At 43.1% G+C, this 57,671-nt stretch carries 52 protein-coding genes, 1 tRNA gene and 1 pseudogene (1 of these 54 running past the window's edge); 24 read left to right on the top strand and 30 right to left on the bottom strand.

Annotated features, from left to right (window positions below; translation table 11 throughout):
- The 3 genes in view from CQ839_RS10150 to CQ839_RS10140 are tightly spaced (at most 51 nt apart) and all read left to right on the top strand, a layout consistent with a single transcriptional unit that may run on beyond the window.
- Positions 1-134: the 3' portion of a DUF4926 domain-containing protein gene (locus CQ839_RS10150; RefSeq protein WP_103668164.1), read on the top strand. Its footprint begins 115 nt before the window's first position; the window shows 134 of its 249 coding nt (coding positions 116-249); its start codon lies beyond the left edge, outside the window; it ends in the stop codon at positions 132-134.
- A gap of 27 nt (positions 135-161) precedes the next feature.
- Positions 162-884: a Uma2 family endonuclease gene (locus tag CQ839_RS10145; protein ID WP_103668163.1), complete on the top strand. Its 723-nt coding sequence runs from the start codon at positions 162-164 to the stop codon at positions 882-884.
- 51 nt (positions 885-935) lie between these two features.
- Positions 936-1,361: a hypothetical protein gene (locus CQ839_RS10140; RefSeq protein WP_103668162.1), complete on the top strand. Its 426-nt coding sequence runs from the start codon at positions 936-938 to the stop codon at positions 1,359-1,361.
- 67 nt (positions 1,362-1,428) lie between these two features.
- On the opposite strand, the gene psb28 is transcribed toward CQ839_RS10140, so the two are convergent.
- From psb28 to CQ839_RS10125, 3 genes are all read right to left on the bottom strand, one after another.
- Positions 1,429-1,773 carry a photosystem II reaction center protein Psb28 gene (gene psb28, locus CQ839_RS10135; RefSeq protein ID WP_103668161.1) on the bottom strand — a complete coding sequence of 115 codons (345 nt, stop codon included), beginning with the start codon at positions 1,771-1,773 and terminating at the stop codon, positions 1,429-1,431.
- A 127-nt stretch (positions 1,774-1,900) separates the two neighbouring features.
- Positions 1,901-2,773: a formyltetrahydrofolate deformylase gene (gene purU, locus CQ839_RS10130; RefSeq protein ID WP_103668160.1), complete on the bottom strand. Its 873-nt coding sequence runs from the start codon at positions 2,771-2,773 to the stop codon at positions 1,901-1,903.
- Positions 2,774-2,843: 70 nt separating this feature from the next.
- Positions 2,844-3,200: an MGMT family protein gene (locus CQ839_RS10125; protein WP_103668159.1), complete on the bottom strand. Its 357-nt coding sequence runs from the start codon at positions 3,198-3,200 to the stop codon at positions 2,844-2,846.
- A gap of 90 nt (positions 3,201-3,290) precedes the next feature.
- Between CQ839_RS10125 and CQ839_RS10120 the strand changes: the two genes are divergently transcribed.
- On the top strand, positions 3,291-3,641 hold the full coding sequence (locus CQ839_RS10120; protein WP_258040690.1) for an NIL domain-containing protein: 351 nt from the start codon (positions 3,291-3,293) through the stop codon (positions 3,639-3,641).
- Between the two features lie 161 nt (positions 3,642-3,802).
- Here CQ839_RS10120 and CQ839_RS10115 read toward each other — a convergent pair whose 3' ends face one another.
- Positions 3,803-4,444: a peroxiredoxin gene (locus tag CQ839_RS10115; protein ID WP_103668158.1), complete on the bottom strand. Its 642-nt coding sequence runs from the start codon at positions 4,442-4,444 to the stop codon at positions 3,803-3,805.
- A gap of 267 nt (positions 4,445-4,711) precedes the next feature.
- On the opposite strand from CQ839_RS10115, the gene CQ839_RS10110 reads away from it, so the two are divergent.
- Positions 4,712-4,793, top strand: a tRNA-Leu gene (locus CQ839_RS10110).
- A 36-nt stretch (positions 4,794-4,829) separates the two neighbouring features.
- On the opposite strand, the gene CQ839_RS10105 is transcribed toward CQ839_RS10110, so the two are convergent.
- A complete protein-coding gene (locus CQ839_RS10105; protein WP_103668157.1) occupies positions 4,830-5,507 on the bottom strand; it encodes an SAM-dependent methyltransferase in 678 nt (225 codons plus the stop codon).
- A 108-nt stretch (positions 5,508-5,615) separates the two neighbouring features.
- The gene (gene ftsH, locus CQ839_RS10100; RefSeq protein ID WP_103668156.1) at positions 5,616-7,487 is read right to left on the bottom strand and encodes an ATP-dependent zinc metalloprotease FtsH; all 1,872 of its coding nucleotides are present in this window, start codon (positions 7,485-7,487) and stop codon (positions 5,616-5,618) included.
- Positions 7,488-7,714: 227 nt separating this feature from the next.
- Between ftsH and CQ839_RS10095 the strand changes: the two genes are divergently transcribed.
- Both CQ839_RS10095 and fmt read left to right on the top strand, forming a co-directional pair.
- On the top strand, positions 7,715-9,508 hold the full coding sequence (locus tag CQ839_RS10095) for a DUF389 domain-containing protein (protein ID WP_103668155.1): 1,794 nt from the start codon (positions 7,715-7,717) through the stop codon (positions 9,506-9,508).
- Between the two features lie 56 nt (positions 9,509-9,564).
- Positions 9,565-10,512, top strand: coding sequence for a methionyl-tRNA formyltransferase (gene fmt / locus CQ839_RS10090; RefSeq protein ID WP_103668154.1), 948 nt, complete (start codon positions 9,565-9,567; stop codon positions 10,510-10,512).
- Between the two features lie 81 nt (positions 10,513-10,593).
- On the opposite strand, the gene CQ839_RS10085 is transcribed toward fmt, so the two are convergent.
- Positions 10,594-11,454 carry a lipopolysaccharide assembly protein LapB gene (locus tag CQ839_RS10085; protein ID WP_103668153.1) on the bottom strand — a complete coding sequence of 287 codons (861 nt, stop codon included), beginning with the start codon at positions 11,452-11,454 and terminating at the stop codon, positions 10,594-10,596.
- A gap of 197 nt (positions 11,455-11,651) precedes the next feature.
- Here CQ839_RS10085 and CQ839_RS10080 point away from each other — a divergent pair, with 197 nt between their 5' ends.
- Positions 11,652-12,383 (top strand): Uma2 family endonuclease, encoded by a 732-nt coding sequence (locus CQ839_RS10080; protein WP_103668152.1) that lies wholly within the window; start codon positions 11,652-11,654, stop codon positions 12,381-12,383.
- 85 nt (positions 12,384-12,468) lie between these two features.
- Here CQ839_RS10080 and priA read toward each other — a convergent pair whose 3' ends face one another.
- Entirely contained in the window at positions 12,469-14,964 is a 2,496-nt protein-coding gene (gene priA / locus CQ839_RS10075; RefSeq protein WP_103668151.1) for a primosomal protein N', read from the bottom strand.
- 186 nt (positions 14,965-15,150) lie between these two features.
- Positions 15,151-15,390, bottom strand: coding sequence for a hypothetical protein (locus tag CQ839_RS10070; protein ID WP_103668150.1), 240 nt, complete (start codon positions 15,388-15,390; stop codon positions 15,151-15,153).
- Positions 15,391-15,523: 133 nt separating this feature from the next.
- On the opposite strand from CQ839_RS10070, the gene CQ839_RS10065 reads away from it, so the two are divergent.
- Both CQ839_RS10065 and CQ839_RS25680 read left to right on the top strand, forming a co-directional pair.
- Entirely contained in the window at positions 15,524-19,333 is a 3,810-nt protein-coding gene (locus CQ839_RS10065) for an NB-ARC domain-containing protein (protein WP_103668149.1), read from the top strand.
- 3 nt (positions 19,334-19,336) lie between these two features.
- Positions 19,337-19,459 carry a hypothetical protein gene (locus CQ839_RS25680; protein WP_258040687.1) on the top strand — a complete coding sequence of 41 codons (123 nt, stop codon included), beginning with the start codon at positions 19,337-19,339 and terminating at the stop codon, positions 19,457-19,459.
- Between the two features lie 40 nt (positions 19,460-19,499).
- Here CQ839_RS25680 and CQ839_RS10060 read toward each other — a convergent pair whose 3' ends face one another.
- Positions 19,500-20,516: a YhcG family protein gene (locus CQ839_RS10060; protein WP_103668148.1), complete on the bottom strand. Its 1,017-nt coding sequence runs from the start codon at positions 20,514-20,516 to the stop codon at positions 19,500-19,502.
- Positions 20,517-20,997: 481 nt separating this feature from the next.
- On the opposite strand from CQ839_RS10060, the gene CQ839_RS10055 reads away from it, so the two are divergent.
- Positions 20,998-22,020 carry a J domain-containing protein gene (locus tag CQ839_RS10055; protein WP_103668147.1) on the top strand — a complete coding sequence of 341 codons (1,023 nt, stop codon included), beginning with the start codon at positions 20,998-21,000 and terminating at the stop codon, positions 22,018-22,020.
- Positions 22,021-22,062: 42 nt separating this feature from the next.
- Here the strand turns inward: CQ839_RS10055 and CQ839_RS10050 are convergent, their stop codons facing one another.
- Positions 22,063-23,085, bottom strand: coding sequence for a hypothetical protein (locus CQ839_RS10050; RefSeq protein ID WP_181016163.1), 1,023 nt, complete (start codon positions 23,083-23,085; stop codon positions 22,063-22,065).
- Positions 23,086-23,308: 223 nt separating this feature from the next.
- Between CQ839_RS10050 and CQ839_RS10045 the strand changes: the two genes are divergently transcribed.
- From CQ839_RS10045 to CQ839_RS10030, 4 genes are all read left to right on the top strand, one after another.
- Positions 23,309-23,947, top strand: a complete 639-nt coding sequence (locus CQ839_RS10045) for a CDP-alcohol phosphatidyltransferase family protein (protein ID WP_103668146.1) — start codon at positions 23,309-23,311, stop codon at positions 23,945-23,947.
- Positions 23,938-24,891 (top strand): phosphatidate cytidylyltransferase, encoded by a 954-nt coding sequence (locus CQ839_RS10040; protein WP_103668145.1) that lies wholly within the window; start codon positions 23,938-23,940, stop codon positions 24,889-24,891. Before CQ839_RS10045 ends, CQ839_RS10040 begins: the two co-directional genes overlap by 10 nt.
- Entirely contained in the window at positions 24,888-25,529 is a 642-nt protein-coding gene (locus CQ839_RS10035) for a 1-acyl-sn-glycerol-3-phosphate acyltransferase (protein ID WP_103668144.1), read from the top strand. The genes CQ839_RS10040 and CQ839_RS10035 overlap by 4 nt, the downstream gene beginning before the upstream one ends.
- Before the next feature lie 107 nt (positions 25,530-25,636).
- Positions 25,637-26,509, top strand: coding sequence for a class I SAM-dependent methyltransferase family protein (locus CQ839_RS10030; protein ID WP_103668255.1), 873 nt, complete (start codon positions 25,637-25,639; stop codon positions 26,507-26,509).
- A gap of 41 nt (positions 26,510-26,550) precedes the next feature.
- On the opposite strand, the gene CQ839_RS10025 is transcribed toward CQ839_RS10030, so the two are convergent.
- Together CQ839_RS10025 and CQ839_RS10020 are read right to left on the bottom strand one after the other, a co-directional pair.
- Complete coding sequence (locus CQ839_RS10025) at positions 26,551-28,089, bottom strand: NAD(P)H-hydrate dehydratase (RefSeq protein WP_103668143.1); 1,539 nt, start codon at positions 28,087-28,089, stop codon at positions 26,551-26,553.
- A complete protein-coding gene (locus CQ839_RS10020; protein ID WP_103668142.1) occupies positions 28,089-29,978 on the bottom strand; it encodes a protein phosphatase 2C domain-containing protein in 1,890 nt (629 codons plus the stop codon). Before CQ839_RS10020 ends, CQ839_RS10025 begins: the two co-directional genes overlap by 1 nt.
- A 446-nt stretch (positions 29,979-30,424) precedes the next feature.
- On the opposite strand from CQ839_RS10020, the gene hrcA reads away from it, so the two are divergent.
- A complete protein-coding gene (hrcA, locus tag CQ839_RS10015; protein WP_103668141.1) occupies positions 30,425-31,489 on the top strand; it encodes a heat-inducible transcriptional repressor HrcA in 1,065 nt (354 codons plus the stop codon).
- A gap of 277 nt (positions 31,490-31,766) precedes the next feature.
- Here hrcA and CQ839_RS10010 read toward each other — a convergent pair whose 3' ends face one another.
- The 5 genes from CQ839_RS10010 to CQ839_RS09985 form a co-directional block, all read right to left on the bottom strand.
- Positions 31,767-32,426: a TVP38/TMEM64 family protein gene (locus tag CQ839_RS10010; protein WP_181016171.1), complete on the bottom strand. Its 660-nt coding sequence runs from the start codon at positions 32,424-32,426 to the stop codon at positions 31,767-31,769.
- Between the two features lie 125 nt (positions 32,427-32,551).
- A complete protein-coding gene (gene arsM / locus CQ839_RS10005; protein WP_103668139.1) occupies positions 32,552-33,520 on the bottom strand; it encodes an arsenosugar biosynthesis arsenite methyltransferase ArsM in 969 nt (322 codons plus the stop codon).
- Positions 33,521-33,662: 142 nt separating this feature from the next.
- Positions 33,663-35,015 carry a PhoH family protein gene (locus CQ839_RS10000; RefSeq protein ID WP_103668138.1) on the bottom strand — a complete coding sequence of 451 codons (1,353 nt, stop codon included), beginning with the start codon at positions 35,013-35,015 and terminating at the stop codon, positions 33,663-33,665.
- Positions 35,016-35,539: 524 nt separating this feature from the next.
- Positions 35,540-37,210 (bottom strand): hypothetical protein, encoded by a 1,671-nt coding sequence (locus tag CQ839_RS24790; protein ID WP_146048720.1) that lies wholly within the window; start codon positions 37,208-37,210, stop codon positions 35,540-35,542.
- Between the two features lie 429 nt (positions 37,211-37,639).
- Complete coding sequence (locus CQ839_RS09985; protein ID WP_103668135.1) at positions 37,640-38,059, bottom strand: Npun_F0494 family protein; 420 nt, start codon at positions 38,057-38,059, stop codon at positions 37,640-37,642.
- Positions 38,060-38,581: 522 nt separating this feature from the next.
- Between CQ839_RS09985 and CQ839_RS09980 the strand changes: the two genes are divergently transcribed.
- On the top strand, positions 38,582-39,169 hold the full coding sequence (locus tag CQ839_RS09980) for a pentapeptide repeat-containing protein (protein ID WP_103668134.1): 588 nt from the start codon (positions 38,582-38,584) through the stop codon (positions 39,167-39,169).
- Positions 39,170-39,208: 39 nt separating this feature from the next.
- On the opposite strand, the gene CQ839_RS09975 is transcribed toward CQ839_RS09980, so the two are convergent.
- The 6 genes and pseudogenes from CQ839_RS09975 to CQ839_RS09950 all read right to left on the bottom strand — a co-directional run.
- Positions 39,209-40,552 (bottom strand): four-carbon acid sugar kinase family protein, encoded by a 1,344-nt coding sequence (locus CQ839_RS09975; protein ID WP_103668133.1) that lies wholly within the window; start codon positions 40,550-40,552, stop codon positions 39,209-39,211.
- A 130-nt stretch (positions 40,553-40,682) separates the two neighbouring features.
- On the bottom strand, positions 40,683-41,573 hold the full coding sequence (locus CQ839_RS09970) for a DMT family transporter (RefSeq protein ID WP_103668132.1): 891 nt from the start codon (positions 41,571-41,573) through the stop codon (positions 40,683-40,685).
- Between the two features lie 187 nt (positions 41,574-41,760).
- Positions 41,761-42,486: a hypothetical protein gene (locus CQ839_RS09965; RefSeq protein WP_103668131.1), complete on the bottom strand. Its 726-nt coding sequence runs from the start codon at positions 42,484-42,486 to the stop codon at positions 41,761-41,763.
- A gap of 187 nt (positions 42,487-42,673) precedes the next feature.
- On the bottom strand, positions 42,674-43,666 hold the full coding sequence (locus CQ839_RS09960) for a pentapeptide repeat-containing protein (RefSeq protein WP_103668130.1): 993 nt from the start codon (positions 43,664-43,666) through the stop codon (positions 42,674-42,676).
- 36 nt (positions 43,667-43,702) lie between these two features.
- Positions 43,703-45,022 carry a cell wall metabolism sensor histidine kinase WalK gene (locus CQ839_RS09955; protein ID WP_103668129.1) on the bottom strand — a complete coding sequence of 440 codons (1,320 nt, stop codon included), beginning with the start codon at positions 45,020-45,022 and terminating at the stop codon, positions 43,703-43,705.
- 105 nt (positions 45,023-45,127) lie between these two features.
- A pseudogene (locus tag CQ839_RS09950) lies at positions 45,128-46,000 on the bottom strand (FAD-binding oxidoreductase); the annotation flags it as partial.
- Between the two features lie 466 nt (positions 46,001-46,466).
- Between CQ839_RS09950 and ilvB the strand changes: the two are divergent.
- From ilvB to CQ839_RS09935, 3 genes are all read left to right on the top strand, one after another.
- Positions 46,467-48,242 (top strand): biosynthetic-type acetolactate synthase large subunit, encoded by a 1,776-nt coding sequence (gene ilvB, locus CQ839_RS09945; protein ID WP_103668127.1) that lies wholly within the window; start codon positions 46,467-46,469, stop codon positions 48,240-48,242.
- Between the two features lie 242 nt (positions 48,243-48,484).
- Positions 48,485-48,970 (top strand): RNA pyrophosphohydrolase, encoded by a 486-nt coding sequence (locus tag CQ839_RS09940; protein ID WP_103668126.1) that lies wholly within the window; start codon positions 48,485-48,487, stop codon positions 48,968-48,970.
- A gap of 118 nt (positions 48,971-49,088) precedes the next feature.
- Positions 49,089-49,694: a DUF5684 domain-containing protein gene (locus CQ839_RS09935; protein ID WP_146048719.1), complete on the top strand. Its 606-nt coding sequence runs from the start codon at positions 49,089-49,091 to the stop codon at positions 49,692-49,694.
- A 48-nt stretch (positions 49,695-49,742) separates the two neighbouring features.
- Here CQ839_RS09935 and CQ839_RS09930 read toward each other — a convergent pair whose 3' ends face one another.
- From CQ839_RS09930 to eis, 3 genes are read right to left on the bottom strand one after another with little or no spacing between them, the layout of a single operon-like run.
- The gene (locus CQ839_RS09930) at positions 49,743-50,282 is read right to left on the bottom strand and encodes a DJ-1 family glyoxalase III (RefSeq protein WP_103668124.1); all 540 of its coding nucleotides are present in this window, start codon (positions 50,280-50,282) and stop codon (positions 49,743-49,745) included.
- Between the two features lie 55 nt (positions 50,283-50,337).
- Positions 50,338-50,730 carry a Fur family transcriptional regulator gene (locus CQ839_RS09925; protein ID WP_103668254.1) on the bottom strand — a complete coding sequence of 131 codons (393 nt, stop codon included), beginning with the start codon at positions 50,728-50,730 and terminating at the stop codon, positions 50,338-50,340.
- 56 nt (positions 50,731-50,786) lie between these two features.
- On the bottom strand, positions 50,787-52,025 hold the full coding sequence (gene eis / locus CQ839_RS09920; protein ID WP_103668123.1) for an enhanced intracellular survival protein Eis: 1,239 nt from the start codon (positions 52,023-52,025) through the stop codon (positions 50,787-50,789).
- Positions 52,026-52,309: 284 nt separating this feature from the next.
- On the opposite strand from eis, the gene psbE reads away from it, so the two are divergent.
- The 4 genes from psbE (at position 52,310) to CQ839_RS09900 (ending at position 53,162) form a co-directional block, all read left to right on the top strand.
- Positions 52,310-52,552, top strand: coding sequence for a cytochrome b559 subunit alpha (psbE, locus tag CQ839_RS09915; protein ID WP_103668122.1), 243 nt, complete (start codon positions 52,310-52,312; stop codon positions 52,550-52,552).
- 105 nt (positions 52,553-52,657) lie between these two features.
- A complete protein-coding gene (gene psbF, locus CQ839_RS09910) occupies positions 52,658-52,792 on the top strand; it encodes a cytochrome b559 subunit beta (protein WP_094534729.1) in 135 nt (44 codons plus the stop codon).
- Between the two features lie 85 nt (positions 52,793-52,877).
- Entirely contained in the window at positions 52,878-52,994 is a 117-nt protein-coding gene (locus CQ839_RS09905) for a photosystem II reaction center protein L (RefSeq protein ID WP_071590099.1), read from the top strand.
- Between the two features lie 48 nt (positions 52,995-53,042).
- Positions 53,043-53,162 (top strand): photosystem II reaction center protein J, encoded by a 120-nt coding sequence (locus CQ839_RS09900; RefSeq protein WP_009625496.1) that lies wholly within the window; start codon positions 53,043-53,045, stop codon positions 53,160-53,162.
- A 41-nt stretch (positions 53,163-53,203) separates the two neighbouring features.
- Here the strand turns inward: CQ839_RS09900 and CQ839_RS09895 are convergent, their stop codons facing one another.
- The 3 genes from CQ839_RS09895 to CQ839_RS09885 all read right to left on the bottom strand — a co-directional run bounded on the left by CQ839_RS09895 (position 53,204) and on the right by CQ839_RS09885 (position 56,846).
- A complete protein-coding gene (locus CQ839_RS09895; protein WP_103668121.1) occupies positions 53,204-53,758 on the bottom strand; it encodes a glutathione S-transferase family protein in 555 nt (184 codons plus the stop codon).
- A 185-nt stretch (positions 53,759-53,943) separates the two neighbouring features.
- Positions 53,944-55,365 (bottom strand): Rieske 2Fe-2S domain-containing protein, encoded by a 1,422-nt coding sequence (locus CQ839_RS09890; RefSeq protein ID WP_103668120.1) that lies wholly within the window; start codon positions 55,363-55,365, stop codon positions 53,944-53,946.
- A gap of 146 nt (positions 55,366-55,511) precedes the next feature.
- Positions 55,512-56,846 carry an FAD-binding oxidoreductase gene (locus tag CQ839_RS09885; RefSeq protein WP_103668119.1) on the bottom strand — a complete coding sequence of 445 codons (1,335 nt, stop codon included), beginning with the start codon at positions 56,844-56,846 and terminating at the stop codon, positions 55,512-55,514.
- Between the last annotated feature and the right edge of the window lie 825 nt (positions 56,847-57,671).

Raw genomic sequence — 57,671 nt, 5'->3', positions numbered from 1 at the left:
AAGAAGGCTGTATTTTGGAAGTATTCAACGCATTGGGTGAGTCCATTCATATTGTTGCTATTCCTAAGTCTTGGGTTATTCCATTACAATCCAACCAAATCTTTAGCGTTCGTACTCTCGCCCTAGCAAGTTAGTTAATTTGAAAAAAGTGCATAAATAATATGACCTTCACCTTAGATCCGTCTACCAATCCTGTCATCCTGCCAGACCATACACAACTTCCAGACTCTGACGGTACATTTGTGAAAAACTTTCAAGAACACCCACAAAGTATTTTACTGACCGACTCCATTGAGCCACATTTACAAAAACAGCATCCTGACGGGCAGTATGCGATCGGGCAAGATTCAGGAATCTATTGGCGCATGACCGAACCACCCGAAAAAGGTGCAGAAGCGCCTGATTGGTTTTATGTGCCGAATGTACCTCCCAACCTCGATGGAAAACCCCGCCGTTCCTATGTGCTTTGGCAAGAATTCATTGCCCCTTTGATTGTTCTAGAATTTGTCTCAGGTAGTGGTAAAGAAGAACGCGATCGCACACCTTGGGTCGGTAAATTCTTCATCTATGAGCAAGTGATTCGTCCTGCTTTTTACGGTATTTACGAAGTAGAGAAATCGAACATTGAGTTATATCGCCATGTAGCCAATAAATTTGAATTAGTTGCTGCCAATGAGCGCGGACATTATCCCATTGATGGACTGGGCGTAGAACTTGGCATTTGGCAAGGAATCTATCAAAACCTAGATTTGCCTTGGCTGCGTTGGTGGGACTCATCTGGTAATCTACTACTGACAGGCTGGGAAACCTCCGAGCAGGAACGCCAGAAAGTTGAAACCTTGATGACACAACTTCGCGCTGCGGGAATAGAGCCACAGTTATAGCTATGATTCAATGGTGAGCGATCGCGCTTTATCTCACACATTCTAAAAATTATGACTACTCAACTAACTGCAACCGAAATCCAAAACATTAGCCAACTTTTGCAAGACTATGCCCCTGCTCAAAAGACCTTAAACCTGCTAAACGAAACTAATGGCGATCTTGAAAAGAGCTTTGAGGAGCTATGGACAGAACAACATGGACAACAGGACTTCGACAAAACCAAACTTTGGCAATCTACAGTCACCGTCTTCCGTCAAGAACTTTGTGGCAAAGAAGGCTTTCAAAATCAAGTCAAAGAATATAACAAAAATCCTACTAGCGCTCCATTACTCACAGGATTAATTGTTTCCGTCGTTCACTCAGTTGGTTTTCCCATTGATCCTGCGATCGCAACCGTCGTCGTTCTCTATATTCTCAAAGTAGGTATCAACATCTTTTGCGATTACATCAATCCAGAAGCATCCAAAAAAGAATAATGGCGGCGCGAAGCGCCGCCATTATTCTTTTTGGATTGGGTAAATCTTAAATGAGAAATCACCAAATTTAAGCAGGTTTGTTGAGCGTCATGCCATTTGACTCAGCATAACGATTCATAAATCTCAAAAAACGTTGCCAATCGCGATCGCCCTCGATTTTATGGATTGCTTCGATACCCGCAGGCTTACCATTGATAAATTTGGCGTTGACATTACGGGTAATCATCTCACCTTCTTCATCAATCATATACATCCCTAAAATCTCGTTAGTGGACGCATTTTCGCCAGTCATACAGTTAGGCACATCGAAGATAAACACAGCAACACTGGTATCTCCATCTTTAGATCTTGTAATCTTTACGTCTGTTGCTTCTTCATCAACGCCGCGTGTTAACTGTAGCCTTGCTGTCATTTTGTTAAACCTTGATTTCAAATTTTGAAAAACTTTATTAAAAGTATATTTGTATTAACATAGCTCAAAATCATTGCCTATGGATAGCAAATGCATTGCTTTGCAACACATTTGCTTGGTTTACAGCTTAATCAAATACAACAGTTCTCAGCCCCAAACCTGAGCTTGCCGATTGTCCATAAATTAATACACGGTTTTCTAAATGTTGTCTGACGGCTCTGGCTAACACAATCCGCTCTAAGTCTTTGCCTTTGCGAATCAGATCCGTAACCGAATCACGGTGCGAAACCCGAATCACATCCTGCTCGATAATTGGCCCCTCATCAAGTTCATCGGTCACATAATGAGCAGTCGCACCAATAATTTTTACACCTCGCTTATAGGCGCGATGATAAGGATTTGCACCTGCAAAGGCTGGCAAGAATGAATGGTGAATATTAATGACCTTCGAGAACTGAGAGAGGAATTCGGGGCTCAAAACCTGCATATATTTTGCGAGAACCACTAAGTCAATTTGGTACTGCTTTAAAATTGCTAGTTGCTGTTTTTCCTGCTCCAACTTATTCTCAGGCGCGATCGCAATGTGATGGTAATTAATCCCAAAGTTATGCGCGACCTTTTCTAAATCAGGATGATTGCTAATTACTACAGGGATCACAGCCGATAGTTCATGTGATCGCTGCCGCAAAATCAAGTCATATAGACAATGATCTTGTTTCGAGACAAAAATGGCAATGCGGCGCACGTAATCAGAAAACTGAATGCTCCATTTTGCTTTAATTTCGGTTGCCAATTTCTCGAAAGTCGGAGCAATTTCTTCCCTTTTGAGATCAAAAGTATCTAACTCCCACTCAACCCGCATCAAAAATAGCCCAGCCGTACTATCCGAATGTTGATCAGCATGGAGAATGTTGCCATCATGGGAAAACACCCAGTCTGAAATTTTTGCCACTAAGCCTTTTTGGTCAGGACAAGAAACAAGTAGAGTCGCAGTAGTCATAGTGTTCATTGCCGCATTCTACGGCGCTTTACGCTTAAGTGAAAATTCAATAGTTTTGTTAAATCTATTGCTAAGCAATAGATTTAACAAAACTATTGAGGTTTGGTTGCCATAGATATTTTCGCAGATCAATCTTGCCTGCATCATTAAAGCTAATTCCTTCGTTTTCCAATAGCGATCGCTGCAAATAGTCCGTACCAAATCGCAAAGGCGAAAGTGAAATTTCACCCTTAGCATTCACCACACGCTGCCAAGGAATCCCTGAAGTTTTCATATCAACTCGATAGAGAGCATAGCCAACTAAACGCGCTTTTCCAGCCAAACTTGCCAGTTCCGCAACTTGCCCATAGGTCGCAACTCGTCCTTGGGGAATTTGTCGGACAATTTCATAAATGCGATCGTAAGTTGTTTGGGTATTACTACTCATGGCTGTTGACTATAGTGTGAATTTATACGTTTTACAGATTTAGTGACCTGAGTCACTTCCAATTCCGTAAAACTTTAGCTATGATGTTAAATGTCAAATCATCAAGACATTTGCACTGGAGAAACTTCAATGCTAGCGGCGGAATGTATCGATTCCAGAGCACCAATAAATATTGAGGAAAAGCGACGAACGACTACACGCATTGCTATGCGCGTACCGAGAAGCTGCTTCGGGGAACCAATCATTTCTCGCCTCTCTTGTGAACATGGATTAACGGTGACCATTATTGCCGCACTTCTTGGCGAAAGTCCAGAAGATGACGGCTGGTTTACCTTGGAGCTTACTGGAACAACACAGCAGATTCAAAGCGGAATCATTTATCTAGAAGAGCTAGATTTAGAAATTTGGGATAAAACGGCTGTCGAAGACGAAAGCTGGTAAAAAAATAAAAAAGGCTTGCTAAGCAAGCCTTTTTTATTTTTATTCAAGAAGCTTAAGCTCCTTGATATACCAATTCTCAAAGTAGCAATGCCATTTTAAAAATTCAAAACCCTCACTGGGTTTTAAAACAAAAAATGGCATTGCTATTTTTTGTTTTGGTATTATTTGTTTGGCTGAGGAGTCATACGCAAATATGGCTTGATCGGATTGAAACCTTTAGGGAATTTGGTCTTAGCTTCTTCGTTGGAAACTGAAGGCACAATCACACAATCATCACCATCTTTCCAGTTAGCAGGTGTCGCAACACTATAGTTGTCGGTAAGTTGTAGCGAGTCAATCACGCGCAAGATCTCGTCAAAGTTACGACCTGTGCTAGCAGGATAGGTCAAGCTGAGGCGAAGTTTCTTGTTGGAGTCAATGATAAACACCGATCGCACGGTCAAGGTATTACCTGTTGCCGAGTTGGGGTGAATCATGTCATAAAGTTCGGAAACTTTTTTGTCTTCATCAGCAAGAATCGGGTAGTTAAGGGTAGCATTTTGAGTTTCTTCAATATCTCCAACCCATCCTTTATGGGACTCAACGCCATCGACGCTCAAGGCGATCGCCTTAATATTGCGCTTATCGAATTCTGGCTTGAGCTTAGCAACGGTTCCTAGCTCGGTAGTGCAAACAGGGGTGAAATCTTTGGGGTGAGAAAATAGAATCGCCCATTTATCGCCGATCCAGTCATGGAAGTTAATTACGCCTTCGGTGGAGTCTTGAGTAAAATCGGGTACGGTATCGCCTAAACGCAGTGTCATAGTTTTAATTTGCTGTTTGAGTTCAGTCTTCTTTGTTACAAATCTAAGATACAAGATTACAGGAAAAATCGCTAGCCCTATAGGGCGGTATTCCCATCGCTTTACTGTAGATTATGACACAAAACAATTATTAAACCCAAAAATGTTGTGGCGGGCTGCGCCCGCCACAACATTTTTGGGTTTAATAATTATTGACATTGTGCAATTTTTACAGCAGACTTAATAACTGCCAGTTAGAAACCAATTAATCTAGCTAACATCCAAATTGCGGAACTGGCGGAATTGGTAGACGCGCATGTTTCAGGTACATGTGTTGAAAGACTTGGGGGTTCAAGTCCCCCGTTCCGCATTAATCAATAAAAAAGGCTCGCATGGCGAGCCTTTTTTATGACCGAAAGATGATCGCTTGATTACCGCCTTTTTGTAACTCGTAGGGAACTTGGATGATTTCCGAGCTAATTCCTTCTTTGGCTAATGTGCTAGATATCTCATCGATGTAGGGCGATCGCGCTTGGGCAAGAGTTAATAGTGGAAATATTCTTACTTCTTCAGCAATGCGGCATAGCTCACGAATTGAGTCTAAATGGAACTCAAAACTGAGATGCTCAGAATAGAGAAATAGAAAATGTGAACATAGAGCAAGCTGAAATTGCTTATCTTGAAAATCTAGTTTGGGTAATTCAGCGTTATGATATCTACCTTCGATTTTGCCGCGATCGTAATCTTCGAGAAATAGAGAAATCGCTTTTTCGCGATTGGCGCGTAAATCTTCTGGGGATTTGTGGTAGCTCCAGATCCAATTATTCGGTGTATTGCGCACCTGTTCGATAATGCTATCAACACAAGCATCAAAGCGACTCTTGATTTCTTCGCCCGTAAATTGATAAATCGGATCAATGGAAATGACGGTCAAACCAGCGGCGTTCATTTCGGCATTAAAGCTTGCTGGCCCATCACCAATGCCAATGATCGATTTAGTGCGATCGCTTTCCGACAGCGCAAACATCAATTCATATTCTTTTTGCGATCGGCCAAACGGGACAATGCTATCTAAGATCATCATAAACTTGTAGCGCCTCGCGCTCTCATAAAAAACAATTAAAAAAAGCCTTGCTGAGCAAGGCTTTTTTGTTACCACAGAATTACGACGACGCAAAGCGCCTTCTTATTCTTAAAGTGCTGCCGCTAACTTCAAGTCGCTAGTTTCAAGAATCTGCTGAAGCTCTTCAGCATCAACAGTTTCGCGTTCAATCAAATCATGGGCAATCTTATCGAGAACATGACGGTTATCAACAAGAAGTTGCTTGGCGCGACGGTAAGCATCAGCCACCAAAATGCCAACTTCTTCATCGATAGTAGCTGCGGTTTCTTCGGAAAAATCACGCTCAGCAGCAATGTCACGACCGAGGAACATATTGCCATTGGAACGACCAAGTGCAACTGGACCAAGCTTCTCGCTCATGCCAAAACGCATTACCATTTGTCGAGCAGTGGAAGCAACTTGTTGAAGATCGCTAGATGCACCAGTAGTAACTTCTTCATCACCAAAGACGATTTCTTCAGCGATGCGACCACCGAGGGCAACTGCCATCTGGTTTTGCAAATAGGCGCGGCTTTGCATTCTTTCTTCAGTAGGCAAGAACCATGTCAAACCACCAGCACGACCGCGAGGAATGATCGTCACCTTTTGGATTGCGTCATAGTCGGGCATCAATGCTCCAACCAGAGCATGTCCAGCTTCATGGTAAGCAACTAATTCTTTACGCTTTTCGCTCATGACGCGATCTTTCTTCTCTGGACCAACCAAGACGCGATCTACAGCATCATTGATTTCATCCATAGAGATTTCGGTCAAGTTACGGCGAGCAGCGAGAATAGCAGCTTCGTTCAACAAGTTAGAAAGGTCAGCACCAGTGAAACCTGGGGTACGACGGGCAATCTTTTCAAGATCGACATCCTTCGATAAGGTTTTGCCGCGTGCATGGACTCCGAGAATTTCCAAACGACCTGCGAAGTCGGGGCGATCGACCACAACTTGGCGATCGAAACGACCTGGACGTAATAGAGCCGCATCAAGGACATCAGGACGGTTAGTTGCCGCGACAATGATGATACCTGTGTTACCTTCAAAGCCATCCATTTCAGTAAGCAATTGGTTCAAGGTTTGCTCGCGCTCATCGTTACCACCACCAAGCCCAGCGCCACGCTGACGACCGACCGCATCAATTTCATCGATGAAGACGATACAAGGTGCATTAGCCTTTGCTTGCTCGAATAGGTCACGCACACGGGATGCGCCCACACCAACGAACATTTCCACAAATTCAGAACCAGAGATGCTAAAGAATGGTACGCCAGCTTCACCTGCAACCGCACGGGCTAGCAAGGTTTTACCAGTACCAGGGGGACCAACTAGCAATACGCCTTTGGGAATCTTTGCGCCGACAGCAGTGAAGCGATCAGGGTTTTTGAGGAAGTCAACAACTTCAGTAAGTTCAAATTTGGCTTGCTCAATACCAGCAACATCGGTAAATGTAACTTGGGTTTGAGGCTCCATTTGCACACGAGCGCGGGACTTACCAAAGTTCATGGCTTGGTTGCCAGGTCCAGATTGAGCACGACGTAGTAGGAAAAACAAACCGACTAATAGCAAAATTGGCAAAATCAAACTGCTCAAGGTTTGCACTAAAGCGCCATCGGTACGACGGGGGGCGACATCTAGTTCAATGTTGTTTTCTCTAACAGTTTTAGTAAACTCAGGGTCGTTAGGAAGATTTACTCGAACTTTTTTCTTACCTTCTGGCCCACCAGGGACAGTTACTTCCGCAAAAGAGCGATCAGGACTAAGGGTGATTCTGGAGACACCTGCTGGTTTCTTTCTGACTTCTTCGATTAGCTTGCTATAGCGCCATTCGCCTTGTGTGGCTGGCTGACTATCGAGCAGGGTTGTTCCTAAGGTAATGACGACAATGCCAAGCAGTGCGTATAAACCAAAATTTTTCCACTTTTTATTATTATTGTCGTTTTTATTATTGCTTTTCACTACTACTGCTCCATCAATAGAGGTGTTCCTAGACGATTTTGCCAAGAACGAATGATTTAATTAACTAATCTTAACGCAAGCGGTCTAGGATCTGTCCAAGTCAACGTAGAATCCGTCTTTGGATCGATAGTAGGGCGATCGCAATTTATCAAGGCGAGCTAAGCCCAACTCGTTAATATTGGGGTTTAATTGTTTTTTTAGACACTAAAAACCGATAATTTACCAATATGGCTAAATATATAGACTTCTGGCAAACTTATCGTGATCGCCTTGCCGCACAAATGGGGGTAGATGAGCAACGAAAAACTGAGGTGTACTTAGAAATTTCGCAAGCAGCAACTTTGAGAGATACAACCTATTGGTTGCAAATCATTTTTGCGGCAGGAATCGCGACATTAGGTTTGGTGCTAAATAGTCCTGCGGTAATTATTGGGGCAATGTTGATTTCCCCTTTGATGGGACCAATTCTTTCGCTTGGATTGGCTTTGGCGGCTGGGGATTTTATTTTGTTAGCAAGGACAATCGCTAATCTTACCTTGAGTTGTTCTGTGGCAATTAGTTTTGCAATACTGCTAATTTTCACACTGCCATTTAAGGAAGCAACTAGTGAAATCTTGGCACGAACACAGCCAAATACATTGGACTTGGGTGTGGCTCTGTTTTCGGGTGCGATCGGGGCGATCGCTATTTGCCGTCCTGTAAAAGGAGTAGTTACTTCCATTCCAGGGGTATCGATCGCTGTAGCTCTAATGCCACCATTGTGTGTAGTCGGCTTTGGCGTTGGTGTTTCTTTCAGTCTAAATTGGAATGAGGGTTTACAGATTGCTAAGGGTGGCGCTTTGTTATTCGTGACTAACTTAGTGGCAATTTCCTTTGCGTCTTTGTTAGTTTTTCTGATGCTGCACATTGACACAGAAACAGTGCGCGAAACAGTAAAACTATGGGAATCTAGCGATCTAGAAAGTCTAGCTGTGCAGAATTTCTTGGGTCGTTATGTTTTCTTGAAAAGGTTACGCCCAATTGGAAGCCTACCAGGAAGGCTCTTGGTAGCAATATTGACCATCTTGGCTCTTTTAGTTCCCCTCAGCAGTGCCTTTGGTCGATTAGGCGAAGAGGTCACTCAGAAACAACAACAAAACACTCTGCGCCGTAATGCAACTAATATTTGGCAAGCTAGATTTAGTAGTGATCCAGATGGTCAGTTGCGCTCTTCTATAGAGCGAATCTCGATTACAGAACAAAATCAGTTTGTGACTTTACGATTAAATGTATTTACTAGCAAGCTTTATTCTGCGTCTGAAAAAGAACAGTATGTTCAAGAACTAGCTCAAAAACTTGGCAAAAAACCTCAACAAATTCAATTTATTTTGACTGAGATTCCCACTGCTTCTAATGAGATTTTGGCTAAGAAGGAAGAAGTTACTTTGCCTGTGGCGATTAAACCACCTAGTCTCAGTGAATTGCAGTTTAATCTTTTACAGGATCTGGATACGACGATCGCCGATTTATCTTTGCCACCCAATGCACAATTACTCGACTATGCCATGACTACGGGCAAATCTCAGTCCATGTTATTAGCAATTACTTATTTAAGCGATCGCCAAATTAGTGCTGATGCCCAAGCCTTAGTAATTCAGGATGTGAAGACAAGGATCGGCATAGCTAGTGCCAAGATAAATTTAGAATATATCAATACCAATGGGGGAGAGATTATTTTTGAGGAGAATAAAACATCATTACCTCCTGACGCTAATACGAAACTCGATCAGATTGGGAGTTTACTAAAACGTTATCCCAATCTCAAGTTATTGATGTCAGTCAGTTTGCGGAATCTAGAGAGTAATGCATTAAGAAAAGTGCGAACTCAGGCGATCGCCTCATATTTAGAATCTAAATGGCAAATTCCCAATGATCGTTCAGATATTACTCAAAATCTCAATATCACAGGTTCCGAATCCCAAAATTTACAACAGGATGGGAAAGTGTTATTTCAGTTTGCGGTTAAGCCAAAAGAGGGATAATAAATCAGCTGTGTTGCGCGAAGTGCAGCATAGCTGATTTATTATTTGAATTTATTATGCGTATTGTATTTTTTGGAACTCCCGATTTTGCTGTTCCGACCTTAGAAAAATTATTGTCCGAGCCAGATTTTGAAGTGGTGGGCGTGGTATCGCAACCCGATACAAGGCGTGGTCGCGGCAACCAAGTTAGTCCACCACCAGTAAAAGCCGCCGCGATCGCAAAAACTCTTGATCTTGGCTCTGATCTCAAAATCTGGCAGCCCGATCGCCTCAAAAAAGATAAAACTGTACATGAGGCACTTGAGGCGCTCGAGGCTGATGTATTTGTAGTAGTTGCCTATGGACAGATTCTCTCGCAAAAAATACTGAATATGCCGAAGCATGGGTGCATTAATGTACATGGCTCACTCTTGCCAAAATATCGTGGTGCAGCTCCGATTCAATGGGCGATCGCTAATGGCGAAAAGTTCACAGGCATTACGACCATGCAAATGGATGCGGGCATTGATACAGGTGCAATGTTACTCAAAGCAGAACTAGAAATATTGCCTGAAGATAATACGGATACTTTGAGTTTGAAATTAGCTAATTTAGGCGCAAATTTGTTAATTGATACTCTGCGTCGATTAGATACGATTACGCCTGAGGCTCAGGATGATGCTTTATCTTGCTATTCGCCAATGATTGGGCGAGAGGATTGGGAACTTGACTGGAATCTAGAGGCGATCGCATTGCATAATCGTATTCGTGCTTTCTATCCAAATTGCTACACAGATTTTCGTGGGCAAAGATTGAAAGTCACGAAGACAGAAGTTATTGCCGAAAGCGAGAGTCTTGCTCCTGTGGGAAAAGTGATAGAGATTCGTAAAGGGAAAGGATTTGTGGTGCAGACTGGGAAAGGGCTATTGCTAATTAAAGAAGTACAACCTGCGGGTAAGAAATTGCAGTCAGGTTGGGATTTTGTTAATGGCGCAAGAATTGCGATCGGTGAATCTCTTTCATAAAAAGCAAAACGTAGGGGCAATTCATGAATTGCCCCTACGTTGAAATGCGGGTTTTAAGTCTTTTTTGCGTAAGCCCTAATTTTATGGTTTCTTAACAGGAGCATTACTAGGTGCTTGCGCTGGATTAGTGAATGGAGCCTTTTGTGGAGAAAGAGCAGCAAGACGCTTTACCTCGTCTTTAAATTCAGCAGGAGCCAACTCTAAGCCTTTATCAAACAATTTCTTGGCTTCATCTTCTTTACCTTGGATTTGTCTCAATTGTGCCTTGCCAACATAAGGACGAAAGTCTTTAGCGCTTTCTTTGATCATTTGATCATAAGTAGCGATCGCCTCATCAATACGATCTTGTTGACGATAGACTTCACCTAAAATCCAACGAACTGAACCAGTATCCACAGCATTTGCTTGAACTTTGTTGGCTGTTTCCGCAGTCTTGAGAGTATCTTGGAGAATACCGATCGCGGCTTCAGGGCGCTTGTCGGTTAGCTCAATGCTAACGATACTTTGGATGGCGGGAATAAACCCTGGTTTGGTGGTCAAAATCTTGCGATACTCTGCTGACGCATTTTTAGGGTCTTTAAGCTCAATGTAAGTACGCGCTAAGGTCATCCGATATTCGGGCTGATCAGGAAAAGTATCAGCAAGGGTTTGTAATGGTTCAATGGTTTCTTTCGTCTTGCCAAGTTGGTTTCTGAGATTTACAAGGCCAATCAGCGCAGTTTGATTTTTAGGATCGCTTTTTAGTACGGCTTCAAAACCCTCGATCTGGATTTTGATCCGATCTTGCTCTGAGGTATTTGCGTTGGCGTTATTAGCTGCTTGCGGATTAGGTGATGAAAATAACCCACCGATCAGTGGTGCGATCGATACGCCTAAAAACGAGAGCGTAACTACGATTAAGACACCGTTAATAATCCATTGCCTTGCTGTACGTTGTGTCACGATATTTACCCTAAATGAAAAATACATCATAGTGTAACCCAACTATAAAACCACGGGGTAGTGATAAATAGATAAGGATGGGCGGCGCGAAGCGCCGCCCATCCTTATCTATCAGCAACCACGGGGCAAGCCAGAATTAACCTCAATAAAAATCGCTGTATAATCAAAACAACCCATAAGTTCAGGAGCCAAAGCCGATGGTTAGCCAACTGAGCAAGCCTGACATCATCTATCCCGAAAGTGACGGGAAACCTATGGCAGACAATACTAAGCAGTTTCGATGGATTTTGACAATCCAGCAAAATATTGACTGGCTATACAGTAATGATCCTCAAGTATTCGTTGCTGGCGACTTACTTTGGTATCCCGTTGAGGGACAACCCCAAACTACTGCGGCTCCTGACACGATGGTGATATTTGGTCGTCCTAAAGGCGATCGCGGATCATACAAACAATGGGAAGAGAATAATATTGCTCCTCAAGTTGTCTTTGAGATTCTCTCGCCTAGCAATAAATCTGTAGACATGGCAAGAAAGCTACTTTTTTATGATCGCTACGGCGTTGAAGAATATTACATCTACAATCCTGACAATAACGATCTAGAAGTTTTGATTAGAAACGATGGCAATTTGGATCGCATTCCCGAATCTCATGATTGGGTGAGCCCTCGATTAGGTATTCGCTTTGATCTCACCGATGAGCTACAAATTTATCGTCCAGACGGAACTAAGTTTTATTCTTATATCGAAATCAATACTATGCTGGAGCAGGAATGCTTACGCGCAAATCAAGAGAGTCTCAGGGCTGAGCAGGAGTTTTTACGGGCTGAGCAAGAACGCCAACGAGCTGAGCAAGCCTCAGAACAACTTAATGAAATGGAAGCGATGCTTAAACAATATCGCGATCGCTTTGGCGAACTGCCTAAATAAAGAATCTTTAGTACCCAGCGAAGCCGCTCACTAAGGATTCTCATAATAACTACAAAAACGTAATTCGTAATTCGTAATTGAGAAGCTACAAAATGGTGAGTGGATCGACATCGATCGCAACTCGCACAGCCTTAGAATTAACCAACATTCGCAACTCTTCTAGACTTGGGACATCAGGCAAAATTTCAGGAGCAAACTTAAGCAAAATCTGCCAACGATAACGATTTGCAACCTTAGCGATCGTGGCGGGAGTTGCTCCTAAAATGTCCCAATCATTCTCTAATTGACGCAAATATTCCGCTAATTCATTAGCTGACTTCTCAACGGCGGTATCACTCTCACTACTGAGATGAATCAACACCATCTGTCCCATCGGTGGATAGCGCAAAGCAGCACGCATTTCTAACTCAGTCTGCATAAATGCTTCTAGTTGATAGGTTTGTACCGCTTGCATGGCAGGATGTTCAGGCGTATAGGTTTGCATGATTACTTTGCCATCTTCTTCGCCACGACCTGCGCGACCTGCCACCTGTAGCAAGGTTTGGGCGGCTCTCTCTCCTGCGCGATAATCCGAGAAGTTTAATAATCCATCTGCCGATACTACACCCACTAAAGTTACTTGAGGAATATCTAAACCCTTAGTTAGCATTTGCGTTCCCACTAATAAATCTGCTTCTCCAGCCCGAAACTGATCGATTAATAAGCGATGCTGATCCTTATTGCGCGTTGTATCACTGTCAAAGCGAATCAAGCGAATATTTGGGAATAATTTTGCGAGTTCCTGTTCCACTTTTTGAGTTCCACTACCAAAATGCTTGAAATATGGTGAACCGCATTCAGGACAAGCCTTGGGCTGAATTAGAGTGTAGTTACAATAATGGCAGCGTAAATGGGCAGATTTTGGTTGATGGGCAGTAGGTGAGATGGGATCGTGATAGGAGAGTGAAACATCACAGTTAGGGCATTCCGCTACGTAGCCACATGATCTACAGGATACAAAAGTACTATAGCCGCGTCGATGGATGAAGAGAATTCCTTGCTGTTTGGCTTCGAGCATCTCCGCGATCGCATTTTGCAACTTGCGACTCAAAATTGAATAATTGCCAGCTTTAAATTCATCACGCATATCCACAACTTCAATCGGTGGCATGTCTTTGTTGCCAATGCGGTGTGGAAGTTCTAGATAGATAGATTTACCTTCTTGATGAGCATAGATTACTTCCGCTGAAGGAGTTGCGGAACCAAGGACAAGGGGGATATTTTCTAATTGCGATCGCCATTCTGCGATCGTGCGCGCATGGTAACAGGGCTGAGGCTGATCTTGCTTAAAACTATTGTCATGCTCCTCATCCATCACAATTAAGCCTAAATTTGAGAGTGGTGCAAACACTGCCGATCGCGTACCGATGACAATTTGAGCTTCACCCGTGAGCATCAATCGCCATGTATCAAAGCGCTCACCCTCGGATAATTGACTATGATAAACATTTACTTTCGCATCACCAAATCTCGCGCGAAAGCGATCGGTCAGTTGTGGAGTTAAGCCAATTTCAGGAACGAGAACTAGTGCCGATTTTCCTGCTTCGAGGACTGGGGCGATCGCTTGCAGATATACTTCTGTTTTACCTGAGCCTGTGACTCCATGTAAGAGAAAATGCGGTGCGGTTTGATCTGCGATCGCCTTCAAAATTTGTTGCAATGCCACATCTTGATCGGGTGTGAGATCTTTAGGGCGATCGCGTTTGACCGTATGGCTTTTACCACCTAATCGTAGCGACTCTTGTTTAGCGATCGTGACGTAGCCTTTATTCGCCAGAGTTTGGATAACCGAAACTGAGGTCTTCGCGATTTTACATAATTGTGTTTTTAAACATTCCCCACCTTGATGCTGCAAAATCGTGAGAATCTCTGCTTGTCTTATAGTGACTTCACTATCTGGGGCTTTCAGTAAAATGACTACATCTTCATACTTAGGCTGTGGACGATTTGGCAGTTCTAGAACTGTATCAATCCATTCTAATTTTTGAAGTTCCTTTAAGCCTGAACTAGTATATCTACCAAGTTTTTGCTGAATATAACGACGACTAATTCCCTTGGGATTATGCTTATGCTCTTGCAAAAAATCCCAAACCATTTGTGCTGCTTTGGGTAGTCTTAGTTGAGAATTTGGTTCCGCCGCAGGCGGAACTAAATTCTCATGTTTTACTTTGATTCGGTAATGAGACTGATCGAGCAACTTAGGAGGAAGAGCAGTTTTTACCGTCTGCATGACAGGGGTACGATAATAATCCGCTGTGCGAATCAACATCTCCCAATAAGTCCTTGGGAAAATGCCTGAACTAACTACGGCACTAACTGATTTAATCTCTGTATCTAAATTCGCGATCGCAGAGGTGTCAGAAATTTTTAATGCGATCGCGCCTACATGACGAGTACCTAATGGAACGCTGAGAATATCTCCTATTTGAATATTAATATCTTCAGGAATGCGATAGGTCAGCAAATCCTCAATACCAATACAATCAACGATAACGCTGACATAGCGATCGCAATTAATATTTGTTAAATCAAATAGTTCCATGTTTGCAGCAGTTTTCCCAAGCGTAGGCGCTATTATATTTGCAACTGGTTTCGTTGGCGAGTGGCTTGTTATAGAATAAGTAAATACAAGCGGCTAATATCAACTGTTCTTAAAATCTACCGTTCTGAGATTTCTTCTAAAACAAAGCGGCTCCCTCAAGAGAGCCGCTTTGTTTAACGGTGGCATTTAATGCCCTTTACGATCGCTTCTTTTCTCATTACCATTTTTGCGTGGTGCGATCGCTTGAATTAGCCTAGTCACAGCATTGATTGTTTGGGCAGTGTGCTTTAGAAGCATGGTAGTCGCTAAAACCCAAGCCAGTGGATTAGTGGGGTCGATCGCGAAGTTTGGTAATTCTAGGTTTGAATGTGTGGGCTGTGCGGGGTCGATGGTTTGAATTGCCTTGCCTTCTGTGTGATTCATCATGATTGAGTTACCTCGTATTTCTTTATGAATCAAGCTTATGGCTGCTAACTTGGGCGGAGATCCCCTGAAAGTTGCGCGAGGTAGAAAAATTGGTACATACTATGTAGAACTTTAGTAGATAGCCCACTGCTTGATGGATTGGAAAACTTTTCTTGAAGATATGAGCGATCGCTTACGCCTGACTCCAGAGCAGCGTAGGGTCTTTTTAGAGCGACTAGCCGATGAGAATTTTGAAGAGGGTGACGCTATGATTGCAACTCAACTCAGAATTGGTGTATCAGCTCTAAAGAAACACATGAGCGAAATTTACGATCGCGCAGGTCGAGAGTTTCCGTCATTAGCGAAGATCGAGAGTCGTGGAAAGCTAATAGAGCTACGGGCTTGTCTGAAGAAAGCCTGTAAAGAAGCTGCCTCAAACCAAAAGATCGAGGCGGAAATTAATGCTCAAATTCCGCCAGAGTTAGAAAGCTTAGAGAGCAAGAGCAGTCTGCAAACTACCCAAAAATCACCACTCAAAGCGGGTGCACCATTTCCAAGGGTACGGTTGCCTGATAACTTTGTGGAGCGAACAGATGCCTTGAAGGCGGTGAAGGCAAAACTCTTGGCGGTAGATGAGCGGACGTTGGTGGTTAGCGCGATCGCGGGTTTGGGAGGTCTGGGGAAGTCGGTCTTAGCGGCGGCGTTGGTGCAGGATCTAGAGGTACAGGCGCGGTTTGCGGATGGGATTTTGTGGGTGACTTTGGGGCAGAGTCCCGATCTCCAGACTTTGTTGGGGGATTGGATCAGGGAGTTGGATAAGTCACGGGAAGCTTTTAGCGCCAACACTTTAGAGTCAGCCTCGCGATATTTGCACAATCTGCTGGCGGAGCGGCAAATGTTGCTGGTGGTGGATGATGTCTGGAATGCCGCCCATGCGGAATGGTTTCGGGTTGGGGGTGAGGGCTGTCGGGTATTGGTGACGACACGGGAGGCTCAGATCGAGGGTGCGGACACTTATTCCTTAGCGTTGATGTCAGAATCTGAGGCGATCGCACTGGTGAGGCAAAAGTTAGGAACCAAGTGGCGGTCTGAGCAGGAGGTGGAGGTTAAAGCCTTTGCTAAGTTATTGGGTCGTTTGCCCTTGGCGTTAGATTTAGCGACAAATCAGGTGCGCGATGGTTTGAGTTGGGAGGAGTTGCGATCGGAGTTTGAGGCAGAGCGGCGATCGGTGGTATCGGGGATTGGGCGGCGATCGCGGGCGCTAAATCTGTTGGACTCTTCTGAGAAATGGGATGATTTGGATGAGAATGCCCAGCGTAAATATAGTTTGCAAGCTTGTTTTAATTTGAGTCTAAAGCGGCTGAATCACGATCAATTGCAACAATTTGCTTGGTTGGGGGTGTTACCAGAGGATGTGAATCTCAATAGTCGCATGGCTGAGGTGCTATGGGATTTACCACCGTTGCAAGCAAAGAAGATATTGATCATGCTACGAAATCGCTCGTTCCTGACGGATGGGGTGGCGACGATCGCGGAGGAGCCGACCTATCGAGTACATGATCTCATGCATGATATGGCGCGTAGCCTGAACGAAGAGGGGCTTCTTAGCTCTGAGCCTGTTCCGCCGTTACAACTTGCCCATCGGCAATTTCTGGAACGCTATCGAGAACGCGCATCAAATCACCGTTGGGATGGATTGCCTAATGATGGCTATATTCATCGTCATTTGACTTGGCATTTGGAACAGGCGAATTGGGATGATGAACTCCATGCTCTGATGTCGATGAGTGATGCTAAAGGACGCAATGCTTGGTTTGAAGCGTGCGATCGCCTTGGGCAACCTGCGATTTTTGTGGATGATGTGGCGCGGGGCTGGAAAATTGCGGAGCGTGGTTACGAAGGCAATCGGGCTGGGGCGATCGTCTTGCAATGTCGGTATGCGCTGATTACGGCAACGTTGAATAGTTTGGTGGAGAATTTGCCGATCGACATGATGGCGGAGTTTGTTAAGCAAAGCTTTTGGACGGTAGAGCAGGCTTGGGCTTATGTGGAGCAAATGCAAAATGAGCACAAGATCTCAGAATCTATTCGAGCATTAGTATCCTATCTATCCAAGTCATTGTTTCAAGTAGCTTTGCAAACAGCTAGGGAAATAAAGGATGAGTACAGTCGGGCAAGGGTATTGAGCGAACTGGCTAAGAGCGATTCCGCTTACTTTGATGAAGCTTTGCAAACAGCTAGGGAAATAAAGGATGAGTACAGTCGGGCAAGGGTATTGAGCGAACTGGCTGAGATCGATTCTGCTTACTTTGATGAAGCTTTGCAAGCAGCTAGGGAAATTAAGGATGAGTCCAGTCGGGCATGGGTATTGAGAAAACTGGCTAAGATCGATTCTGCTTACTTTGATGAAGCTTTGCAAGCAGCTAGGGAAATTAAGGATGAGTACAGTCGGGCATGGGTATTGAGCAAACTGGCTGAGATCGATTCTGCTTACTTTGATGAAGCTTTGCAAGCAGCTAGGGAAATTAAGGGTGAGTACAGTCGGGCATCGGTATTGAGCGAACTGGCTAAGATCGATTCTGCTTACTTTGATGTGCTGTTGCAAGCAGCTAGGGAAATTAAGGATGAGTCCAGGCGGGCATCAGTATTGAGCGAACTGGCTAAGATCGATTCCGCTTACTTTGATGAAGCTTTGCAAGCAGCTAGGAAAATGGAGGATGAGGACGGTCGGGCATCGGTATTGAGCAAACTGGCTAAGATCGATTCTGCTTACTTTGATGAAGCTTTGCAAGCAGCTAGGGAAATTAAGGGTGAGTACAGTCGGGCATCGGTATTGAGCGAACTGGCTGAGATCGATTCTGCTTACTTTGATGTGCTGTTGCAAGCAGCTAGGGAAATTAAGGATGAGTCCAGGCGGGCATCAGTATTGAGCGAACTGGCTAAGATCGATTCCGCTTACTTTGATGAAGCTTTGCAAGCAGCTAGGAAAATGGAGGATGAGGACGGTCGGGCATCGGTATTGAGCAAACTGGCTAAGATCGATTCTGCTTACTTTGATGAAGCTTTGCAAGCAGCTAGGGAAATTAAGGGTGAGTACAGTCGGGCATCGGTATTGAGCGAACTGGCTGAGATCGATTCTGCTTACTTTGATGTGCTGTTGCAAGCAGCTAGGGAAATTAAGGATGAGTCCAGGCGGGCATCAGTATTGAGCGAACTGGCTAAGATCGATTCCGCTTACTTTGATGAAGCTTTGCAAGCAGCTAGGGAAATTAAGGATGAGTCCAGTCGGGCATCGGTATTGAGCGAACTGGCTGAGATCGATTCTGCTTACTTTGATGAAGCTTTGCAAGCAGCTAGGGAAATTAAGGATGAGTTCAGGCGGGCATGGGTATTGAGCAAACTGGCTAAGATCGATTCTGCTTACTTTGATGAAGCTTTACAAGCAGCTAGGGAAATTAAGGATGAGTTCAGGCGGGCATGGGTATTGAGCGAACTGGCTAAGATCAATTCTGCTTACTTTGATGAAGCTTTGCAAGCAGCTAGGGAAATTAAGGATGAGGACAGTCGGGCATGGGTATTGAGCGAACTGGCTGAGAGCGATTCTGCTTACTTTGATGTGCTGTTGCAAGCAGCTAGGGAAATTAAGAGTGAGCACAGTCGGGCATGGGTATTGAGCAAACTGGCTAAGCAATCTCCTCAAAACTTTCTTTCTAACATCTATGAGGCAATCCTTGCGATTGTTCACAAACCCAGTCGCGCCGAAGCCATTAGTAGTTACATCTCTCAACTGTCTCCACCTTACGCTGAGTGGCAAACTCACCTCCATATCCTCGCTCACCGTCAGCGTTCAGACTTGATGAAAGATTTTGTTACCCTCTATCCCGCGATTCTTCACCTCGGAGGCACAGCAGCAGTAAGTGGTGTTATCGATGCCATGAGGCAAGTCTGTAGCCAGTGGAAGTAAATATTGCCAATCATTGAAGCTGTAGAAAATATCGCAGCTCCCACAGTTCAAAATCCTTTACCTGATCAGGTTTTGATTAATGCGATAGAAATAGAAGTCAAATGTTTGAAATTTCGGCAAGGCTGATACGATCGCATACCCAACATTCTCATCAAACTAAAAACGCCTACATTTCCCCTAACAACCTAGCCACCTGCTCTGGAGCAGGCAACTGTCCCTGCAACTCCAACGGCAAAGACGACACAATTTGATAAGTGGCAACCCCGATCGCTTGATTCGACTGCCGCAGCGCATACTCCACAATCGTCCGATCCTTCGACTTACAAAGAATAATCCCAATCGCCGCATTCTCACCCTCCAACCTCACGCGATCGTCCAAAGCCGCCAAATAGAACTGCATCTTCCCCACATATTCAGGCAAAAACTTCCCGATTTTTAACTCAACCGCCACCAAACACTTCAGCCCACGGTGATACAACAACAAATCAATAAAATACTCCTCATCACTAATCTCTAGACGATATTGACTACCCACAAAAGTAAACATCCCACCCATCTCTTGTAAAAATGGTTCCACCCTTGTCAAAATCGCCTTCTCAAGTTCGCGTTCACTATGTTCATCCGCTAATTCCAGAAAATCAAATGTGTATACATCCTTAACCGCAAGTTTGGCGCGATCGCGCATCTCCTCTGACAAAGTGTGATCGAAATTTGTTTGATTCAGCAAAGTTTTTTCGTAGGTCTTGTTCTCAATTTGGTGAATCAACACATTTTTTGTCCAGCCAAATTTTTGTGTCATGCGAATGTAAAACTCTCTCTGCAAATCGTCCTTACACTTCTCTAAGATCACCAAATTATGAGTCCAGCCAATTTCTGCAACCAATGGTTGCAGTTTTTCATTTGTGCGGTAGGTTACATAAAAATTTCGCATATTCCAAATATTTCGCGCCGAAAATCCAGCCATCCCATGAAACTCGACCTGCAAATCCTGAGCTAATTGTTCCACCACTGACTTACCCCAACCAGTGCTCTCTTGACGAGTAACGATCAACTCACCAATATCCCAATAAAGCGCCATTAACTCTCGATTAACCGCCTTTAAAGCCTCATACTGAGCAGCACGAATCCGATACTTCACCGCCACTAACAAACTTCGATAATCTTCTGTAACTTCAATTGTCATATCTTTAGACTGTTACAACACTAAAGGAATATCACTCAGCATCGATACTAGTAATGAGAAATAAAAACATACTGTAAGTGTAATATAGCCTACTCATTAGCTTATGCCTTGAACAGCAAGCTTAATCTTTCAACTAATTCATCCATTGCAAGCTGAAATGATTTTGCAAAGGATGGCACAGGCAAGCGATCGCCATTATTTTCAAACATAGAAATTGGGCGATCGCTAAATCTGACATTCCTTTAAGACTGAACTAGTATAATGACGCTAACATAGCGATCGCAATTAATATTTGTTAAATCAATGAGTCTAGTTATCGATGTTTCCTGCGGAGCAAAAGATAATTTGGGCGCTTCGCGCATCCACTTATCTTGAATAAACTTCAAAACGGCATTGCCATTTTGAAGTTTGGTATTATAACTGATGGTACGATTCTACTGGATGACAGTTTTGACACTTATCTCCTCCTTATTTAACATCTATGGCGCGACAATCTAAATCCACTAATCCTGCTGCTACCTCTTCTCAAGGTTATCTTGGGCTTTCTGACTTGAGGAATCGGCTCAATTTTTTGGAAAAGGAAAATGATAAACTGCTCAAACAAATTGAGTCAAACCGTACTAAGTTAAACAATCTCAACGATAGCATTAAGGATGTTGGGATTCAGATCGCTCAACGCATCGCCCCTTTTCGTCAAAAAATATTGGAACTCGATCACCAAATTCATGATGTATTTAAGGAAATCTTTGCTGGCAGAAAGTTAGGGAAGAAATCTCGAAAAGATATCGAGTCAGTTTACTATCATCTCCAAGCAGATGGGCTGATCAGTCCTCAAAAGTTGCCTACTGCTGCTGATGTGGAAGTTGATGATTCTGAGGATGAGTCGGAATGGAGAGGCTATGAGAGGAGATCGCATCAGGAAGTTATGGAAGATATTGCAAGACCCGATCGAGATGATCTAAAAAAGATTCGCCAGCTTTTTTTGCGCCTAGCCGATCGCTTTCATCCCGACAAAGTTACTGATGAAGTGGAAAAAGCTTTTCGTACTGAGGTGATGAAGGAAATTAATCTGGCTTATCAAAATGGCGATTTGGCTAGGCTTTTGGAGATCGAAAAGCAGCAGGAGTTGGAGGCATTGATCGATCGCGATAGTTCCGATGATCTGACCCGACATTGCGCAAAGGTGGAGTCAGAAAATTCTTTTCTCAAAGAACAGCTTGCTACGCTCAAGCAGCAACTTAAACTCACAAAGAAAACTCAACAGGGCGAAATGACTGCTGTTTTTAAGAAGATCACTAAATATGGCGGAGATCCTATTGGTGAAGCTCTATTTGAGGTTGAGGCTCATGTCGAAGTCGTTGAACAATTACATAAATTTGTGCTTGATTTTCGCGATCGCCGCATCACAATTCAAGAGTTTTTGAGGGTGCCTACAGATTTAATGCAGCAGCAAATGACGGAAGAGGAGTTGATGTTAGAGTTTTTATCGCAATTTCAGCGGTAAAACCCAAAAGATAATTGCGGCGCGAAGCGCGACAATTATCTTTTATAACTTTTGCATGTCAAGTTTGAGAAAGCGATCCACTGCTTGATACATCCAATAGAGAGGCATCTTCGGATCAGAACTAGTTTTCTGAAATCCTAAGCCTCCTGCTAACGCGGCATAATTGGGATGAATGATTAAAGTGTACATATCCCATAGATTTGGGAAATCTTGCTGCATTCGCTGGAGAGTTTGTTGAGAATCCAGCAAAAGACTAGGCTGAGATGCTTGTCGATATTCACTATCAATCACCCAGCTTCTCACAAAAATAGACTGACAAGTTTCATCTCCTGCCAAAGCCATCTGAAAAGGATCGATATCAGAAACTTGACTCAAATGCAGTCCGCGACTTGGCGGTTCAAAAAACTTTATTTCTGATTCCCGTTTAGTCGGATAGAAAGCATAGAAACCAACAGGGTTTTGATTGTCACTACGACGCAATACCCTTAAGCCTGTCGCATATTGACCAGCCCAATCGCGGAGAATATTGGCAATGCGATAGGTGACTGCATCGTTATTGCGATTGAGCCAGTTGTAGTTACTAGCTAACAAATTTGCGATCGGGATCGCATCACTACGCGGGTCAAAGGCATCGATCGCAAAGCTTATATTTGAGTCTTGATTATCACTTTTAAGCAGATCTGGAAGTGGTTGAATTTTTACTTGGGTGCAGTTGCCGTCAAACTGTTTTTGAATTAGCCCCAAATCAACTAGTTTATTCAGCATCATCCCCGCCGAGCGATCGCCTCCACGCTCTTTGTCGCTATAAAACACATCAGCTGCCTCAAGACAACTACATTCAACCCATCCTTGAGGAAACGATAACTCTGTAAGTGGTGGTTTCGGGAGTACTTTTCGCGCTTGGCAATCTTTTAAAAATAGGTAGAGTGCTAGTCGCACAAAACAATCGGCTCTGCGCCGAGTCATCCCGATTCTTTTAAGTAGCAGCGCTACATAATGTTGTTGGATTGTTTCTGAAAGCCATTGCTCAAGGGCTTCAGGTCGAATTGCTGGCGAACCTAACATAAGTTACCAATTAGCTGGAGATCCAAGTTTTTTTGCCTTCGGCAAAAAACTATTGGGATTTATTAATCAAATATAACAAGCTTTTTCAAAAAACTTCGATCTACTTCGATCTACTTCGACCTACTTCTTCACACTTCTAGGCGATCGCAGTCTGCTCGATCAAGTCATTCTCACTACAAAGGTACAGGTTGCATGATTAGCTCATGAGTTTTCGGAGAAGCTAATGATTTCAATCTACCAATGCAAATCAGCCTTTCAAAATCTGCTCCGCCCATTAGTAGTCCAATTGGCAACATGGCAAATTTCTCCTAATCAAGTTACGGGAGCAGCGATTTTTTTGTCAGGGGTGACGGGACTAGCACTTGTGCAAAGTACGCAACTCGCGCATCCTTTTTTGCCCACGACGCAACAGGTTCTTTGCTCTCTGCCGATCGCCTTATTAGTCCGTATGGGGCTGAATGCGATCGATGGAATGCTAGCTCGCGAACATGATCAGAAATCAGCCTTGGGCTGCATTCTCAATGAGATGGGAGATGTCATTTCCGATGTTTTTCTCTATCTACCATTTGCGCTAATTGCTGATATTTCTGCTCCCTTGATTGTTGGAATTGTAATATTAGCGATCGCTTCGGAAATGGTCGGGGTCTTAGGTTATGAGATTGACCGTAAACGCCATTACGAAGGCCCAATGGGCAAAAGCGATCGCGCCTTAGTATTTGGTGTAATCGGCTTGATCCTCGGTTTAGGAATTGCTCCCACTCAATGGCTCAATATCCTTTTAATTGGAGTGATTTTTCTGCAAATTTGGACAATTATTAATCGCACTCAAGGAATGTTACAGGAGGTAGAAGCATGGAAATAAATTTAGCTGCACCAGTGTTAATTACCCTCGCTGGAATTTTTGGACTACTTGCGATCGCTACCCTTACCGTCCTCGGTTTAGCGCTCAGTCATTGGGATACAGACTATAGCGAACTAAACGCTCGTATCAAATCTTGGTGGGTGATGGTAACTATTTTTAGTCTCGCCATATTACTAAAACATCCCGCTTCTATCATCTTCTTTATGTTTCTCAGTTTTATCGCTCTCCGAGAATATCTTTCAGTAATTCCCACTCGATTTAGCGATCGCCGCGTTTTACTCTGGGCATACCTTGCCATAGTTCTCCAATACTTCTGGATTTATATTGGTTGGTACGGAATGTTTTTAATTTTCATTCCCATCTATATGTTCTTGCTCCTTCCAATGCGCATGTTGCTCAATGGTGAAACCGAAGGTTTTTTAAATGCGATCGGGACAATCCATTGGGGGCTGATGCTGAATGTATATACGATTAGCCACCTCTCTTACCTAATCATGCTGCCATCAAGCGGCAATCCGATCGCAGGTGGTACAGGCTTATTAGTTTATCTATTGCTGCTGACGGAAATCAACGATATTTCTCAATATATCTTTGGCAAGCTATTTGGTCGCCATAAAATCATTCCCAAAGTCAGTCCCAATAAAACCGTTGAAGGATTGCTAGGAGGAGTTTTGACAACTACTGGGTTAGCAATCGCCTTAGCACCTTGGTTGACTCCTTTTGATTTAATCCATGCTGGTTTTCTAGGGCTATTGCTCAGCCTGACAGGATTTATCGGAGATGTGAATATCTCTGCTCTGAAAAGAGATTTGGGCATTAAAGATAGCGGCAATCTGCTGCCTGGACATGGTGGCATTTTGGATCGCATTGATAGCCTTACTTACACAGCTCCTCTATTTTTCCACTTCACAGTTTATTTTTACTTCCAAGGACAATTGCTATGAAACAAATTATTAGCGTTATCTTCTTTCTAACCACAAAAATCATTGTCTTAGTCCTGCTAGGATTACGCATTCAACATCGTGAGAGATTACCCACAACTGGCCCCGCCATTCTTGTCGCAAATCACAATAGCCATCTAGATACCCTTGTTCTCTTGTCACTTTTCCCTTTGTCAAAGGTGCAGCATCTTCGCCCCGTCGCCAATGAGGAGTATTTTCTCCAGCAAAACCCTTGCTTAGCATGGTTTGCACGTCACATTCTACATATTATTCCCGTTTCAACTGAATCGGGTAACTGTCGAGATAATTGCAGCAACCATCGCAATTTCTTTAAAAACTGTGCCGATGCGATCGCCGAAAATCAGATTCTTATTCTCTATCCTGAAGGCACTAGAGGCACTCCTGAAAGCATCGGTGAGTTTAGAAGTGGCATCGCCCATCTAGCCAAGCAACATCCTCATGTACCGATCGTTCCCATTTTTCTACATGGTCTAGGCAAAGCTCTCCCCAAAGGCGACTTTCTCATCGTCCCATTACTCTGCTCGATCTGCATTGGTGAAGCCATGTACTGGAATGGACAAAAACAAACCTTTCTCCAGCAACTAACAGAGCGCGTTCAGGCGCTGTCAGCAGAAAAATGAGCCAAGAACTCAAGTTCTTGGCTAAAAGCTCAAGTCCACTGAAGTGGCCTAAAGAATACTTCAGATTGAATATACTTTTTCCTTTTTCCTTCCCAACAGAGGTTATTATGCTACAAAAAACATTTCCCACCTACGAACAACTTTTGCTCCCTCTACCAATCTGGAATCCTAAAGCTTGGTACTACGGATTGATGAATCTTTCTCTCAAAACCATTGGCAAACTATCGCGAGGCATTCAGATCGGATTTCAGTATGGTTTTGATTCAGGTGTGATGCTGGAGTATGTTTATAAAAATCAGCCCAGTGGCATTACTCCTCTAGGAACTCTCATTGACTGGTTCTATCTCAATTCTCAGGGATGGCGCGGCATTAGATCGCGATCGCAGTTGATGAAAACCACACTCCACAGAGTTTTACAGTCCTATCAACAACAAAATATTCCTTGTCATTTGTTGGATGTTGCTTGCGGTGGTGGTCGCTACGATCTAGAGGTGTTGCAAGAATTTGAACAAGAATTGGGGAATAATGCGATCGCAGCAACCCTACGCGATTACAAATTAGAGAATGTTACCAAGGCTCGTCAACTAGCAACCCAGTTCGGAGTTGATGCCCAGATCGAACAGGCTGATGCGTTCAATGACGAAGATCTAGATCGGGTACTACCAAGACCAAACTTGGTAATTGTGTCTGGACTGCATGAGATTTTGCCCAATGATGCGCTGATTAAAAATCACTTTCAGCAACTTTATCGGATTCTCGATGCATCAGGGACACTGATTTTCACGATTCAGCCACAGCATCCTCAACTAGAAATGATTGCCCGTACTTTGCCAGCACATACGGGACTTCCTTGGATAATGCGGGTGCGTTCTTGGGAACTCATTCGTCAATGGGCTGAAGCGGCTGGTTTTCAAAACTTTCAGGTACAAATGGAAGAAAATGGCATCTTTGGAGTTGTCACGACTGAAAAGCACATCTGATTTGCTGTCCTAATGTATTGGGAGATTCAATTTGCCTAACGTTAATTGATTCTCTCAAATGGCAATAAATTTTGAGCAAGAGTCACAGGATCAACGCCCATTTCCGTGCGCTGACTTGCTAGCCAGATCGCTGCTTGAGAATGCCAAACTGTCGCCGCGATCGCTACATCACTTGCTGCCATGCCTTGCGCTAAAATCCCACCAATCATACCTGCTAGAACATCACCACTGCCTCCTCTTGCCAAAGCTGGTGTGCTTTCTGGATTGACCCATGTCTGTGATGTTTTGCCCTGAGGAAACGCGATCGCCGTTCTTGCACCCTTAAGTAAAATAGTTGCTTGTGTTTGATTGACCGCAGTTTGCAGAGCCTCTAATCTTTCAACTTCACTCAGCTCTGGAAATAAGCGACAGAACTCACCCCAATGTGGTGTCATAATCAGCGCACTATTACGCTGACTCAATTTTTTGGTAATTTGAGATTTACGCATTGTAGCTAAAGCATTTAATCCATCGGCATCCAGAACTAAAGGGCGATCGCTATCTATCATCTGTTCCACAATTGGGAAAGCCTCAGCAGAAAGCCCACAACCACAAGCGATCGCTTGATATTTTCGTAAATCGAGATCAGGCAATGAGGCGATCGCTCCAGATTCTGTTTCAGGACAGCCAATGATGAGAGCATCAGGAACTTGGGCAAGAATCAAAGATTTGAGAGAATTTGGAACAGCGATCGATAACATGCCCACCCCTGTAGCCTTTGCGCCCATAGAGGCAAGAAGGGCAGCACCACCATATTTCTGAGAACCAACAACTAGCAGTAAATGCCCAACTTCATACTTATGAGTTATGGGATTACGTGTCATAGGAAGGCGATCGCGCATTACTGCTTTAGGATTAATTCGCCATAATGGATGTTGCTCACCAAGGATCTGAAGTACAAATTTTTCGGGAATATCAAACCCGATCCTTTCGAGATTACCAACATATGGCGTAGCAGCTTCTGTCAGCAAGCCTCGCTTCCATAAGCCTAAACAAAAGGTATTGGTAGCACAAATCGCCGTTCCCATTACATCACCGCGATCGGTGTGGATTCCTGATGGCAGATCAATGCTGAGAACTGGGATTTGCCAATTATTATTGATCGTGTTGATCGCGATCGCGACATCGCCAACCACATCCCGCTCTAATCCAAAGCCAAAGATACCATCGATTAGCAAATCGCAATCTTGCAATGCTTCCAAACTCACAAAAGGAATACCTAAACTTTTGGCATAGCACCCATGAACTCGTGTTAAAGGTTTAGATTTTGTGAACGGGGTATAAATTTTGACCTGTCGCCCTTGATGATGTAGTTCTCTCGCGATCACCAAGGCATCACCGCCATTATGACCAGAGCCAACTAGTACACCAATCCGCCCATAGGATTGAGCAGGATAGAGTTCGGTTAACCTTTGGCTAATCCGCAAGGCGACCTTTTCCATTAGGGCAGCTACGGGCATACCTGCCTGAAAAATCAAATTCTCGATCGCTTGCACTTGTGCAGCCGTAGCGATCGCCTGTGCGGAGAGAAGACTATTCATTAAGGAACGAATCTCTGGAGACTAGTCGGTAAGTTTTGACGCACCCAGTTCTTAACTTCAGGAAACTGCATTGCTGCTAAGCCACTACCCAAAATCAGAGCCACTAAAATCAAAATGATAATAAAAGTACTATTGGTTTGCTTTGGCACTGCAAACTCTGTCTTAGCCGAATCGATATCGATAGATTTAGCATTATCTTCCATCTCAAACTCGGTCTCTTCTGAATCTTTAGAGTTTGGTGAAGTCAAAGCCAGTGCGCCTGCGGCATCTCCAGACTCAGGCTGGATGTCTTCAGTATCTATATCTTCTTCAGAACTATGAGTTGATGCGGGGATACTATTTTCGGTTGCCAAATCCTCATCAGCATCGGCGGGTGCAAATCGACAGCGCATCAGTGCAACCGTAATATTGTCATGTCCATTAAGTTCATTTGCCTTATCAATCAGATCTTGGCAACTACGGTCAAGAGGCTTATTTTCACTTACAACAGGGAGGAGATAGCCATCATAAATTTGCTCGACCCGATCAAAGTCACTCAACCCATCAGAGCAAAGCAGCAAGAGGCAATCTTCATCAATGAAAAATCTCTGCACTCGCGGCACTAGCATATCGGAACCTCTTGTTCCTAAAGCCTGAATCAAAGCGCCGCCATCGATGCGTTGGGAAGAATAGGCATAAAAGTTATAGCCAAGAGTGGTTTCGCGAGTAGCCACATCATCATCGAGGGTGACTTGACGTAAATTGTCTTTAGTGACGCAGTACAGACGGCTATCGCCGACATGCACGACATAGACCTCATTGCTGTTATTGCCGTTAGGACGAGGCATGACTGCCATCACCAGCGTTGTCCCCATGCGTTGCTGAGCATGACGCTGCTGCTGGTCATTAATTGCCACAATTTGATTGTTAACAACGCGAGCCACCATTTCCAATTGGGCAATAAAACCCTGAGCAGAAAAATCGGGATCGTTTTCAGCTTGTTGTAATAAAGTTTTCAGTTGTTGTTCGAGGGTCTTAATTGCGAGAGAACTTGCCACTTCACCGCCCTCATGTCCTCCCAGACCATCACAAACGATCGCTAAGCGATCGCGTAGACTATCAACCTGTTCAGAGCGCTTTTGGCGTTTCACATCAGGATAGCAAGCATCTTCATTATGTTCACGCTGCTGTCCGACATCACTAGCACTGGCTATTCGCACTGTGAGGGGTTGATTTTCCATCACCTTGAGTGACATTTGATCGAGATAGGCGATCGCACTATTGATGTCATATTCGCCACGCCCCAGACTATAGAAAAATTCAGCGATCGGTTCCGCGATCTCAGGCTTAGCCAGATCCAGCCATTGCACCCATATATCACCTAATTGCGAGATATGCACGGCGGCAACATCTGCTTGCAATTCCAACAAGCGCACCCACATGCCATCGACCCGCACTAATTTGGGATCGATCAAGGTACGCGCCATATTTTGCTCAGCCAGAGGTTCCCAGAGGTTTAGGACTTGCCAGAGCAAATTAATTTGCCGCAAAGCTGATGCTTCCGCCCATACCTCAGCCAAGGTCGGGCAAAGATTGCCTTTGCGATCGATCGGCACATTTTCTAATAAAAATATTTCAGAAATACTTAGTTCTTCGCCCATTAGCAATAAGCCATATGGTCGGGGTAAATGCAAGCTCAGTCTAGACAGCTTCAAATAAGACACCACATAGGTCTGAAATTCAAGTGGCAACTCTGGCAGTGAGTATGTATCCGTATCAACAACAATTTGTGAGGAGAGGACACGATAGCGATCGCCAATCAGCGCATTGGGCGGAAATGCATCGGTATCAAGACCAACTGCCCAAAGATATTGCTGCTCAACTGCCGTAGCCTGATCTTGTTTTTCCATGAAGATTATTGATCGCTTACCAAAATTGTGTGGTGGACTTAGGGAAGAATATAGCGAAAAGCTCAGGTGTCTTAGAATTTATTTACAGTAACAAATTTAAGGTCAGGATAAGCGGCTCTAAGCGATATCTACCAATAAATTAGAAGTTTGACCTGTTTGTTCAATAAACATTTGGCTATTGTAGCGAAACAGCGAGACTATTTTTATGGATTTACATCTTGTTTTGGGGCGTTCAAATCTACAAATGTTAGATGACTGTACAACTTGTTACCAGATTTCTTTAGAATCTGGTTATTCTAGTACTTAGACTTTAATCAAAAGTTTAATTTAACAGTAAAAATTTAATACTTACTTTTTTTATTCCATTTATTTTTTTGATTTATTTTTTCGATTTTTATCAAAACCTTTTTTATAAATTTTTCAACATTATTTCACTGCCTTAACCCATGAAGCAACACCTCACCAATCGCGAACAAAAAGTTCTTTGGGCAACTATCGATCACTATATTTTAACAGCAGAACCAGTTGGCTCTAAGGCTTTGGTGTCAGGTTATGACTTTGATATTAGCCCTGCCACGATTCGCAATGTGATGAATATGCTCGATCGCAGTGGTTTGCTATTTCAGCCGCACACATCAGCGGGGCGAGTCCCCTCGGACTCTGGCTATCGAGTCTATGTCGATGAATTGATCGATCCTGCCAGCGAGCTAACCTATAGTACGCATCAGTTTCTTGCTAGTAAGAGCGATCGCCTCGGCAAGTCCAGTCTAGATGGGGTGATGCGTGATGTTGCTCAGATTCTAGCAACCCTGAGCGGTTGCATCGCTGTAATTACATCTCCAAATATGCAAACGATGCGGATACGGCATTTGCAATTAGTAATGGTGGATGATTGCAAAGTCATGGCGATCGCAGTTAGCGATACTTATCACACTGCCTCAGTAACGATGGATTTACCCACCGAAACTAAGCCCGAAGTTTTGGAAGGCGAATTAAATATTCTTAATAATTTCTTGAATGAACATTTGCGTGATAAGAACTGGTCGGAGCTAAATAGCGCTTTGCAGTGGGACGATCTTGATCGCCAGTTTCAGAATTATGCGGTGTTGTTACAGCAGTCCTTGCAACAGCTTATGAAACTATGCGATCGCACCGCTCTGGGACAAATGTTTATTAGTGGCTTAACGGAGTTATTACGCCAACCTGAGTTTTCTAATCTGCGTCAGGTGCAAAATATTGTGCAGTTACTAGAAGCAGATCGCGCTTCGTTAATGGCGCTAATTATCGATCAGCCCACTCCTTCCGCAAATTCCGTAAGCATCAGAATTGGTTCCGAAATTTCAATTGAGCCAATTCAAAACTGTACATTTATTTCTAGTACTTATCTCTGTGATGATAAGCCCGTAGGGACAGTGGGCGTATTAGGTCCAACCAGATTGGGTTACACAAGGGCGATCGCTTCTGTACAAGCCGCCGCGTTACATCTAACTGATGCGATTAGTAAATGGTAGATCAACAGGCAAAGCACCTGCTAAGCAGGTGCTTTGCCTGTTTGGATAAAAAAATGGCGTAGCCATTTTTTATCCAAACAGGGTTTGGTTTTAATTTACAAAAATGTGACGACACTTTTGTGAATTGGTATTACTTAAGAAACCATTTAAGAATTGTCTAGATCCCCCCCAGCCACCCTTAAAAAGGGGGGAGAATTAAATTCTTCCCCCTTTTTAAGGGGGATTGAGGGGGATCTCTTAGAGCTTTTGACCGCAGAAAGTATTTCTTAAATGGTTTCTAATTGCTGATTTCAGAGATCGCCTTACGCGCAATGCTTGTCACATATAGCGTTACAGCAACTGTGGCAATAAAACCAACAATCCGAATTACCCACTGAATTGTGGAATCTGTAGGCTGATTTTCGCTGCCAATACGGGCAATATCTCCAGCCAGAGAACCGATATAGACATACATCACCGTTCCAGGGAACATGCCCACTGAGGCTAGAGCATAGTCTTTGAGCGTAACTCCCGTGACACCAAATGCATAGTTAAGTAAATTAAATGGAAATACTGGGGATAGTCGCGTTAAGAGAACGATTTTGAATCCCTCATGGGCAACAGCTCGATCGATCGCAGCAAATTTTTCGTTGCCTTCAATCTTCTTGCCAATCCAGTCACGGGCTAAATATCGCCCAACCAGAAAAGCTGCGATCGCACCCAAAGTCGCACCAACAAAAACATAGAGAGAGCCTAAGACAACGCCAAATAGCACGCCTGCACCTAAAGTCAAAAGCGAACCTGGAATGAAGGCGACCGTAGAAACAATATAAATGAGCACAAAGACAAGCCCACCAATATAGCCTAGGCTTTCTACCCATTTCAAGGCTGAGCGAATTAGCTCTTGGGGATTGAAGTTTTGGATAGCGGGATCTTGTGCAAAGGCAGGACTAACCATAAATCCATTGCTCAATAAAAATGCGATCGCTACAAAAAGAAAGAGCAGCAAATACGAAGATGCATAAAAGTGTTGCTCCCTTTTGTCTCTGGGAGAGAAACTAGGAGTGAGGGCTTTCTTATTAATTAGCAACATCCACCACCGTTGTAGTGCCAAGTGGAATCTGTGATCATCACCTCTTGAGGAAACTTCTCCGCAAGTTTTGAAGCGGTTTTATCGCATACAGAAAGCGGGTTACCACGCTGCAAAACATGCCCAGCACGATCATCTAAAGATGAGTCAGAGCCGCTATAAACTGCGGTTTTACCTGTAAACACGCAGGCTCCATCACTAGGAATGGGAACCTTAAATGATACGGAATCTAAGCTCTCTAACATTAGCGGTGTATCCAAATCAAAGCTATGAGTATCAAGCAAACGATAGGGACGACGAGCACGGACTTCTATCTGTCCAAATCCTACTTCAACGAGATAATGAATATATTGATCATAGGTTAATGCTCCTGATAGACACATGGCGCGGAGACGTTCATCAGATTGGAGGTTGGTGGGAATAGGACGAGTTGCGATCGGGTCACTCATAATTAATCTTCCCTTAGGCTTGAGAACTCGATAGACTTCTTTTAAAGCTCGTTGTAAGTCTTGAGGCTCAAAAATATTAAATAGACAGTTTTGGGCAACCACATCTACTGAGGCATCGGCAACGGGTAAGGCAAAAGCATCTCCTTCTAGGATATTTACAAAATCAGGATCAAACCAATCATTCTCTTGAGCTGCTAATTGTAAATTATGACCAGCAACTTCACGCATCGCCGCGACAGGATCGACGGCAATAACACCTCCTTTTCGACGACAGAAATACGCAAATTGAAGAGCCTCTAAACCACCGCCAACGCCAATATACAGGACTGTTGGGTTACCCCGTAATTCTGTAGGATGGATGGTTGTCCCACAGCCATAGTTCATCTGCTCAATGATTTGAGGGATTTTGAGATTTGGATATTGCAGTGGTGGTGTACTGATGCAGCACAAACCAACTTGTGGAGTTTTTGCGGCTTCCGCATAAAATTCGGCAGTAGTTTCGAGATAGCTCATGAAGAATTGACTCAAGAAGAATGATTGGATCTACAACAACAAATTACTGCCTTAGTTTAGCTTTTTTCCTTGTTGCATCATCGTCGCATAAAAACAAAAAGATGAGAGGCGGCACTTTGTGCCGCCTCTCATCTTTTTGGGCTTAAAGAAGTTCGGTAGAACGTTCTGCTAACTGAGAGCGTTCACCCTTACTAAGGGTAATATGCCCCGCCAGAGGATCATTTTTAAATCGTTCAACCACATAGGTTAGCCCGTTACTTGCAGCGTCGATATAGGGATTATCAATTTGTTCAGGGTCACCAGTTAGAACTACTTTTGTCCCTTCACCAGCACGGGTAAGAATAGTTTTAAGCTCATGGGGCGTGAGGTTTTGGGCTTCATCCACAATCAGAAATTGCTGAGGAATAGTTCGTCCTCGAATGTAAGTGAGAGGTTCAATCTGAAGCAGTCCTCTTTCCATTAGATCTTCATGTCCTCGCCGAGTATGGGGATGAAGACTACGCTTTTCTTTAGGACCTTTAGGAGACTGCGAGCCAAAAATCAGATCAAAATTATCGTAAATCGGTTGCATCCAAGGTGTGAGTTTTTCTTTGATGTCCCCTGGGAGAAAGCCAATGTCTTTACCCATAGGAATTACAGGACGCGAGATCAGCAGTCTAGTATATACTCGCTCATCGGCAACTTTGTGCAATCCCACCGCGATCGCTAACAAAGTCTTCCCAGTACCAGCTTTACCAACGAGAGTAACCAAGGGAATTGCATCATTGAGCAAAAGATCGAGGGCAAATTTCTGTTCGCGATTACGCGCATTGATGCCTACAATCCCTGAATTGACCAGCTTATTGATGGCTACGAGTTTGGTAGAATTTTGGCTGCTATTACTGGCGATCGCTAGCGCAGTATGAGATGGATTGAATTGATCAACTAGCATCACTGCTTGATTAGGGCAGCGTTCGCCATCAATTGTAATCGCGTCATTTTTAAAAAGTTGATCGATTTTTGTCGGATCTACGGTTACTTCAGTAATACCTGTATAGAGTTCTGAAATATCAACCTTATTGGTCTCGTAATCTTGGGCTTCCAGTCCTAAAGCATCGGCTTTGATGCGAAGGTTGGTATCCTTGCTGACCATGACGACTCGACATTGACAACTGCGCTTGAGTTCGAGCGCAACTGCAAGAATAGCATTGTCATTGCGATCGCCTTCAAGTTCAATAGGCAAGGTTTTTAAAGTTTCGCGATCGCACAGGGCAACTCGCAGTAGTCCCCCATTTTCGAGATCAATGCCTTTGATAATATTCCCTTGAATTCTCAATTCGTCTAAGGATCGTGACACCTGACGCGCATTGCGTCCGATCATCTCAGGCTGTTTTTTAAAGCGATCAAGTTCTTCAATAATCGTCATCGGTAAGACGACTTCATTATCTTCAAAGCGTTTCATTGCAGTTGGATCGTACAACAGCACATTAGTATCAAGCACAAAAATCTTTTTCATATAGTTGCACTTTGAATAGTCAGAGGATAGGCGCTGCTTAGTGCTTTCTATCCTTAGAATTAATCTTGACACCTTTGAGATGTTTATGTGGGCTTTGTGTAGCGATCGCTACAATGCTTAACTCAATGCAATCTAGTCCAAACCAATAAATTTCTCAAAAGTATTGTAAATCAACACTTTTGAAAAATTTATTGTGGTTCTTTATGCTCGAAAATTACTGTAAGACTTCAAACCCAAAAGAGAGTCTCGGCGCTTTGCGTCGAGACTCTCTTTTGGGTATAGCTATAAAAATCTCGCTGGGTTTGGTTCTTAATTCTCAAAAGTGTAATCACACTTTCGAGAATTAAACTAAAGAAGGAACGCTAAGCGTCCCTTCTTTAGTTAAGAAACCATTTAAGAAATATTTTCTGTGGTCAAAAGCTCTAAGAGATCCCCCTCAATCCCCCTTAAAAAGGGGGAAGAATTTAATTCTCCCCCCTTTTTAAGGGGGGCTGGGGGGGATCTAGACAATTCTTAAATGGTTTCTAAAACAAGGTCGAAATGCCATTTGGACGCAAATCTTTGAAATCTAGAATCTTGCGAACTACATCGAAGGTAGACTGCGAGTCAGTAATAGGAATTACTGAGGCTAGCTGCCCTGGTAGAACTTGCATTACAGGAGGCATATCCTTCGTAAACACCTCAATTGTGCGATTAATTAGCGAATAATCACCTTTAGCAAACGCATTAGTATAGGTAGATTGATTGGTTGCTTGGGGTAGCCCTGCAACATTAAACAAACCAAGGGGAATACCTTGAGATGTTGTCAAAAAGCGGGCAACTGTTTGAGTGAGAGTTGTTGTCGTCTGGATTTGAGTAAAGTAGTCATAGACTTTAACATTGCGATCAATTTTGCCAACGCGCTGAGAGTCAATACCACAGACGGTACGAATAGTGCCATAGGCTTGTGGATCACTGGGCAAAATCAGACTAATAGTTGAGAAGTTCTTAAGCAGTTGCACTTCGCTATAGCCCAGAGGACGATTATTCAAATCGAACAAACGGACGATTAGGCGATCGCCAGGGTTCAGCCCACGGATGAAAGTTGCCCTCTGATTAATATTAAAGCGATAATCACCGACAAAGCGCTCTACAAGAAATCCGTTAGAACGTTTCGACTTGATCGATATCCGCGCAATCACCTGAGATAGACGGGGCTGATTTTGCAAAATGGCAAGGCTAAAATGCCCCCGATGAGGATTCTTCTTGGATAGCTCAACACCATCACGCTCTTTCCGTTCTTTGCGATCTGTTCGGCTACGGTCATCATAGTCATCATCTTCATCGTCATCCTCATATTTTTTGGAGACAACAATGGGCTTCATTGGTTTAACAGAACTACCTGTCTGGACATTTGTGTTTTGAATGACTACTGTTTGACTAGACTGTGTAGTCGTTGATTGAGAACCATTTGTAATTCCCAAATCGCGATCGGAAAGCCCTGAATTGTTTGAGGAATTGTTAGATGAGTTATTTGAGGAATTGTTTGAGGAATTATTCGAGGAGTTGTTTGATGAGTTGTTTGAGGAATTGTTGGAAGAATTGTTAGATGAGTTGCTGGTATTGGTATATACCGAAGAAATGCGTCCCGCTTTCACCTCGGATGCGCTAGCCGTTGCAATTGAAGTAAAAGATTTGACTTCTTCGATCTCAAATCTCGAATCTTTGACCCCATTGGGTAAGTCATAGCGAACACTAGTAACCGCCTTGAGATCCCCATTGTAAATATCATCAAGGGAGATTTTTTCGCTCAGCGAACTTAGGGATATCACTTCTACGGCTGTAAACTGTCGCCCTGCATTTTTGGAGAGCAGTCTTGCACCTGAATTGGTATAGACTTCGCGCCATTCCCCAGCGCGTTTTACATAAAGCTGATACACAGCGTTTGCGTAGGTAGTAGAAGGCTTATTGGCAATATCTAGTAAAATACCAATGCTTGAGAGGTTGCCAGAGTTGTCCAGCAAACGCAATAGCTGCACCCCAGTTTGCCAGTCCTGTGGAACTTGAGCAACTATTTGGGGAACAGATGGAGCTGCGATCGCTTCTATAGTATTTAGAAAAGATGCTGTAGTAAGAGTTGCTGCAAGAAGACAGAGAGATGTCTTCTGGAATCTTTTGCCTATTTGACTACGAAAATTTTTACTGACAATATTCATCGTTATTTATTCCTAGCTCGATTTACTGCATGATTTGCTAGAGTCAACTTATGCTTGTTGGCACATGGCTATATTGGCGCACAATACGTCACGATATAGGCATATTAAGTCTCTAACAATCAGACGATCTCCTTGTTTTTTTGTTCCATTCCAAAAATAAAAGCAGCCCAAAGGGCTGCTTTTATTTTTATAGTAATACCGATCCTCAAAATGGCAGAGCCATTTTGAGGATTTAAAACCTTTACTGGGTTTGTTTTTTAATCCCCGAAAGTTTGTTCACACTCTCGATGATTTGGATAAGATTTGTGTCAGCACAAAGCGCTATACTCCCTTCCCAGCGAAGGATTAGACGTTGCGGCGCTTCGCGCCGCAACGCTAATTCTTGGTTTTTGATGTCTATTTCTTTAGTGGGAAGGGAGTAAGAATATTTTAGAGAAATCGCGATATTTGAATTTGCGCCCAAAAATTTTGGCAACGATCGCCTAAACTCGCGATCGGAAATCTTGGTTGCGATCGCCATTTATCCAATAACAAATGACCCATCGGTGTCAGCCGAAAACTATCAGTAATGCCCTGACCATCAACTTCACGGCGTAATACGCCAACTTGGATCAGCCATAACAAACCATTTTCCGCACCAATTAAATTAGTAGGACTTGTCAAATATTGATTTGCAATACCCTCATTACCAGCGATTGCCCTCAGATTTACGCCATGTGTTGCCATATCTGCAAACAACTTCACTGTAAATGGAGCGCATCGTAAAGCTACTTCGGCTCTTCGTAATATTTGTGGGTCATATTCAGCAAAATCTTTGCTGTTTTGTTTACTTAAAGTATCCGTTGGCATAGCAATTTGTAATTTACTGATATGAGAAGGTAGACATAATTAAATATAAAAACCTAAAAGCCTTATTCTGACAGCTTAGCAGTCAGGATAAGGCTTTTATTCTTTTTTTGAATTGAAACAACTAGTTTAATATTTAATAACCAATGCTAGCAGCACTATCTATCACTAGCATTAACCTTTCGATATAAGAAAACTTAATTTTTCACCTTCTAAATTCAAATTAATTGTATCTATTAGGATCTTTTTTCTCTTTCTTCTCAGAAGGATCTTTTTTCGGTTTTTTGGTCTCTTTATTGCCCTTTTGTTCTTTAGACATTATTTTCTCCACTGTCGATAAAAAACGAGAATAAGCACTATTTAATAACGCTTATTACTATTATTCTACCTTAAGCCTAAATAATCTGTGGGCTTTATCCCGAAAGCAATGCAATCCAATAGGGTGAAGTGTAATTAATGGCGATCGCCTTATATTTGAATCAATAGTTACAAACAGCTAAATGTGCCAGCTAGAGAGCGATCGTCATGATGTCCACTCAAGATTCTAAAACTCATCACTCTCCGACAACTAATGCCCTCGCTATGGGGATGGCTATCAAAAAATTGTATGAGATGGGGCGTAAAGATTTTGAATCAGAAAATTTTTCAGGGCTGAAATTATCCTGCTGCAAGCTTTCATCTATTAGTTTTACCAGTTCAGATTTGCGAAATGCTGATCTTGACCTGACTGATTTAAGTGAGTCTGACCTACGGGGCACAAATTTGGAGAGATCGACTCTTAACTTTACTAATCTGACTAATGCTGATTTGAGTAATGCGAATTTAAAAGAAGCAAATCTGGGGGGAGCCAATTTGAGTGGGGCAATTTTGAGGGGAGCAAATCTGAGCAATGCAAATTTACGGGGTGCAAATCTGAGCAATGCTCGTCTTGAATTTGCAAATTTACAAGGGGCAGACTTAACGGGGGCTAATTGTTTTGGTTGTAATCTCAGCTATGCCAATCTGCAACATGCGAATTTGACTGAAGCATGTCTGGATAGAGCAAATTTAATAAAAAGCAATTTTGAATACGCTCTGCTAGATGGCACAACTCTCAGCAATGCCAGCTACTAAAAAAGTGTAAGACGGCGCGGAGCGCCGTCTTACACTTTTTTAGGTTTCGATACCGATCGCAAGTCTCGTATATACAGTTGCCAATGCATTTGCATCACCTACATTCCCAGGGAATAAGACAACGGGTAAATCGGGGAAACGAGGATGATCTTCGGGAGTACGCACAACGGAACAACCAGCAAGTATTTGTCCTAGCAGTCTTGCCGTTGGCAAATTCAACCCCGTACTCAAAACATCATTGGATGTAATGCCCCCTTTACTAATTAAGAATCCAATATCTGCGGGTAATTCCTGCACGATCGCCATCAAAAGCGCTGAGACTGACTGACCAAAAGCAAGACGGGTAGATGTATCGGCAAATTCCAATTCTTTTCGGCTGGTAAACACCACAGCGGTTTTACCCGATGCGTGGGCTTGCTGAACTTGGGCTAGCGCTTCTTGTTTAAGCATTGCTGATTGAGCATCGGCATCATTTAATAGGCGCGAGACATCAATCTCCACAGGAACTGTATTGGGTGCTTTGAGCAAATGTTCTAACTGCTCAGTAGTTTTTTTGACATGGGAGCCAACGATCGCTACACCCGCTTTGTGCGATCGCATATATTTCGACATGTCCTCGGCAGCGATCGGCTGGGGCGGGAGCTTCGCAAGGGCAGTTAGTAAACTCGCGGCGCTGCGGAATAAAAACCTTTTACCAGTCGAAGCAACTGCCAAAATATCCGAGGCAAATTGATTCAGATCGGCTTGGTTTTCTGCATCTACCACACCGCATTGATTGTCATGCAAGCGTGCTAAGCGCTGACGTACACCTGCACGAATTTCTCCTAATAAAAATCGCTGGACATCTGCGGCAAGAATTTTGCCCTTGGTTTTTTCTTCGACATAATCAGGCAAATAGCTGTGCTTATAGCCAAATACAGAGTCCTTAGCGAATTCCGTTTCATGGACTGGAGTAGGTATACCGTTAACTACTAAATAATGCACACTCGATTTGGTGAAACGCCCACCTTCAAAAAATGCTGGCACAAGAAAATGTGCATCAAAATCACCTAGCTCTTCAGCGATCGCATCCGTCTCGATGGGATAATGTCCCCGCAGCGTCGAGTCAGAGCGACTAACGATCATAAATTCTTGGATGCCTTCAGCTTCGAGCGCAGGCTTAAGGTTACGACAAACTTCGCGAGTCACGCTGGTAGCATCTTCAGGCGTAAGCGATCGCGTATTTGTCAGCACAAACATAATTGGCGAGGCATCGGCTAGTCCGATCCGCAAAGTTTCCACATCCCATTTAGTTAGCAGTAGGCAGCTATGCACCGTTTGCGAACCCGTCGGATCGTCATCAAGAACAATAATCTTAGGCTGTCGGGAGGAAGTAGCTGCCATTGCTTGTCAATATGAAAACTAATATTTGTAGAAGCTTATCTTGATTTACGTAACAATAGTCAATCTTAAATTAATACCAACCCTCAAAATGGCAGCGTCATTTTGAGGGTTGGTATTTAATTGTGCCTACCTATTTACTAGAGTTAAATTGAGAGCTTCTGCCCAAGGCTACACATACTACTACCCCCGAAGCAAAACCCAATGTCGTGAAAGTCATTGGCTCTCCTAGCAATATCGCTGAGGCAATGATCGTCAAAAATGGCTGAAAAAGTTGTAGCTGACCAATCCGAGCAATGCCACCTAAAAATAAACCTCGATACCAAGCAAAAAATCCCAAAAACATGCTGAAACAACTGACATACAAGAAGCCTATCCAAGCACTGCTAGAAATAGTTGTAAAAGAAGATGGCAAATGTTGCAATACAATCGGCAACACAAACGGGAAGGAAAAGACCAAAGCCCAACACACGACCTGCCACGATCCAAAAGTACGCGCTAACACCGTTCCCTCTGCATAGCTCAAACTTGCGGCGAAAACTGCTCCTAGCAAAGCCAAATCCGCAAAACGAATATTCCCTGTACCAGATATCAGCGCAAAAGTAATCACCAATCCACTACCCGCGATCGCAAAAATCCAAAATTTTACCGATGGTCGCTCTCCTGCTCGCAAAACTCCAAACAAAGCCGTAGCAAGCGGCAATAGACCGATAATTACAGCTCCATAGGACGCAGAAGCGTCGCGCATTGCTAGGGTTGAGAGTAACGGAAATCCTACAACAGCACCAACTACGACAACAGCAAAACTGGGTAGAAATCGCCAAGATGGGATTGGCTGTCTTGTGGTAATTAGTAAAATCAATGACAATCCCGTAGCAATTACCGCTCGTCCTAGTCCCACAAATACTGGATCGAATTCAGTTAGAGCAATACGGGTTGCTGGCAAAGTAATACTAAAAATTATGACACCGAGAAGCCCATAAACAAGTCCCATAGTCGCGTCTTTAGTTTGCGGACTAGTCATTTTGCCTCGACGTTTAACTTGATATTATCCCAAAACACAAAAGTGTGGCGACACTTTTGTGTTTTGAAAACCAAATCCCATTAGAGTTTTATAGCAGTTCAAACAAACCAAGAGGGCTTTTGAAAGTGTTGCAAAGCAACACTTTCAAAAGCCCTCTTGGTTTGGGATTGAAAAGCACTGTAGCTTTTTAATAGAAAGGTTTGATGGCTTGTAAAATTACAGCAGCGGCGCGTTTAGCATCTTCAGGTTGATCTAGCGTTAGGCTTACTTCAGTTAGCCTTGTTTCTAGGGCTTCAACAGTTTCATAGGTTTGAAAGATAAGCTGAATCAAATCATCAATATCGTAGGTATAGAGTGCTGACCAGTCACGTTCTTGTGGGCTAAAACGATAATTTAGACTTGAAAAAAGCAGAATTTTGGCATGAAGAGGACTGACATTTCGTGAAATATCATTACGCAAATCAAATAGATTCGTTAAATATTGAAGATTGTGTTTATGGGGAATCGTATCACTATCGTTTCTCTCAGCCCCCTCATCTCTAATTGGAAGAGATCCATTTTGAGAGTCTGAAGATGTCTCTAGGTTTAAAAAACTATGGGGAAGTTTTCCTTCATCCCGCAGAGTATAGAGAAATCCAAGACTATCGATAATGTTGTCAGCAGCCAGTAAATAGTCTGACTGCTTGCTAAGTTGCTTAACTTGGCTGTTTAACTTGTGCTTGAGCCTATTGAGATCAGGAAACATGATCATCAAGTCTCGGACGAGCAGACTCATATGCAACGATTTAACTTCGTTGACATCGTTTGACCAAGAATCATGACAGGTAAAGAGGATCAGTCGTTTGATGCGAAGAACATTGCTGTCTTGCTCTAAGCTATCTATTACTTCCTCTAGAAGATTTAAATCTTCCATATTTTTGTTGTGCGCTGCAATGCTCAGTTGACATATTGATTGATGAAGGCATTCTAAGTCAAGGATCTTAGGCTGTACAAATACGACCTTTTAAGTAATTAGACGCAATTAAATATAAAACTCTAAAACCTGCGCCGCCTGCTGCGAGGGTTTTGAGTCTGGGGTTTAATTACGCCGAAATACTTAGTTAAGAGTGAGATTTACCATCAGGCATTGTTGCGCCACTAAAAATTGTACCAATAGTGCTAGCTCCACTCATCTCAGCTCTGGTCAGCACAGCATCACTAAAATCGGCTCCATCAAGATTGGCTCTTACTAAGTAAGCATCAACTAGACTAGCTTGACTAAGATTGGCTTTGTCTAACAGCGATCGCGATAGATCACTACCATTAAGTATTGACTGAATCAATCCTGCACTACTTAATGTTGTCATGCTCATATTCGCTTTAGTGAGATTTGCTGCAAATAGATTAGCGAGACGCAGGTTTGCATTTTTGAGATCAGCCTTTGTCAGGTTTGCACCTTTAAGATTCGCCTCTGTAAGATTTACATTACTCAGATTTGCCTCAGTAAAAATTGCCCCGATCGCGATCGCACCACTCAAATTAGCTCCTTGCAAATTAACCCTTGAGAGAGTTGCTTCACTAAGATTTGCGTCAGAAAGATCAACTCCCGTAAGATCGGCTCCACTTAGGTTTGCTCCGCGTAAATCTGCCTTGCGTAAATTTGCGCCACTCATACTTGTAGGAGGATAGCCTCGCTCTTCTCTCATGAGAGTGGCACTTAATATTGCACAGCGTAAATTTGCGCCACGGAGGTTGGCGCTGCGTAAATCTGCCTCACTTAGATTAGCATCCATCAAGTTGGCAAGGGACAGATTTGCCCCAAATAGATTCACCCGTTGCAACATTGCTCCATGTAAATCCGCCTCGGACAGATTGGTACTCATCATGATCGCTTGGTTAAGCGTTGCACCACCGAGTTTTGCACCCGATAAATTGGCATGATTAAAGGTAACCTTGTTAAGAAAAGCAAATACAAGATTCACTCGCCTCATGTCAGCTTTGGTCAAGTTAACGCCGATTAAATCGCTATTAAACAAATTGGCATTAGCTAGATTTAAGCTGGCAAAGTCACGCCGACCAGAAGCATATTCTTTCAGAAGTTTTTCTGCGCTCATGATTTAGTTATGAAAGTGCTCAGAGCTTTACAATTTTTATTTTGTAGGATTTTGATATGGTAGCGTGATCGTAATCCATACTCCACCAGTCTCAGGATGATTTTTGGCAGCGATCACTCCTTTATGTAATGTAACAATCTGACGAGAGATCGCTAAGCCTAATCCATTCCCCCCACGATCCATTCCCGATCTTGTTCGTGATAGATCGACTTTATAAAAACGATCAAAAACATGAGGTAAAGCTTCTTCAGGAAAGCCCTCTCCTGCATCGATTATTTCTATTATTAAGGTCGAGTCTAACACGCTGGTTTTGATTGTAATCGACTGAAGAGATGGACTGTGCTTAATACTGTTGTCTAATAAGTTCAGCAAAAGCCGATAAATGCGTGATTCATCAAGTTGCCAAAGTAATTGTTCGCTGCCAATATATCTGAGTTTGACTTGTTTTCGATTTGCTAATGGCTCAAGGGTTGCCCAGACCGATCGCACTATTGACGATAAATTCACCTCGCTTAGGTTCAGTACAGACTCAATCCCCACATCCATCTGTCCTAATTCGAGCAAGTCTTGGACAAGTTTGGTCATCCGCTCTATTTCGCTGAGTAGTCGCTCCACCCAAATTCTTGCTGCAGGATCAACGCGGGGCTCAAGAGTCTCCGCAACCAGACGAATCGAGGTTAGAGGTGTTTTAAGTTCATGGGCTATGTCAGAAGTCCAGCGATCGCGTTGCTGAGTAATCGCTACTGCTTCTTGGCGATCTATCAAAAAAATACCAACTTGACCATGCCCCAAGTAAATACTACAAGCCCGAATCGGTCTACCTACCTGTGGTACGGGATCAACAGGATCAGGAATGGCGGGATGAAAGACCCAATCAACTTTGGAGGCTAAACTTTGCGATCGCGTTTGTTCGACAAGATGATCAAGCTCATAGGAGCGAATTAGTTGCAGCAAAAATGGCTTACGAATTAATCCTTGTTGGTGGTTGGCAATCCCCATAATGGTTGCGGCTTGTTGATTACATACCACTAAGCGGTTATCTTGATTGACTTGGATATAGCCGATGGGAGATAGGTCAACAACTTTTGCCCACAGTAAGCGCTCGTATTCATCTTCATTAGACTCGGTTATTTGAAATTGAGCATTAAATTGATCGTTATAGCTCTGCCGAATATTTTGTTGGACATTCTGCGTCCATAATTTAAAACTACGGATCGATTTTGCTTTAAATACATGACGCGATCGCTTACGCAATCTAAGATTTTGTCTTTGCTTGGCATAATTCCAGCTAAACCAGCAAGCGCTAGTAGCGATCGCACCAATGCCAATTCCGACAAGTAACCAGAAAAATTCCATCTTTACGGGTGAGCAGTAGCAGCTCTAATTATGAAACCAAGTGGGAGTTAAAACCTAAAATAAAAAACAAAGGCTCTATGCGAGCCTTTGTTTTTTATTTAGGTTTTAGTAAGTTTCAACGTGCCAACGACCGTCACGCTTCATTTGCTTCTCAAAATCCTTCCAGACAGCACCATTCTTTTCGGCCGTCTTAGTCATGAATTCCGAAATACCGTCTTCCATGCCACGCAAGCCACACATATAGGTATGAGTAGTTGGTTTTTGCAAAACTTCCCACAACTCATCAGCATATTCAGCCATGCGATTTTGGATGTACATTTTTTCACCCTTAGCATTCTTCTGCTCACGACTAATTGCCACATCGTAACGGAAGTTACGTTTGTGTTTGTAGGCTAACCATTCAAGGTCAGGCTTGTACAAAACTGTTGTGTCAGTTGGCACACCAAAGAACAGCCAAGCTAAGCCATTAAATTTGTAATCTTCATGCTTTTCTTTGAACATCCGCCATAGGAATGCACGGAAAGGTGCAATACCAGTACCTGTCGCAATCATGATGACTGTGGCATTGGGATCGTCTGGCAACAGCATTTCTTTGCCAACTGGCCCAGTTAGCTTGACATCATCTCCAGGCTTGAGATCGGTCAAGAAGTTAGAGCATACGCCTTTGATGGTTTCACCTGCTTCGTTTTGATACTCTAGACGCTTGACGCTTAGAGATAGGGTCTTACCATCAAGATCATCTCCGAGGCGAGTTGAAGCGATCGAGTAGAGACGAAGTTTATTCGGTTTACCATTTTTGTCTTCACCTGGGGGAACGACACCAATACTTTGACCTTCTAGGTAACGAAGGTCTCCTCCAGAAATATCGAACTTGACGTGACGGGTATCGCCAGCAGCACCTGGTCTGACCAGTACATCATTAGAAATACATTTTGCTGTAAATGGATTAGCAGGGCGGTAGATATTGACGGGAATATCTTTATCTGAATTTGCACTCATGAGAAGTTATATGGACGCTATATGACAGAAGAACACGAAGTCATTATATTTTCAAATGTGACTTGTCTGTATTTTGTAGCTTAAAGATCTCTTTAGTGGGGCAAACATTACATGTTTATTAATATTTCGCACATTTCTGACCCAAACCCAAAAGATGAGTTGCGGCGATTCGCGCCGCAACTCATCTTTTGGGTTTGGGTTTGTTTCTGGCTAAGTAACATAGTCAAAATTTGAGGTGGTCTAGGCTTTTTCTCCCAAATTTTGGATAATGCAAGACATTGTTCTTAGCAGCTTTGGGGCAGCTTGTCTATGTTATTATCGATACAATTGCTACAAATTATCAACTTAAGGTACTTGCTACAAACTACTGGTTCGTAGTAGTTAGCGAAAAGTATCTGGAAATGCTTCAAAAACAAGTTTTGCTTAGATCGCGAACAAGATCAGTATGAGTCTAGAGGAGGCTACTTTGCGAACAACGGGTGCATTTGCTCTCATCGATAGTGTGAGACGACAGGGTGTTAAGCATATTTTTGGCTACCCTGGTGGAGCAATCCTGCCAGTGTACGATGAAATTTATAAATCTGAGGCAAGAGGGGAAATTAAACATTACCTCGTGCGTCATGAGCAAGGAGCGGTCCATGCTGCTGATGGATATGCTCGTGCCACTGGAAATGTGGGTGTATGCGTTGCGACTTCAGGGCCTGGAGCAACCAATCTGGTGACGGGTATTGCTACAGCGCAAATGGACTCGATTCCAATGGTGGTGATCACAGGGCAAGTTCCTTCCTATGCGATCGGTACTGATGCATTTCAAGAAACGGATATCTGGGGCATTACTCTTCCAATTGTTAAGCATTCCTATGTGATTCGTAGAGCTGAAGATATTGCGCGGATCGTTACTGAGGCTTTTCACATTGCAGGGACTGGTCGCCCCGGCCCCGTATTAATCGATATTCCTAAGGACATTGCGCAGCAATCATTTGAATATAATCCTGATGTGAAGATTAATTTGCCTGGTTATCAGACCAAGGTCAAAGGATATTTACATCAAATTGCAGCAGCGATCGCGTTGATTCGTGAAGCCAAAAGACCATTACTTTACGCAGGCGGCGGTACGGTACTTGCCGATGCCCATGTTGAGCTTGCTGAATTAGCCAAACGCTTTCAGTTGCCTGTGACCACTACCCTGATGGGTAAAGGTGCTTATGATGAAAATAATTACCTTTCCGTTGGCATGTTGGGAATGCATGGTACTGCCTACGCTAACTTTGCCGTACAGGGTTGCGATCTATTAATTGCTGTTGGGGCAAGATTTGACGATCGCGTTACAGGTCGCCTAGATACATTTGCGCCTGAAGCCAAAGTTATTCACATAGACATCGATCCTGCTGAAGTTGGTAAAAACCGCAAACCTGACGTGCCCATCGTTGGCGATGTAAAGGAAGTATTGCAGGCAATTCTTGAAGCCACAAGCTATGAAGAAAATATTCAAACCAAGGATTGGTTTGTTCAGCTTGATGAGTGGAAAGAAGACTATCCACTTGAAGTCCCTGCCTATGACAATGTGCTATCTCCGCAACAAGTCATCTATGAATTCGGCAAGCAAGCGCCCAATGCTTATTTCACTACTGATGTTGGTCAGCACCAAATGTGGGCAGCGCAGTTAATTAAAACTGGTCCTCGCAAGTGGATTTCGAGTGCTGGACTTGGCACGATGGGCTATGGAATGCCTGCGGCAATGGGTGCAAAAGTAGCTCTTCCCGATGATCAAGTGATCTGTATTAGCGGCGATGCTAGTATTCAGATGAATATTCAGGAGCTTGGCACATTGGCGCAGTATGGCATCAAGGTCAAAGTGATCATTATTAATAATGGTTGGCAAGGCATGGTGCGTCAGTGGCAAGAAAGTTTCTATGATGAGCGATACTCCTCTTCTAATATGGAAGTGGGTATGCCTGATTTTGTGAAGCTTGCTGAAGCCTTTGGCATTAAGGGCATAAAGGTTATTGAGCCAAGTGATTTGCAATCTGCTGTTGCGGAAATTCTTGCCTATGATGGGCCAGTGTTTGCTGATTTCCGTGTGAAGCGCAATGAGAACTGTTATCCGATGGTTCCACCAGGAGCAAGCAATGCGGAAATGGTTGGGCTGCAAACTCCTAAGCGGAGGCTAAGCCCTGAGATATTAGAGCCTGTGGCTCAGTTGGAACGAGCTTTAGTTTAGATCCACGATCTGCGGGTCGGCGCTATACGCCACTCCTATCTCTATTATGCCAATTCACAAAAGTATGACGACATTTTTGTGAATTAAAAACCGAACCCAGTAAGGGTTTTAAAAGCACAAAATGGCATAGCCATTTTGTGTTGTGGTATTAAAGAGAAATCCTCACGCTCAGCGTGAGGATTTCTCTTTTTGATGATAATTGGCGGCGGTGCTATGCTTTTGCTTTGTTTACGTGAAAATCTATGACACCAGAAAAATCTTATCGCCCAAATGTGGGGATTATTGTTTTTAACCGCAAAGGTGAAGTGCTAGTCGGTGAACGTGTCGGTGTGCCTGATTCATGGCAATTTCCGCAGGGCGGAATCGATGAGGGTGAAGATCCTCAAGCAGCAGCTTTGCGTGAACTATATGAAGAAGTAGGCATTAATGATGCCGTTTTAGCCTATGTACATCCTGAATGGTTGTATTACGATTTCCCGTCAACCTTAAAACTGTCGGGAAAATGGGCTAACTATTGTGGACAAAGACAGCGTTGGTTTGCTTTTTATTGGGATCATCCTGCGTCTGACTGTAAGTTAGATATCCACGATCGCGAGTTTCGGGTGGTGCAATTTATGGCGATCGATAAGACTCTTGATTCGATTGTTAGATTTAAAAGAGAAGTTTATCAACAGGTCGTTAAAATCTTTACACCCGTAATCCGCGATTACATTGGCAAATTGCCGTAGGGTTAATTTGATCTAGAATTAAGAAACTTGAAGTTCTTTAATGCACTAGATAGATATTCCTATAGGCTTACTCTATTACCAGAAGTTCTATCTTGAACTGGTTGTGGGAGTATTAAAAGTGAAAGTATCCAAATATCTACGCTTTACACATCTGGGTATGGTGTGGCGTAGAATTTCTCTGTTTTTGATTGCTTTGTTTGCTGTGATTGGATTACAGCATTTTGTTGTTGAGCCTAGTTTTTCTGCTTCTAGTTCGTTGTCAAATGCGATCGCTTCATCTTCAATAATTGCCCAAAATAACGATCGGCTCATTGCTCAAGACACCCCCACCGACGCAACTAATCCCAGTAGAGTAACTTATGATTCACTAACTGATGAACAAAAAGCTCTTGCAGACAAAATCCTTCTTTTTGCAGGAGGTTTTGGTCTTGTCATCTATGTTTTCACCAGTTTCTGTATGATGAAAATTGCCGATAAGCTCAGTATTCCCAATAGTTGGCTGGCATGGATTCCGATCGCTCAAGCTTGGGTAATGGTTCGCGCCGCAGGAAAACCAGGATGGTGGCTAATCTTACTTTTTATTCCCCTCGTTAACATCGTCATTGCCTTTATCATCTTATTTGCTATGCCAGTTAATCTCGGCAAATCATCGCTTTATGGTTTGTTAACGTTTATACCGATCTTGGGCATATTTTTATACTTTGGACTGCTTGCTTTTACATAAAAGTAAAAATTAAAGCAAGAGAGAGATGTGCTTTGTCTCTCTCTTGCTTTAAACAATCATGTCTATAGCAAGTTGATTGGCGATCGCTTCACCTTGCAAAATTTCCGCTAACTTGAGCGCAAATGCCATCGCTGTTCCTGCGCCACGACTGGTCACCACATTGCCATCAACGACCACAGGAATTGTCAAATATTCCGCGACTTGCATTTGATCTTTAACCGATGGATAGGATGTTGCACGTTTATCCTTGAGTAATCCTGCGGCAGAGAGAACACTAGGAGCTGCACAGATAGCTGCGACCAGCTTGTTTGCTGCGGCATGGGCTATTAATATTTTGGTAATTCTGGAATCTTCTCTGAGCCGAAAAGTACCTGCACCTCCAGCAAGGACGATCGCATCAAATTGACTAGCATCGACTTGTTCAAGAAGCTTATCGGCAATAATGGCGATCGCATGAGCACCGATCACGGTTTGAGCAGCTAAGCTGGCGGTAGTCACATCAACACCAGCACGCCGCAACACATCGATAATCGTGATCGCTTCTATTTCTTCAAAGCCTTCAAAGAGGGGAACAAGTACAGTACGCATATTTCACCAATTAAATTAAAAACCAAAGTTAGATCGGCGAGCTTCGCTCGCCGATCTAACTTTGAGGTTCCTGCTGACATTCACTACACAGTCCAAAAAATTCAAGGGTGTGATAGTAAATTTGAAAAGTATGTTTTTTAGCTAATTGATTACCCAAATCATGGATGGGGCAAGAGTCGATGGGTAAAGACTTACCGCAATTGAGGCAATTAAGATGATGTCTATCGGCAGGGGTGACGCTATAGACGGTTTCGCCATTGGGTAAGGTCAGAGCTTTGATTAAGCCTTGCAGCTTGAGAGTATCTAGCGATCGATAGACCGTGGCTAGACCCACGCTGTTTTCACTACTGCGTAACTCCGAGTGAATATCTTGCGCTGATACAGCGCGATCGTGATGTTGGAGGAGATGGAGCACTCGTTCTTGACTGCGAGTGAGTTTTTCTTTCATGCTTTTGCTATTCATCAAAGTAGCAAAGACTTATGACTTTTGCTACTTTGACATTGTTAGAACTTAAAAGGATTATAAATCAGACATGGTGTAAAGCATTTTTCTAATCGATCGCATGTTTCTGGAGTGATGTCGGTAATCAATTGGCTATGAACAAGTTCCTCGATCGATTGAGTACCATAAATCAAAGCTGACATACCTGATATCGTGGTACGAAAGTCGATCGCTAGATTACCCATATCGCCGTTACCATAGCGTTTGACCGCAAGCTGACTGCGATCAACATGGAGATCTCCACTAATTCCAAATACACCATCATTCCAGTTACAACAAGGATCCTTAAGGACAAAGGTAAAAGGCTCACAGGCGATCGGTAAGCCATGCAAAGCGCCGACAATATCGATCGCTCTGACCATCCAAGGCTCAGTCATCGATGAATCTAAGCGTCCTGCATTACTGAGCCATGAATGGACATTTGCTCCTAATGGGACGGGCATTTTTAGACTATGAATTTGATCGCGATGACTGGCGAAGAAGTGCAATAGGCGATCGCGTGACTCAAGATCTGTCCAAAATATTGATGAAATTTCAATCTGGCGATCTCGCATCGGCAAATTGCCACTGCTATCGATCGCATAGATTGCGATGGCGACAGGTTGGCGATCGCGTTTGATCACCACACAGAGCTTTTGGCGATGCAAATGCCACCATTGATCGTAGGTAAAATTAGTAATTGCTAGTCCATGACTGTGGGGCTGAAGAGTCTGTGATCGCAGGTTTTCGTAAAGGAAATTAGACAAAATATCCTTTACTTCTGTTGCAGGAATGCGATCGCAGGTTAAATTAGCTGAATTTGGTAATTTTAAATAACTTACTAAAGAAGAAATTGGAATATTGATCTCATTAGTGGCATTGGCGATCGCATAGCCCAAGGCTCCATAAAAACTTTCCTTAAATGGCGTAAGCATACTCACGCAAATCCCTTGCATCCGCATTTCTAAAAATGAACTTTTCATCAGGGCTTTCACACAGCCCTGATTACGATATTCGGGATATGTCCAGACACCACCGATGCCCCCCATCGTCTTAAGACTGCCACGCACCGATTGCTGAAAACTAAAACATTGCAACGCTGCCACAATCTTGCCATCTATTTCTGCAGCTAAGACCTCCTCAGGATTTATCGCTGTCAAATGCGATCGGGGCAAATCTTGATTAGTCCAACGCGAATAGGCATACAAATCCCCCTTGAGAATTTCAAGGCGTTCATTATTATTGATTTTGCGAATTTTCATGAACTAGTTGCTTTTAGATTGATGCGGCAGTGCAAAGCATCCTTACTTATCTCTGTGGATTTATGTTTGCGATCAGCAATTTTCATTATAAAAATCGGTTTTCTGAAAGCTCGCCGTTGGCAAGCTTTCAGAAAACCGATTTTGGTGTTTCCAGAGCCTTCGGTTCTGGAAACACCAAAATCAGTTTCATAATGAGAATTGCTGGTTTGCGATGGCAAGTATGTACAATAGTAAATTATTATTTAAGATAAAGATTTTAAACATCACACATTTAGAGGACTGTTATGGCAGGTACTACTGGAGAACGCCCATTTTCCGACATTATTACTAGCGTTCGTTATTGGCTAATCCATAGCCTTACCATTCCTGCGTTGTTTTTGGCAGGTTGGCTATTTGTAAGCACAGGCTTAGCTTATGACGTATTTGGCACACCACGACCCAACGAGTACTACGCTCAAGATCGTCAGACCGCACCTCTTGTAACCGATCGCTACAATCCCGCCAAAGATATTCAAATGGGTAAATAGTGCTTGGCTCAAAGCATTTCGTTAATTTTGTAGATATAAACTTAAGCTCTAAATTAACGACTCCAAATTAACAACCAAAATCAACGCATCTACTAATTAATAACTATGGCAAGCAATAATCCTAATCAACCCATCCAATATCCCGTATTCACTTTCCGCTGGCTAGCAGTTCACGGTCTAGGAGTTCCTACCGTGTTCTTCATCGGCGCGATCGCAGCTATGCAATTCATCAGCCGCTAATTGAAACCCATTTCAGTTTTGCTTTTTTAAAACAAAACTTTTACCTTTTTCCTTTTACCTTTTTCCTTTTACCTCCCCCCTACCTATGGCTCCTAAAAATCCTAACAGCCAACCTGTAGAGTTGAACCGTACTTCTCTCTTTTTGGGACTACTGCTAATCTTCGTGACTGTTCTACTTTTTTCCAGCTATTTCTTCAACTAGTTTTGCAATTCATTTCATAAAAATCATTTTTATTTGGAGGTTTAATTCATGCTTCAAAATGGACGTATTCCGCTTTGGCTAGTTGCCACGGTTGCTGGTACTGGCGTACTGGTTGTTGTCGGCCTATTCTTTTATGGTTCCTACGTTGGACTCGGATCTGCTAGCTAAATTTCTATAAAAAAAAGGGAGCGCATTTCGCTCCCTTTTTTTTATTCAATCCCTAAAATTGCTTTTTTGTATGCAGGGCGATCGCTAATTCGTTTCATGTAAGCATCGATCGCAGGATAGTCAGCGTAGGATATTTTGATAAACAAAATCGCATAACCAAGAATCGCAGCAACTGCCACATCTGAGACTGAGAAGTTGTCGCCTGCGATATAAGATTGATTTTCGACAATCTTGTTAATACCGCCGAGCAATCTTGGCGTTTCTTTTTCGCGGTTCTCTTCGCCAAACAATCCAGGTCCAAGCGTAGCATTTGCAAATAAGACCCATTGAGAAGCGATCGCTCTTTCTTCTAAAGTTTTTACCTCTGCATATTTATCGGCAAGGTACAGCAAAATTGCTCCTGACTCCCATAGTAGAAAGTCACCATCTGCGATCGCAGGGACTTTGCCAAAGGGATTAATTGCTAAGAATTCGGGCTGTAAATGTTGTCCAACTTGCATGTCAAGCAATTGAAACTCATGGGGAGCTTGCAATTCTTCTAGATACCATTTGACAATTGAGGCGCGACTTCTTGCGCCACCATAGAGCTTTATCATCGGTTTTCTCCAATTTATTTATAGAAGACAAGGATAGTGATTTGCGATACCTCTATCTTCGGATAAGCAATCGCCAGTATATAAGATCGAGGGGACACAGCATGTTCCCCTGATCGCATGAAGCAAAAAAGAGAGAGCTAGAGCTTCGCTCTACCTCTCTCTTTTTTGCTTTAAAGGAGCTTTCGCTATAAATTACGTAATGGAATTTCTTGACCGTAGATAAACTTCTGCTCTAGGTTGTTGCATATTAACCATAGAGCGATCGCGATTACCATAGGAATAGAACTCAACAAAATTACTAGCAAATTTGCGGGGGCAAAAAAGAAGCTAATTAATGGGCTTATAGTCCATGCGATCGCGGCGACAATTTTACTTGCGGTTTTAATTCGTCGCACATTTCTCAACGCTTGACTGCAACTCGCACATTTAGAAGTATGAGAATGATAACGATCTAAGAGCGCCTCTTTAATTAAAGGGAGTGCTAGCTGTTTTCCAGCAAAAGGATCAGCTTCATACCTGTTAACCCATTTGCGCAATTCAGAAACATAGGTATCAGCTGAAGTTGCTAAATAAAAAGCTTTAGCATAATTCCCATTGCTCTCTGGCATAGTAAGAGCTTGCTCTAGATAACGTTCTTGATAGTGCAAAAAAATCTGATCGTCTTCTAGAATTCCATTCTGGCCAATGTGCGAATACCAACGCGGAGTGATACTAATGAAGAATCTCGGAATTGCAGAGCTGAATTGGAAAGGGAATCTGGCAAATAAACGGCATTCCCCCTTGCGAGTTGGAGTGGCATAAACCACTGTCATCGTTCTACCAAATTGTTTGGAAGTGAGATCATGCCACATTGTCGCAGGAGCGATAAAAGTAGTATCTTGTTTCCCTAATTTCCCACGTCTAGGCCCCTCTTCCCATGTACCATTAAATCCATTTTTATTGCTTTCAAGAATCTCTAATACCATTGGAGCCGCATTGGCACGATTACCAACTGACTTATGATGCGTAAATGGAAGATGACTCGCATCAAGAACGTTTTCTAAAAGAGTAAGTGCATCATAGGGCAAGTCACGAAATGTCCCAAAAAGTGTCCATTTTTCCGTCTCGGTTTCTAGAGGTTCGATAATTGGGATTTTGACTTGAGATGCGTTTTCTGGGTTGCCCGCGTAAATAAACAACAGTCCTTGACGCACAGCAGTCGGTAATGCTGCTACACAAGCTCGCTTAGAAGTATGAGCATTTCCTCCTTCGGGTTGCTGGGGAATGCGATCGCAGCTTCCATCACCTTTAAAAGCCCAGCCGTGATAGGGACATTCTAATAAGCCATCTTCAGCAATTCTACCTTCCGACAGAGGCACGAGGCGATGGGGACAGCGATCATCAAAGGCTTTCCATGCATTTGTATGACGATCCCACCAAATCACCAGATCTCTCTCTAACAAGGTGAATTTTGACGGTTTAGCTTTGTCTAAGTCTTCGATATAAAAGACGGGATACCAAACCTCTTTCCAGTCAAAGCGATCAGGATCTAGTCCGCCCGCAGGTAAACTTTGAGCTTGGGAATCGTTATGGTAAAGATTTTCTCTCAGTAAAATATTTGCAGTCATGACAGCCAAAGCGATCGCATTGTAAAGTTATGTATAGTTTAGCCTGTGATCGCAACAAATAGGAAAACAAAGTAGGGTGGGTAATTACCCACCCTACTTTGTTTTCCTATAGCCAGAGAGTTTCGGTTAGGTGAGCATTGCCCACCCTACATCTGCCATGCTTTCATTTTTTCGGGGTTCATAAGTCCGTATGGATCGACCATGCGCTTGAAGTTTAGTTGATCGTAATCAATTGTCTTCATACCTCCATCTTCGAGAATATAGGTGTGAGGATTAGCGATAAATACGCCCTGTGATTCGTGATATTGAATAATTGCATTTAGGCGATCGCTATCGGTAAATCGCACAACTTGAATCGCCGCAGGAATTACGACTCCATTCACCTTAATAAACTCCAAATGCATCATCACTTCATCGCCAAAAAACTCATACATCTGCTGCACAAGTTCTAGTTTCGGATCATTCAAAAATAGGCTCTGGAGATAAGTTAGGGAAGGATCGACAGCACGAGCATGTAGGGTCGTGTGATTCCAAGTGAACTCAACTAGACTGATACCTTTGCTAGCTTCTTGAGCGCTTTTTTCATAACAAATCTCGCCCTGAAATTCTTGAACAAGGCTTGCAAACGGCTCGCGATCGCTCTCAGCAACTAGCACTAGAGCACAATGAGCACCTGTCGGAATATAGCTTTGCAACGCCGCGAAATAGCTTGGAATCGGGGCAGCATGAATGCTAATCATCTTTTTGATGATGCCATCGCTATTGCCGAGGGCTTGCCCAAATCTAGCTGCGGTCATGAAATCGGTGAAGCTAACAATACATTCCATCCATGCATAGGCTGGCGCAAGGGGAACTTCCAGTTCGGTAATAATGCCATTAGTTCCATAAGCATGATTGACCTTTTGGACATCATCACCTCGCAATTCAATGATGCGCGGCTCATCTTCGAGGGTGACTACACGTACAGATCTCAAGTTACCGCGATCGCGCAATTGCCCATACAAAACAGAGCCAATCCCACCACTTCCGCCAGAGATAAATCCACCAACTGTAGCAATTCTATAGGTAGATGGAACCATACGTGATTCCCATCCAATTTCTTGAGCTTTTTTGTCTAGTGTAGCTAGTTTTACGCCTGTCTCTACGCGAGCTAATCCCGCTTTAATCCATTTGATTTCTTGTAGGCGTAATGTCTCTAAAATTATGCCGCCTTTGAGTGGCGTGGATTGTCCATAGTTCCCAGTCCCACTACCGCGCAATGTAAGAGGGATTTGATATTTTACACAGACTTTAGCAATTCTCAATACCTCACTTTCATTTTTAGGACGGACTACAATATCTCCAACTTTGCCAGTCAATAACGGAACAAGCACTGGACTAAAATGAAAATAATCCTCTGAGAGTTTAGCTACTTGAGCAGGATTTGCGATCGCTTCGATGCCAGATAGTTCTTCTAATAGATTTTCTAAAGATATTTGCATATTTACTGATTTTTGTTATCCCACTATCCTAATACCAATCCCCAAAAGTGTAGTTACACTTTCCAGCTTGTGCGCAAAACTTTGTAAATACGTTTATATCCTTAGCCAGAGAAGTTAGATATACAACTCCATTCTGGGTTGCATATTTTTAGAGCAACTAAAGCTATACAATCCAGCTATTTATTTGGAATAGCTGGATCTGTCCTAAGCTCCAAAAAGCAATACCGTTTTGAGTAGTTTAGTGATCGCAATCACTAAACTACTGTGATCAAATTCAAACTAACTCAATGCTGCCATCACCACCTGACGCTTAAAAAAGTTCGACACTAAATTAATTCATCGAGAGATAAGTAAAAAAAGAGCAGAACTAATGTCAGTATTTCACTTCGGCGGATTTATCTTCAAGTTCTACGCTGGTTCGATCGCCGTTTTAGTTTTGGCAAATGCAGTCTCAACCCTTTAATTGTTCTCCCCTCCCAAAATGGATATTTTTCAAATCTTGATTTTTTCTTTTAAGTTTTTGGGTTGTGCGATCGCAATCTTTGTCGCAACCAACGCCGCTTACAGTTATTAAGTTTTCTCCTTGAATAATGTCAAAGCACTCTAACCAATGTGGTTAGGGTGCTTTTTTCTTGGCAATGTGATTGCAATGGTCATAGGCAAGCTGATGTAAATGCTATTTATTATTTATCCTTCTGTTGGTTGATTAAAACTCCTCCTGCTCCAGTGACACCACTTAGGAATGAAAAATAAATAACTTGTGCAAATTAGGATAAGCTCAGACAAAGAGAAAAAAGGAATAATTTTGGGTTATTACAGCGAAGA

It is taken from the genome of Pseudanabaena sp. BC1403 (assembly GCF_002914585.1).
Classification (GTDB): domain Bacteria; phylum Cyanobacteriota; class Cyanobacteriia; order Pseudanabaenales; family Pseudanabaenaceae; genus Pseudanabaena.
Note: the sequence above shows the minus strand (reverse complement) of the source record. Positions and strands in the feature narration are given on the sequence as shown.

Excerpts from the sequence above, each read along its gene's own strand:
- CQ839_RS10010 (WP_181016171.1), bottom strand. The coding sequence starts at position 32,426 with ATGGTTAGTCCTGCCTTTGCACAAGATCCCGCTATCCAAAACTTCAAT.
- CQ839_RS10120 (WP_258040690.1), top strand. The coding sequence starts at position 3,291 with ATGTCAAATCATCAAGACATTTGCACTGGAGAAACTTCAATGCTAGCG.
- CQ839_RS09975 (WP_103668133.1), bottom strand. The coding sequence starts at position 40,552 with ATGGCAGCTACTTCCTCCCGACAGCCTAAGATTATTGTTCTTGATGAC.
- CQ839_RS09900 (WP_009625496.1), top strand. The coding sequence starts at position 53,043 with ATGCTTCAAAATGGACGTATTCCGCTTTGGCTAGTTGCCACGGTTGCT.
- CQ839_RS10050 (WP_181016163.1), bottom strand. The coding sequence starts at position 23,085 with ATGTTAGGTTCGCCAGCAATTCGACCTGAAGCCCTTGAGCAATGGCTT.
- purU (WP_103668160.1), bottom strand. The coding sequence starts at position 2,773 with ATGACTACTGCGACTCTACTTGTTTCTTGTCCTGACCAAAAAGGCTTA.
- CQ839_RS09940 (WP_103668126.1), top strand. The coding sequence starts at position 48,485 with ATGACACCAGAAAAATCTTATCGCCCAAATGTGGGGATTATTGTTTTT.
- CQ839_RS10020 (WP_103668142.1), bottom strand. The coding sequence starts at position 29,978 with ATGGAAAAACAAGATCAGGCTACGGCAGTTGAGCAGCAATATCTTTGG.
- fmt (WP_103668154.1), top strand. The coding sequence starts at position 9,565 with ATGCGTATTGTATTTTTTGGAACTCCCGATTTTGCTGTTCCGACCTTA.
- CQ839_RS10025 (WP_103668143.1), bottom strand. The coding sequence starts at position 28,089 with ATGAATAGTCTTCTCTCCGCACAGGCGATCGCTACGGCTGCACAAGTG.
- CQ839_RS10045 (WP_103668146.1), top strand. The coding sequence starts at position 23,309 with ATGATTTCAATCTACCAATGCAAATCAGCCTTTCAAAATCTGCTCCGC.
- CQ839_RS10105 (WP_103668157.1), bottom strand. The coding sequence starts at position 5,507 with ATGATGATCTTAGATAGCATTGTCCCGTTTGGCCGATCGCAAAAAGAA.
- CQ839_RS10035 (WP_103668144.1), top strand. The coding sequence starts at position 24,888 with ATGAAACAAATTATTAGCGTTATCTTCTTTCTAACCACAAAAATCATT.
- arsM (WP_103668139.1), bottom strand. The coding sequence starts at position 33,520 with ATGAGCTATCTCGAAACTACTGCCGAATTTTATGCGGAAGCCGCAAAA.
- priA (WP_103668151.1), bottom strand. The coding sequence starts at position 14,964 with ATGGAACTATTTGATTTAACAAATATTAATTGCGATCGCTATGTCAGC.
- psbE (WP_103668122.1), top strand. The coding sequence starts at position 52,310 with ATGGCAGGTACTACTGGAGAACGCCCATTTTCCGACATTATTACTAGC.
- CQ839_RS10055 (WP_103668147.1), top strand. The coding sequence starts at position 20,998 with ATGGCGCGACAATCTAAATCCACTAATCCTGCTGCTACCTCTTCTCAA.
- CQ839_RS10125 (WP_103668159.1), bottom strand. The coding sequence starts at position 3,200 with ATGAGTAGTAATACCCAAACAACTTACGATCGCATTTATGAAATTGTC.
- CQ839_RS09960 (WP_103668130.1), bottom strand. The coding sequence starts at position 43,666 with ATGAGCGCAGAAAAACTTCTGAAAGAATATGCTTCTGGTCGGCGTGAC.
- CQ839_RS10095 (WP_103668155.1), top strand. The coding sequence starts at position 7,715 with ATGGCTAAATATATAGACTTCTGGCAAACTTATCGTGATCGCCTTGCC.
- psbF (WP_094534729.1), top strand. The coding sequence starts at position 52,658 with ATGGCAAGCAATAATCCTAATCAACCCATCCAATATCCCGTATTCACT.
- CQ839_RS10140 (WP_103668162.1), top strand. The coding sequence starts at position 936 with ATGACTACTCAACTAACTGCAACCGAAATCCAAAACATTAGCCAACTT.
- CQ839_RS09890 (WP_103668120.1), bottom strand. The coding sequence starts at position 55,365 with ATGACTGCAAATATTTTACTGAGAGAAAATCTTTACCATAACGATTCC.
- CQ839_RS10000 (WP_103668138.1), bottom strand. The coding sequence starts at position 35,015 with ATGAAAAAGATTTTTGTGCTTGATACTAATGTGCTGTTGTACGATCCA.
- CQ839_RS10080 (WP_103668152.1), top strand. The coding sequence starts at position 11,652 with ATGGTTAGCCAACTGAGCAAGCCTGACATCATCTATCCCGAAAGTGAC.
- ilvB (WP_103668127.1), top strand. The coding sequence starts at position 46,467 with ATGAGTCTAGAGGAGGCTACTTTGCGAACAACGGGTGCATTTGCTCTC.
- psb28 (WP_103668161.1), bottom strand. The coding sequence starts at position 1,773 with ATGACAGCAAGGCTACAGTTAACACGCGGCGTTGATGAAGAAGCAACA.
- CQ839_RS09885 (WP_103668119.1), bottom strand. The coding sequence starts at position 56,846 with ATGCAAATATCTTTAGAAAATCTATTAGAAGAACTATCTGGCATCGAA.
- CQ839_RS09930 (WP_103668124.1), bottom strand. The coding sequence starts at position 50,282 with ATGCGTACTGTACTTGTTCCCCTCTTTGAAGGCTTTGAAGAAATAGAA.
- CQ839_RS09905 (WP_071590099.1), top strand. The coding sequence starts at position 52,878 with ATGGCTCCTAAAAATCCTAACAGCCAACCTGTAGAGTTGAACCGTACT.
- CQ839_RS24790 (WP_146048720.1), bottom strand. The coding sequence starts at position 37,210 with ATGAATATTGTCAGTAAAAATTTTCGTAGTCAAATAGGCAAAAGATTC.
- CQ839_RS09970 (WP_103668132.1), bottom strand. The coding sequence starts at position 41,573 with ATGACTAGTCCGCAAACTAAAGACGCGACTATGGGACTTGTTTATGGG.
- CQ839_RS09955 (WP_103668129.1), bottom strand. The coding sequence starts at position 45,022 with ATGGAATTTTTCTGGTTACTTGTCGGAATTGGCATTGGTGCGATCGCT.
- CQ839_RS09985 (WP_103668135.1), bottom strand. The coding sequence starts at position 38,059 with ATGCCAACGGATACTTTAAGTAAACAAAACAGCAAAGATTTTGCTGAA.
- CQ839_RS10065 (WP_103668149.1), top strand. The coding sequence starts at position 15,524 with ATGGATTGGAAAACTTTTCTTGAAGATATGAGCGATCGCTTACGCCTG.
- CQ839_RS10115 (WP_103668158.1), bottom strand. The coding sequence starts at position 4,444 with ATGACACTGCGTTTAGGCGATACCGTACCCGATTTTACTCAAGACTCC.
- eis (WP_103668123.1), bottom strand. The coding sequence starts at position 52,025 with ATGAAAATTCGCAAAATCAATAATAATGAACGCCTTGAAATTCTCAAG.
- CQ839_RS10070 (WP_103668150.1), bottom strand. The coding sequence starts at position 15,390 with ATGATGAATCACACAGAAGGCAAGGCAATTCAAACCATCGACCCCGCA.
- CQ839_RS09895 (WP_103668121.1), bottom strand. The coding sequence starts at position 53,758 with ATGATAAAGCTCTATGGTGGCGCAAGAAGTCGCGCCTCAATTGTCAAA.
- hrcA (WP_103668141.1), top strand. The coding sequence starts at position 30,425 with ATGAAGCAACACCTCACCAATCGCGAACAAAAAGTTCTTTGGGCAACT.
- CQ839_RS09965 (WP_103668131.1), bottom strand. The coding sequence starts at position 42,486 with ATGGAAGATTTAAATCTTCTAGAGGAAGTAATAGATAGCTTAGAGCAA.
- CQ839_RS09925 (WP_103668254.1), bottom strand. The coding sequence starts at position 50,730 with ATGAAAGAAAAACTCACTCGCAGTCAAGAACGAGTGCTCCATCTCCTC.
- CQ839_RS10040 (WP_103668145.1), top strand. The coding sequence starts at position 23,938 with ATGGAAATAAATTTAGCTGCACCAGTGTTAATTACCCTCGCTGGAATT.
- CQ839_RS10030 (WP_103668255.1), top strand. The coding sequence starts at position 25,637 with ATGCTACAAAAAACATTTCCCACCTACGAACAACTTTTGCTCCCTCTA.
- CQ839_RS10060 (WP_103668148.1), bottom strand. The coding sequence starts at position 20,516 with ATGACAATTGAAGTTACAGAAGATTATCGAAGTTTGTTAGTGGCGGTG.
- CQ839_RS09980 (WP_103668134.1), top strand. The coding sequence starts at position 38,582 with ATGATGTCCACTCAAGATTCTAAAACTCATCACTCTCCGACAACTAAT.
- CQ839_RS10145 (WP_103668163.1), top strand. The coding sequence starts at position 162 with ATGACCTTCACCTTAGATCCGTCTACCAATCCTGTCATCCTGCCAGAC.